The organism is Methylocella silvestris (genome assembly GCF_002891535.1).
Classification (GTDB): domain Bacteria; phylum Pseudomonadota; class Alphaproteobacteria; order Rhizobiales; family Beijerinckiaceae; genus Methylocapsa; species Methylocapsa silvestris_A.
Genome location: NZ_PDZR01000025.1, coordinates 1 through 51,903 on the forward strand (window position 1 = coordinate 1; position 51,903 = coordinate 51,903).

Genomic DNA, 51,903 nt, shown 5'->3' on the forward strand with positions numbered 1-51,903 from the left:
GACCGCTGGTCGTCGCCAGCCGCACAGCTTCCTTTTCAAAGTCCGCCGTGAAACGGCGCTGCTGCTTCCCCATCGCGGTTTCCTTTCAAATCTCAGGAAACCTCTCCATTTTTCCGGGGCAAGTCCAAAGAGCTTCAGACCTCCGGGGCCATGACGAACCCATCACTTGAACGCACGCTCGTCGAAAAGGCGTGGCTCGGCGGTCCTAATTTCGTCCGTCTTCTGGGAGCGATCCCCGATTGGCGCTCAAAGAATTGGTGGCGGCCGCAATGAACTTATGGACCTCACTCAGTCCCCAACCTACTATTTGGCCAGACCTATTCCCAACCAGCTCGGGTTGAGTTAGCGCCGCAGGTCGATGTGAATGATAAATGTCGCTTGTTTGATGATCTGCCTCCCTGTCGCCGAACGCTTCGCCTTCTTTCAGCAAAGCGTCAGCGATTATCGCATGCAGACTTATCCGCATAAGACGCTGATCGTCGTCCTCGACGGACGCGGCGTGGAGGGACGCCGGCGCGTTTGCGATCATTTGGCGACACTCGAAGACCCCTCCATTCGCGTGATTGCCCCCGAGGGCGATCTTACCCTTGGCGCGCTTCGCAACGTCAGCTTCGAGGCGGCCGTGGCGGCCGTCGTCTGCCAATGGGATGACGATGACCGTTCGCATCCTCGCCGCATCGAGACGCAGCTTTCGGCCCTGGTGGAAGGCGATTGCGACGCCGTGTTCCTTCAGGACGTGATGCAATATTTCCCGCGTTCGAACGTTTTGCGCTGGATCAATTGGAGAGCGACGCCAGCGGGCGGCCATCCGGGAACGCTGATGGCGCGCCGTTCGGTCACCCCGCGCTATCCCGTCACGGGAGATAACGCGCAGCGCGGCGAGGATCTCGTCCTCGCACAGGCGCTGCTCGAACGCGGGCGTGTTGGCTACGTCGGCGAACAACCCCATCTTTATCTTTACGCGAGCCATGGGGCCAACACGTGGAGCGACGATCATCATCAGATGCTGAGCCGCGAGCTTTCGATTTCCCGCGGGCTTCTGCGTCGGCGCGAGTTGGAGATCCGTCGTGGGCTCGAGCCATTCTGCTTCGAGCCCGGCAAGATCGAGGTCGCGGGGAGCAATGGTTGCGCCTTCGTGCTCTGAGACCTCAGTCGCGATGACATGGGGACCGAGCTCCGTCCCATAACCGGACGCCGATCTCATCGCGCGTCACCCGTACGCCGTCGAGACCCTCGAGGTCGATGCGGACGCCGCTGTCCGCTGGCGTCTGGAGAACGCGCCAGACCGCTGGAATCTTGGCGCCGATCGCGCCGGTGAATTCGAGCGGAAGCCGTTCGACGACCATCCGGGCGTCAATGCAGCCGAAGAATCGGTCGCTCCAATCGGCGTCGCGTCCGCCGCGCGACAGATCCCAGCTCAGCAGGTCGAAAGGGGTCCATCCCCGCCCCCCGATCCAGGCTTCCGCCCAGAAATGATTGGTCGGCGCCCTGGGATAGAGCACATAGCCCCCGATGAGCCGGGCAGGGATGTCGACTGCGCGGCAAAGCGCGGCAAACAATGCCGAACCGAGCTGGCAATCATACCAGCCGGCGCGCACGACAAAGTCGCAGGGCGCATGCAGGTCGAGCTGGTCATAATGGATCGGCCCACAGGCGTATTCGGACAACATATAGGTCCAGAACGCCCGCAGGGCGTTTTCGGGACGCGGCGAGGGGCCGGCAAGGCGGCGCGCGAGGCCTTCGATCGCTTCGCTAACGACGATCAGGCCTTCGCGCCGGCCGAGATGACGCGGGTTGGGCGCATCGACCGACTGCCAACCGCGCGGGAACCTATAGGAGGCGCTCATGACGGCTTCTCCCTGGCCGCGCGAGAGGCCGGAGGCTTCGAGGCGCCCCTCGCTCACTGTCAGGCGGAGGTCGTCGAGGCCTTCAGCCACCGCCTTTTCGACGACAAGAGCAGGGCCATCGACGCTCGCCAGCGGCGCCGGGGCGCGCAATCGCATCGGTTTGCCGGCAGGAGCCGTCACCGCGATCGTGCGGCGTAAAGTCAATTCCACGCTATCGCCGGGGGCCGCGGCGAATTCGGCCACGAGGCGGCGCCCGGTCTCAACGTAATGGCTTTCCCAGAACAGGTCGCGGCCCTCAAGCCCGCGCCGCTTCAGGAAATGAATGACCTCCACCGGATCGAAGCGCCGTCCGCCGGCCGCGTCCGCGCTAAAGGGAAGGCCGCTCGCGATCCATTCCCCGAGGGCGTCGCGGACCTGCTGCTCGGCGCGGCTGTCATCCGCTTCAAAGGCAAATCCCGCGAGGCGCAGCATGGCAACGATTTTCTCCTCGCGCGCTGTGCGGTAGCGTTCTTCAAATACGGGCCCGGGTCCCTTCATGGAAAATCGCGCCTCAAACTGACGTCGTCACGGCCTGACGCGGAAAGAATCGAGCGACGCAATACGCGGTTGCGATCGACAAAAAGCCCGAGGCGCCCAACAATCGCGCTTGCGATCAATATGAAGCCGGCGCGGCGGCTGGAGAAAAAATGCTTTATGAACTGTTGCTCCCCAAAATCATCTCTAACATGACAAAAGCCCGCATCGAAACCGTCTACATGGCGGAAGGCGAAGAGGTCAAAACCGGAAAACTGCTCGATCTCAGCATCAATCTCGGCGACGTCGCATCCCAGAATTGTCCGCCAATTTCCTATTACAGGCTGGTCACCCGCGAGAAAGCGCATCTTCAAAAGCTGATCGTCGCGGGCGGGGAAACATGCGCGCCTGGAGCGCGAATCGCCGTTTTGAGCGACGCACCCGACGATGACGCCAGCCAGACGATCGCTCGACCTTTGCGCCTGACCGTCGCTGCGATCCTGTGGCATCCGCAGATGTGGTCGGCCAGTCAGCCATGACGGCAGAACTGACGACAGATTTGGTCCTTGGATCGCTCGGCGTGAAAGCGGGGCGCTCCGCCATCAGCTGGCTGCGCGAGAACGGCAGCCTTTGCCGCGCCGGCGAAGCGATCGGCTTTTGCTCTCTCGCCCTCGATCCTTCCGCGCTACGCTCCTTTGGCGGAAAGGGCTTTGCCGGCGAGGACGTGGTTCAGGCGGTCTTCGCGGCGCCATTTAGCGGGCATCTCGATCTCCGCTCGTCGGAGGCCGGCGGCCTGCTCGACCAGCGCGTTTTCGAACCCTGGCGCCCGGATGACATCGCCTGCCGCATCGAAGGCGATCCGGGGGATGCGCCTCTGGCGGCAGGGGCGCCGCGCGAAACGCGATCCGCGCCGCTGCGGTTGCTGCTGCTCGCCGGTCGGCGCATAGGCTGGCCCCTCGACGCGGGCGCCGCTCTGCTGCCCGGTCTTTATTCCCGCGCCCGCGCCTGGTGGGGGGATAAAATCGGGGACGCGCCAACTCTGCTCTCGTTTGGCCTCTGTGACGCAACGGGTTTCGTGCGCGGCCAGCGCTCCGCCTTTATCGAACTGTTCGAGTCGTCGGCTTTTCCCGCCCACATTGTGCATGTGTCGGAGAAGCCGCTCACACCGTGCGCCACCATTCTTCTCGAACAGCTCGGCCGGACGCCCGAGCAGGCAAGGCAGATCGGCCTTGATCTCAGCCGCAGTCTTTTCGACGGGCGCGCCGCGCCGCAGCCCGCCGATCTGATTTTCGCCGGCGCGCTGCTCCAGCAACTTGGCGATTCGCCGCTCCGCGACCGCCACGCCGTCTTTGACCGCAACGGGATCGTCATGACAAGGCCCGCGGTCCGGATCCTTATGTCAGCAAGCGCCGAGCCACGATCCATCCTGCGGCACAAGCAGCTTGGCTACCACATCGATATTCTGCCGGAAAATGCGCGGGCCGCGGGGCCAGCCATTCGCGGCTGGCTCAGATCTGCTTTTGAACCCGTGCGGCGCGCGCTCTCCGACATGCTTGACGACTATGCGCGCCTCGCTGACGCCGTCGCCGCGGCGACCGGCGCGCGTCTCCTGATCGTCAACCGCATGTCGACCTCTGGGCGCGAGGACATCATCAGCTATGCGCCTTTCGACGCGCCGCTCGGGCAGACGCTTGCCTATGTCGCCGGGAAGGAATTGAACCTGATGCTGCACGATCTCGCCGCGACGCGTGACGTCGGCATTCTCGACGTCGATGCGATTGCGGCCGAGATCGGCGGCGCGCGGCATCTGTCCGATGGCATCCATCAGAGCGAGGAGATGCAGGAACTCCTGCGCCGGGAGGTCCTGCATGTGCTGGCCGCATAGAGCGCTTTCCGGTCACATGGAATCATGTGATCGATAAGAAATCGCTCACATCAACGAGCTGGAGCATGTCCTTATCGTTCAGATAATTCCACCTGAACGGGACATGCTCCAGGCGCGGCGGCGCCCCTCAATCCACCGTGAAATCCACGGCAAGGATGGCCGCCGCGGCGGGGTCTTCCGGCAGCGCTTCGCCGGCCTCGTCGCTCATCAGGGCGATCGGGCTCTCGAGTTGCGCCCATTCTCCCACATCGGCGAGAATGGCGCGCAGCCAGCCGGCCTGGCCCGAACGCATCTCGACAAGCGCCTTGTGCGTTTCGAGCTCGACGATGAGTTCGCCCAATTCAAAGCGGCGCCCTGGCTCGCCGTGCCATTCGAGCACGCGAATCTCCTCGACGTCCTCGCCGACCCTTGGAACGACAATCTTGTAAATCAGTCTCCGCCTCCCTCGTTCGTGATGATTGCGTCCTCGGCGGCGGCCGCAAAGCGCGCGCCCAGCAAGGCCTTTGCCGCCGCGACGACGCGCCCCGCGTCCGGGACCACGGCAGCCTCGAGCAGGGGATTTGACGACACGGGCGCGGGCAGCGGGCCGACGCGGGCGGCGCGCAGGGGGCCGATCCGCTCGGCCACCCGCGCGGAAACTTCCGCCCCGACGCCGCATGTCAGCTGGCCTTCTTCGAGCGTGAGCAGCGCGCCGGTGCGCTGCGCCGATCTTGCGATCGTTTCGACGTCAAGCGGCGAAAGGCTGCGCAAATCGATGACTTCGCAGGAGATTCCGTCGTCGGCGAGGCGTTGCGCCGCCTCCAGCGCGACGCGGACCATGAAGGAATGCGCGGTGAGCGTGACGTCAGTTCCGGCCCGGAGGATTTGCGCCACGCCTATTGCGCCCACTTCCTCGTCGAGCGGAACGTCGCCGGCGCCCGGAAACAGCCTTTTGTGATCGACATAGACGAGAGGGCCGGTTTCGCGCAGCGCGGCCTTCATCAGCAAATAGGCGTCGGCGGGGTTTGAGGGGGCGACGACTTTCAGGCCCGGCACGCCCATCAGCCAGGATTCGATACATTGGGAATGGGCGACGCCCTGTCCCTTGGCGCCCGCCGTGGTCTTGACGACGAGAGGGGCAGTCATCCGTCCAGCGGATTTGAAACGGAGCTTGGCGCCATAATTGAACAGCGGATCAAGGCCGAGCATCAGAAAATCCATATAGGTGATGCTGACCAGCGGGCGAAAACCGCCCGCGGCAAGGCCAACCCCAACGCCCACCATCGCATTTTCGGCGACCGGCGTGTCGCGCACGCGCGCTGGCCCGAACTCCGCAAACAGGCCATCAAATTCGCGGTAGGAGCCGCCAAAGGCGCCGACGTCCTGTCCGAGCACGATTACACGCGCGTTCCGGCGCATCTCCTCCCGCACGGCGCGCGCGATGGCTTCCCGAAAGAACAGCCGCTCCGTGTTTGGCTTTCCGGGCTTCTCACCAGACATTGGCGAGCGCTTCATCGAGACGGGGCGGCGCCGACGCATCGGCAAAAACTGCGGCGGCCGCAATCTCCGCGGCGATCGCCAGATCGAGGTCTGTGACCTGCGCCGGATCGAGGTCGCCCCTTGCGATGAGCTTTGCCTCGAAGGCGCGAATCGGACAGCGCGCCCGGATCGCTTCGAGCTCCGGTTTGCTTCGCGTTTCCCGCGCCGTCGTTGAATGGCTCGCAAAGCGCAGTGACAGACATTCCATGAAGGCCGGCCCGCGCCCGGACCGCACAGTCTCGATTGCCTCGCGCGCGGCATCGGCCACCGCCTCGACGTCCATTCCGTCGACTGTCCGGGCGGGAATGCCATAAGGCCTTGCAAGATCGGCGAGGTGCGCGGGCGCCAGCGCATATTTGCGCGGCGTCGACACCGAAAGCTGATTGTCGTTACAGACGAAAACCAGAGGCAGGCGCCAGATCGCGGCGAGGTTCAGGGCCTCGTGCAGCGCGCCGGACCCGCAGGCGCCATCGCCGAAAGCGACCGCCACGATGGATTTTTCGCCAGCCAATTGGCGCGCCAGCGCAAGGCCTGCCGCAATGGTCAGGTTGCCGCCGACCACGGCATGCGCGCCGAAAAATCCGGAGGCCGCATCATTGACATGGCCGCGTCCGGCGACGCCGCCATTCAGACCCGTCGATTTGCCGAGCAGTTCGGCCAGCAATCTCTGCGGATCAAGCCCGCGCGCCAGGGCAAAACCGATCGAACGACCGCCGGTCAGGAGCTGATCCGCCGCGCCAAGCGCCGCGCACAGCCCGACGGCGACAGCCTCCTCACCGGAAGACAGCAATTGGAAGCCGTGGTCGCGCCGCACCGCAAGCGCGGTTTCAAAGGCCCGGATCAGCTTCATGGTGCGCAATTGTTGGCGCGGCGTCACGCGCGCCCCCGCCGGCCGCGACCCATGCTTCTGGCGGCAAGATGCGCCGCGCCGTTCCAGGCAAGAGCCGCGCAGTTGCGCAGGCCGCGCCGCTCCACCGCCGTGCGGAACCGTCCCAGCGCGTCCCACGGGCTGATCTTGCCGGACGCCAGCGCACGCAGATAAAGGGCCGCCTGGTTTTCAGATTCGCCGAAGGTCTGCACCGTCTGCGCAAAGCCGCCGACGCGCATGGACAGCGTGTTGAGTCCGGCGGCGGGTGCGCGAGCAGAGGCCTCATTTGGCCAGGGCGGCGGAAGGCTCGCAAGATGAGCCCGCGCCGCCTCGATAGCGCCTGCGGCCACGTGGTCGTCGAATGCTGTGGTCAACAAGGCGCCAGCGACGCAGCGCGCAACGGCCTCGGCCGCGAAAACGCCGCTAAGCCGATAATCAGTCGCAAGCACGCGCGCACCGACATCAGCCAGCGCCCGATCGACGTCGATGACAAGGGCGCCAGTCTCGCGCGACACATCGGCGGCGAGGAGATTTAGCCGGCGGATGCGGATGCGCCGCGCCGCTGCAAGCGCGGGATCGTCGCCTTCGTGAACGCTTCGGAACACGGTTAGGAGGTACAAAAACTCATGTGATCGCGCGGCCTCGCCCATGCGCGCCCGCAACCTTGTTTCAGTCTCATTCCAGGGCTCAGCGAAACGCTCGACCTCGGGCAGAAGCGAGGCGATGAAGAGTTCCCTTCCGCCCGGGACGTCCGGCGGCGCGTCAATGTCTGCGAAGGCGCAGTCGAGGCGGCAAGCGTCAGCGCCGGCTGCGGCAAGACAGTCGGCGACCCGCAGCGCCGCAAGGGAGAGCGCGGCCTGTTCCTCGGCAGGAACGCTCGCCCGGATGACGAACAGGCTGTTATTCAAGAAAGGCCCTTTCCCGCTCGCTGGCAGCCAGATGCGCCCGCCGCACCGCCTCGATTCCGACCACGCCGTCGCAGCGCCGCGCCGCTCTGAAGAGATCCGGAAGGGACCGGATACGCGCATATGCCGGAAGAGCGGACGTTTCCGCAAGGCTCGCCCAAAGGACAGCAAGAAGCGGAGTTTCGGGAATCGGATGCAGCCGGTAGAAGCGTTTTTCCCAATCTCTCTCGACAAGCGGGTCGCGCCAGCCTTTGCGGTGAATCATGTGAAATGAGCGGGCGCCTGTCGCCAGCGCCATCCGCAGCCCCGCCTTGACCAGCCGCAAGGCGATCTCGCGATGCTCGTTGATCGAAAGCTCGGGGTCAAAGCCGCCAGCTTCGAGGAAGGCCAAGCGCGCCACCGACTGGTTCGAGCCGGAAGCCGCGGCCCATAACACGCCGCAGTCGGTCTCTGCCTGCAGGGCCTCCATTTCGAGGTCGTAGAGGCGCCGCGGCCCTGCGCCAGGATAGATGCCCGGCTGCGCGCGCAATTCGATCGATGAGAAATTCCGGCTGATGTCCGCCTTGGTGACGCGGCTGCGCGCGCGTTCGCGCTCCGGCATGGCGGCGACCCTTGCCTCTTCGCCGGGCATGGGAGAGCCCGTTTCGGGATCGGCGAAGACTCGAGTCTGGCGCAAATGGAGCGTTTCGCCGCGCGCGACGACGCCGCCGCGCTTGCTGTGGGCGGCAAGATGACGCTCGACAAAATCGGGCGCAGCCAGCGTGTCCCCGTCGAGAAAAATGAGAATGTCGCCGCTCGCGCGCTGCGCGCCGGCGTTTGCCGCGAGAGAGCGGCCGAGAGCCTGCTCATGGTCGATCCGGACCAGCGGCGTCTCAATTGAGGCGGCGTGCAGAACGGCGTCCGTTTCGTCGGTCGATCCATCATTGACGACGACGATCTCGGCAGGTTCGCTCTGGCAGGCGAGCGAGGCTAGCGTCAGCCTCAGCCGCGCAGATTCATTCCGCGACCGGACGATTACGCTTGCTCGCATGCGTCAAGCCTTCTTTCGGTCGGCGGCGCGTCCGCTTCAAACAGGCCGAGGTCACAAAGTATGCGGACAACATCTTCGGCGACGAGGCGGCAGCCTTCCGGGGAAAGATGCATCGCATCGATCTTGAGCCCATCCGCGCCCGCGCGGGCGAGCACGGCGTCGACATCGACGATCGAGACGCCGGTCTTTGCAGAAAGCTCGATCAGTCCGAGATTGAAGCGGCGGACGGCCGTAGAGAATACCTCGTCGAGCCCCAGATGGCAGTGAATATGCTCACCCGGCATGACAAAGGAGAGATTGTAGATCAGGATCGGCGCCTGCGAGCGCTCCCGGATTCGATCGACAATCTTTTCGAGATTACCCATCGACTGCTCGACCGTGAGCGGGGCGGTCTCGACGAACTCCCGCCTAAGCCATTCCTGTTCATGCGCCGGCCAGCTTCCGGCGCTGTTCGGGTAGAACGGAAAGCCTGCACGCTGATGCCGGACCAGCCTTGTGGCGATCTCCGGCATAACCGACATGACGATCACATCGGCGTCGGTCTCAAAGACCTTTGTGCTGAACTGGCTCTCGAGCGGATAGGCGCCGAGCGGCGCACTGCAATCAGAAAGTTCTACTGGAACCGAGCCAGTCGCCTCAAGCAGCGCCTCGGAGCTGGTCGAAGTCTCATGCCTCATGCGGATCGATACGCCAGGATAGCGTGTCCGGACGATCTCATTGACACCGTTCCAGCACAATTTGCCGCCGATGCGGCAGGAATGAAGCGAGTCGTAAAGATCGACATTGCCTTTGAGGAACAGAGTAAGGCGTCGCAAAGGTTAAGCTCCCATGACGCCTTAACGTCCGCATTCGAAATATATTGCGACCGGATGCCAAGCAGCACGATGGCGAAATTCGCTCGGATGGCGACGCAGTAATTGCTCCACGTTAATTATATTCAATTTCGAGTTTGCAGCAAACAACTTGGGATAGTCGTGGACCTGTTCCACACCGAACGCGACACAGGATGGAGGAACTGGGATCCTGGCTTCTCTCCGGGCGCAGAGAAGGGCGCGGCAAACGAGGGCATTTCAAAGGGTCAAGCCCGAGAAAACTGGCTTAGCCTGAACACGGCATAAAAACAGCAGTTAAGACAATCTAAGAAATTCGCGCAATTTCGTGAAATGACCCCGTTCCAGCATTCGTAATGACGGGGTCGGGGGTTCGAATCCCTCTTGCGCGCCACCTAACATACTGAAATAACTTTATTATTCATTTCAGGCCACGCCCGATCTTTCAAATTCTCGGTCGTGTAAGCACTATGTCAGCAGCCGGATCGATTTCGCGGTTCTTTTCATCCCGCCCCTCGCCACGACCAACGCCATACGCTTCCAGCGCGGAGCGCTGGCGCATGCCCTCGTCTTTCTCTTCTTCAGCTCAAAAAAGAGACGAGCCGTCCAAGCTGTCCAAACGATATTGGATCAATGAGTTGCGAGATGGGCGCCGTCCAAGGGTTGTCCAAAATCGTCCAAGAGACGAAATAGGGCGATCGGCGAGGTCTCCGAGGGCAAGAAAACGGTCGAAATCGCCGGATCGCACCGGCTTGGCGCATCCGTGCGCTGTGGGCGCGCGTGTACCGATTTCTGGATCGCATCACTGGCGATGCGCCGGACTACGGCGGCGGCGCATGCGGCAAGGGGCCGGCAAGGACCTGCGGCTCTGCCGCCGCCGCGCAGGCCGCGAGTTGCCGCCGACGACGGACACATGTCGAACGTCCTGCGGGCGCAAACGCGCCGATTCCAGTCGGTCCGCATTTGGGGAAAACAATTAGGCAGCGAACGTTCGAAGCAGCGTTGCGCCGACGCACGGCAACTGGCCGCAGCGCGCCACAATCGCTATGACTCTGACGAACGGCGATGTTTCGCCTGGCTCCGCCGCGCGCCTGGATGGGGAAACTTACCCAGTCGCCTATGCCGGCAGGATGATCACCTTCGTCTTGACCGGCGTTCGCGAATAGAGATCGATCATGTCCTGCGTGAGGAGGCCGGTGCAGCCGCTCGTGACGCCGGTCCCGATCGACTCGGGGTCGCTGGTGCTGTAGATCGTGCAGACCGTGTACACGCCGTTCCGATAAAGATACAGCGTCCGGGCGCCGAGCGGATTGTCGAGACCTCCCGGCATGCCGCCGGCGTATTTGCGCGCTTCCGGCTGGCGCGCGATCATCTCCTTGGGCGGGGTCCAGGTCGCCCATTCCGCCTTGCGCCCGACGTAAGCGTCGCCCGTCCACAGGAATCCCTTGCGGGGGACATTGGCGCCGTAGCGGGTGGCGTTTCCATCGCCTTCGACGCGGTAAACATAGTAATTGGCCGGATCGATGATGATGGTGCCGGGCGCTTCCTTGGTGTCGTAGCTCACCGTCCGGCGATAATATTTCGGATCGACCCTGCTGACGTCAACCGCCGGAATCGGGAATTTCTTGTCAGGCACGGGCCCGTAGAGCTTCGCCGCCTCGGCGCGAACCAGGTCGTCGGTCGTCGCGCAACCGGCTAGCCCAAGCGCGCCGAGGCTGACGGCGGAGCCGAACAGAAACGACCGGCGGTTGAGAAGTTCCGACGAAAGCCCGAGCAGAGCTGCGTCGTCCCTCTCGCCGGCGTTGGCGAGCTCACCGTCCATGATCATGATTTTGGAGTTTCCCATATCCCGTCGCCCGACCAGAGAACGTTCCGGCTTATGCCCGCTGAACGTCCTTGTTGAGGCGGAGATTGCCGTTACATGGCTCAATTGGCAAGTTCAAGCCTTCGCTGGGCGGGGTTGCCATGCGCCAGAGCGCGTCCACGCGGTCTCGCCGTCGCGCATCGCGCTGGCTTCGAGCCAATAAATGACTGTAATTGCAACGTATTAGGCGCTTTTTGAGTCAAAAGTTGTCGGCCGTCGTCCTTTGGCGTTTGTTGGTATCCCGTAACATGCTGGTGGATCGTCACGGCGCCGCCCGCGTCTGTCGTCGGCAGGCCGTCATTTCGGCTGTCTCGCCTCCAGCTCCATGACGAGCACGCGAAGGTGCGCGTCGCTGGGGAAAAGGGCGCTGAGTTGTCGCGCATGCACAAGGGCGGTTGCAAGGTCGCCGCGTTCGCGCGCCATGGAAACGAGAGCAATCAGAATATCCCGGTCTGCCGGGTGGCGCTGATGCGCCGCCTCGAGCGCGGCTGCGGCGTCCGCCGGCGCGCCGGTCGAGTTTAGCGCAATGGCATAGACATAGGCATAGCGCGCATTGCCGGGGGCAAGCTCGCTGGCGCGTTTAAGCTGGGCCAGCGCGTCAGGGTAATTTTTCTGCCGCACCAGCGCGAGACCCAGCGAATGGCGCGCGTCGGCATTCCCCGGCTCGAGATCGATGGCTTTGCGCAGCCTGGCGACGCTCTCCTCGCTTCGACCGAGCTGGCGGTCAAGATCGGCGAGATTGACGAGCGCCGGCACGAAGCCGGCGTCGAGCCGCAGCGCCGCCTCGTAATGCGCCTGCGCTTCCGGCGCGCGCCTCTGCCTGGCTTCGAGAATGCCAAGATTGAGATGCGCTTCCGGCCGGTCGGCGTCGACCATTTCGGCGTCGATCAATTCAAGAAAAGCGGCGGCATAGGCTAACTGCTGCGGGCCGGGCAATTGTTGATGAGCGTCGGCCAGCGCGCGCGCCGCCTCGATGCGGACCGCCCGCACCGGATCGCTCAGCAGAGGCCCCAGCGCCGCGATCATCGCCGGCGTTTGCGTGGCGGCAAGCGCGCGTGGGGCGGCGGCGCGCACGAGCGGATCAAAGTCGCCGATCGCCGCTTTGATTGCGGCTTCCGACTGGGGCGTCGCTAGCGGCTGAAGCAGCGCGAGAGCGCTGGCTCTGGCGATCGCCGGCTGTGTCGAATCGAGAATCAGGCTGTCGAGCTTGGTTTCGGCGCCCGGCGCGCCCTGCCGTCCGGCATGGAGGGCCAGGCCGTAATGGCCGCTTGTCTGACGCCCGCCCGGAAACCAGCTGGCGACGATGTGCGTCGCCCATTCGGCGCCTTTGTCGGCGTGGCATGTGGCGCAGGCGTTGGGCGCGCCGATCGAAAGGGTGAGATCGGGGCGCGGGACGCGCAGACTGTGATCGCGCCGCTCATCGACAATCATGTAGGTCTTGGCCGGCATGTGGCAATTGACGCATTGCGCGCCCGCGCCGCCCGGCTGGTGGTGGGAATGCGAAACCGTGTCGAATTTTTCCGGCAAATGGCATTGTGCACAGAGCCCGTTGCCTTCTGCGCGCAGCTTGAGGCTATGGGGCTCATGGCAGTTCGAGCATGTCACGCCCGCATGAAACATGCGGCTCTGGACGAAGGAGCCATATTCGAACACCTCGCCGTCGATCTGGCCATCGGCGTGATAGAGGCCGCGCTCCAGTAGCGCGGGCAGATTGGCGTCGAGGAAAGGCGCGCCAATCACCGGCTCCTTGACGATGACTTTCCGGCGCGCATGGCAGTTCGCGCAAATATCGAGTTCACGCCTGTCGGAAGGCGTCGCGCGCTCGGCGATGCCGGTCGCGGGATTCATGCGCCATTCGCCATTCACGGCGGCGTTGAGCGCCGTCGTCAGCCCCTTGTCGTCATACTGCGCGGGCGCGGAGCCCGGCGGCGCTTTGGCGCCGGCTTCAGCCCAGGCCAGATGGCGTGACCCCGGCCCGTGGCAGGCCTCACAGGAAACGTTGATTTCGCCCCATGTGGTCGCATAGGCGTTGGCGGCGAGATCGAAATTTTTCTTGAGGTCGGTTGAGTGGCAATTGGCGCATTGATAATTCCAGGTCTGGTCGCGCCCGGTCCAGTGCAGCCGGTCGCCCGGCGGCGGCGGCGCGTCCGGATAAAGATGGATCCAGCGCTGGCCGCCCTCCGCCTTCGGCCGGCTGTCCCAGGCAACGCCAAGCGCCTGAAAGCGCCCGCCCGGAAAGGCGATCAGATATTGCTGCAGCGGATAAACGCCGAAAGTATAGGCGATCTTGTAGTCATGCAGCGCCCCGTCCGGCCCGTCGGTACGGACCATGAACGCGTCATCTTTGCGACTGAATGTCGTCGTAACGCCATGATGGGCGACGCTCGCGCCGGAAAAATGGCCCAGCACCGTGGCGGCCGTCGGCTCCTGCATCGCCTCGGCATGGTGCGATGACGCCCAGGCTTTTGCTTGCGCCGCATGGCAGCCGGCGCAAGCGGCTGCGCCGACGAATGCGGGTTCCGGCGCTTTGGCGTTTTGGGCGAGAGCGGGCGCAATGAAAAGCAGCCGAAGCAGGCTGGCGAAGGAACGGAAAACCGGCTTTCGCCCGCGCGCGGGAGCAGCCTTCGACTGAAGCCGGAACAGCCTGATCATTTTGATGTCGATTGTTCCTCGCGTGGATTGAAGCAAGCCAGGCCCCAGAGCGCAAGCGCGGCATGCGCCGCCGCCGCGGGCCACAGCAGAGGCCCGGTCAGGCGCAGCGCCACGCCCGCATAAGCGAGAAGCATTGCCACAATGGCGTCGTAAATGAAAACGCCGACGAGCAGTCCTGTCCGCGAGGGGTTTGGCCCGTCCGCCCGCGCGAGCCAGCAGGCCGCGCCGATGGCGAGCAGAGCTGATCCGAAGGCCCGCCCGAGGAAAACCACCTCAATCGCGACGGAATCGAGCCCCAGCAAAAGCCGGAATGCAATTTCAGGCTGGAACAGAAGACAAAGCGCCGTCGCGCTTTCGGTGATGGCGGTTACGTTCAGAAAGCGATTCGGATGGGTCGACGCCGTCGCGGTCAAGGTCAATGTGCGGGGCCCTGCTATTCAAAGGCAAAGATCTTTTTCCAGTCGGTCTTCATGCGGATCACGATCCAGCCCTGTTTTGCCGCCTCGTCATACAGCTCCTGCGTAAACGGCCCGACCCAGCTTTCGGGCAGTCCCTGCGCCGGTCCATAGGCATATTCGCGCGCCGCATCATCGTGCAGGACAAGCAGGCCGAGCCGGGCGCCGGAGCCAGCCGTGGTATATTCCAGCATCTGGCGGTCGCCGGTCGAATTGCCGAAGGCGATGATCGGCCGCGCGCCGATCTCCATATGAATGGCCTCCGGCTTGCCGGCATTGTTGTCGTTCAGTAGCAGCTTTGGCTCTTTTGTGAGGATCGGCTTGCCGTCTTTGTCATAGCCATATTTCACCCCGCCGACAGAGCCCACAACCTGATCTGGCGGAATGCCGTAGACCCGTTGCGCATAGGCGCGCACGAAATCCTGGCCGCCGCCGGTGACGATGTAAGTCTTGTAGCCATTGGCGCGCAAATAGCGCATGACTTCGAGCATCGGCTGGTATGTCAGATCCGTGTAGAGCCGATCCCATCGGGGATGTTTTGCGGTCCCGATCCATTTGACGACATCAGCCCGAAACGCGTCGACGTCCATGCCGCTGAGGGTCGCCATGGCGATCGCCTCCAGATCCTTCAACGAGAGTTTTGCGATCGCTTCGCGATCGCCGGACAGAACCGTCCTGAAGGGCTCGACATCCCTGAGTTCGGGCCTAGCTTCGACAACCGCCGGAACGCGCTCAAGGCAATAGACCACCTGCGTATAGACCGGCTGTTCGACCCAGGTCGTGCCGTCCTGATCAAATGTTGCAATGCGCGCCTCAGGCGCGACGAAATCGGGGCTCGCGCTGTCGGTGGTCAATTTGACGAGGTCGATGATGGCGTTTTTGGCCGGGCCGTCGTTCCATGAGGGCAGGGGATCGGCCGCCAGTCCTGTTTGCGCGGTAGCGGAGATCGGCGCGACACTTAGCGCCAAAACCGCAAGCGCCGCGAGCGCCGCCCGGCGGTTCAAGGCGAAAACTTCCCGCATCTTCATGGCCGCCGCCTCTTGCCACATGGGTTGCATACGGAGTTTGGCGGGCGCGAACGCCCGCCTGTTCACGTTTCGCTTGGTTTATTGTCCCTGGTGCGCCTTGATTGCCGCCTCGATCTCGGCCTTGACGTTCTGCAGATTGAAGGACGCCGACGCTTGCATCGGCGGGAAGTCGATCGCCGTTTCGCCGAGTTTCGCAACTTCTTGCTGGACCAAAACGAAGCGCCAGAATTCGCGCGCCATGAAGTCGTTCATATAGGCGGGCGAAGAGTCGTTCAGGCTTTGCCCGCGCAGCGGCGAGAGCCGCTCGAACGGATCCTGCCGGATGTTGACGATGGTCGGCATGTCGGTTGCGACTTTTTCGCCCGGCCAGCCCCAGGGCTGTTGGAAGAACTGATATTTGAAATCGTCGAGCCGCAGCGCGCCAAGATGCGGTCCGCCGAAGTAGAAGATTTCATGACGCGCCGTCTTCGCCTTGCCGGTCAACAGGTCGAGCTGATTGTAGCCGTCGAGATGGTTCTTGTAGGTCTGCCCTTCGAGCTCGACGCCCTTCAGGAGCTTGTCCTTGATGTCCGGAACGCCGGCGGCGGCAGACAGCGTCGGCAGCCAGTCGAGACCGGAGAAGATGCCGTTCTCGACCGAACGCGGCTTCACCTTGCCCGGCCAGCGGATGATCGCCGGAACGCGGAAGCCGCCTTCATAGATGGTGCCCTTGGTCGCCTTGAACGGCGTCATGCCGCCATCCGGCCAGGTGAAGACTTCGGCGCCATTGTCGGTGGTGAAAATGACAATCGTGTTGTCGGTTTCCCCAATATCCTCAACATGCTTCAGAAGCGCGCCAATGCTGTCGTCCATCTGCGCCATGCCCGCCTCCTCGAGGCCGAAATTATCTGTCGCATTCATCTTCGCCTGATATTTCGGCGGCAGGAAGGTGAACACATGCATGCGTGTGGTATTGTGCCAGACGAAGAAGGGTTTGCCGTCTTTCTTCGCCTTGTCCATGAAGTCGCTGGAGGATTTGACGAGCACTTCGTCGAACGTCTCCATGTCATATTTGGCCTTGCGGCCTTCCTGCCAGCCCTGCTGGTCCTTCATGTCGGGGAAGGGCGCCAGCGGGCCTTCGTCGATGATCTTCTGCTTGCCGATCTTGCCCCAGCGCAGCTGCTCGGTCGGGTCATCCACGGCAGAGGCAAAACTGTGCACCAGGGTGCGGGGGCCGTATTTGTCCACCCAATCCTGCGGATAGGAATACCAATAGGGGTCGGACATGGCGTCGAGATGGTAGAGATAGCCGAAGAACTCGTCGAAGCCATGCACGGTCGGCAAGAATTTGTTGAGATCGCCAAGATGGTTCTTGCCGAACTGCCCGGTCGCGTAGCCCTGCGCCTTCAGCACGGTGGCGAGAGTCACGGCTTCCGCGGGCAGCCCAATGTCTGCGCCAGCTTGGCCGACGGTGGTGAGGCCCGTGCGGATCGGCAGCTCGCCGGTGATGAAATTGGCCCGGCCCGCCGTGCAGCTCGCCTCGGCGTAGTAATCGGTGAACATCATGCCTTCGTCGGCGAGCTTGTCGAGGTTCGGCGTCTTGCCTGACATGATGCCACGATGATAGGCGCCGATATTGAACCAGCCGACATCATCGCCCATGATGACGAGAATGTTGGGCTTTTTGGCCGGCGCCTGCGCGAGGGCTGGCCCTGTCAAGGCCGCAAGCGTGACCACGAGCGCGCTGCTCGCGAGTGTCCGTCGAAGCGTCATGGACTGTCCCTTTCTCTTGATTTTGATGTGAATGACGGCTCGCTCGATGCAGAGCGTCTTTCGGGCCGAGAGCGTGATGCTAAAAGTTGTAGACTTTTCGACCTTTGCCTTTCTGCATTGCAAACAAACAAGGGCGCCTGCCTGCCCGTTGCGGACGATCAATCTCCGCTCGGCTGCTGCATCTTTTCCATCGCCCGGTCGATAGAGAAGGTCGCCGCCTTCTGCCTCGGGGGAAACTCCTTGAAGGTCGCCAGGAAGTTGCCGACGTAGGTCTGGGCCGGCACCAGCATGAATGCGTGGTCGAGCAGCCAATCGTAGTAGGTGTTTGACGTGATATTGGCGCGCTCGTAGGGATCGAGCCGAAGATTATAGATGAGCGGGACGCGTAGATGGGTGAAAGGCTCGGCCCAGACCTGCAAGGTTCCCGGCGCTCTTTGCTCGGCGAAAACGAACTTCCAATTATCGTAACGAAGCCCGGTCAGATCGCCGTCGTCGGAGAAATAGAAGAATTCCTTGCGTGGTCCCGTTTTCTCGTCGCCGGTCAGATAAGGCAGCAGATTATAGCCGTCGAGATGCGCCTTGAAGGTTGTCGCGCCGGCCTTGTACCCGGTGAGCAGCTTCTCCTTGACATCGGGGACGCCCGCCGCCGCAAGCAGTGTTGGCAACCAGTCGAGATGCGAGACGATCGCGTTGGAGACCGTTCCGGGCTTGATCTTTCCCGGCCAGCGGACCATCGCAGGCACGCGATAGGCGCCTTCCCAGTTGGAGTTTTTTTCGTTCCGGAAGGGCGTCATTGCGGCGTCCGGCCATGAGTTCATATGCGGGCCATTGTCGGTCGAATACATCACAATGGTGTTGTCCTCGATGCCGAGTTCTTTCAGCTTGGCGAGAACGGATCCAACATTCCGGTCATGGTCGATCATGGTGTCGGCGTAGGGGCCAAGCCAGCGACCGGCCTGCCCGAGGCTCTCCGGTTTGGTATGCGTACGGAAATGCATATGGGTGAAGTTGACCCACAAAAATACCGGCTTGTTGGCCTTGACCTGCTTGTCAAGGAACTCGACCGAGCGGTTGGCGATGTCGTCGTCGATTGTCTCCATCCGCTTTTTGGTCAGCGGACCTGTATCTTCGATTTTTTGCGCGCCGTCGGGCAGGGCAAAACTATGCAAAACGCCGCGCGGTCCAAAATTCTTCCGAAAATTTGGAAACTCGGGATCGTTGGGCTTCGGATAATCGGGAAGCTCTGGCTCTTCTTCGGCGTTCAGATGGTAAAGATTGCCATAAAATTCGTCGAAGCCGTGAGCGGTCGGCAGAAACTCGTCCTTGTCGCCAAGATGATTCTTGCCGAACTGGCCGGTCGCGTAACCCTGGGCCTTCAGGAGATCCGCAATCGTCGGATCCTCTTTTCGCAAGCCAACATCGGCGCCCGGAAGCCCGACTTTGCTAAGGCCCGTCCGAAACACGCTTTGGCCCGTGATGAAAGCGGAGCGCCCCGCCGTGCAGCTCTGTTCGCCGTAATAGTCGGTGAACTTCATGCCCTGATCAGCAATTCCGTCGATGTTGGGCGTGCGGTAGCCCATCAGCCCGTCGGTATAGGCGCTAAGGTTCGACTGGCCAACGTCGTCGCCCCAGATGATGACGATATTGGGCTTCTTAGCCGGCGCCTGGGCCATGGCGGAAAAGCCTGACGCAGCCGCGGCCACAACCGCCAGCGCCGCCGTCAATAGTGGATGTCGATGGCTCACGTTTCCTGCCCCCTGTCGCCGAATTATAGACGCGCTATGTTTTCTTGGCCGGAGCATTTGGGAGAGCATGTCCACGGCGGATCGATTCGCTCAATCTGTCTCTTGATTAGATGGCCGGCCGGACGTTCCCTGCCTTCAACCAACTTTCTTGACAGGCGGTAGAACCCAGGAACCGTCAAGGATCGACGGGTTGTTCTCCTGCGGCCAATACAGGCGCATCATCAAAATGAATTTGCCTTTGGGCGCGGGCAGCCAGTTCGACTCTCTGTCCGCGCCGGGCGATTCGTTCTGAATATAGAGGTCAACCGAACCATCGGCGTTAGTCTTGAGGTCCTGTCGCGGGCTGATCGAATAGCGGTTCAGCGGATTCTCGACAAAGAAATAAGCCGCATCATACATGGTCAGCGACCAGAATCCCTTGACCGGCGGCGTCAGGCCCTTCTTGAAGGTGAGGATGTATTGTTCCGAGCCCATATAGTTGCGGCCGATCAAGCCGCCCGCATATTTTTGAGAGGTCGGATAGACAGCGTCCTGCGGACGGTTGGCGCCAAGGCCAATTGCCGTGACGAGCGCGCGCTGCAGATAGTTCGTCCCGTATAGTCCGGTCTTGGTGGTAAATCCCCAACCGTTGACGTTTTGCACATCGCCGTCGCTGTCCTTGAAATGCAGCATGATGCGGTCGAAGCCGACCTCCGGGACGCGCTTAGCGAAAGCCGGATCGAATTTGGCTTTATCGAAATCCTTGCCGGCCACGATGCCGATGGCCGCCAGCCTTTCGAGCAGTGGGGCGTCGGCTTCATAGGGAGGATTGCTCTTCATCAGTTCGCAGAGCAGGGTGAAATATTCGACCGCATCCATGCGATTGACCTGCTCGCGCACGGCCGTCTTCATGTCGATCGACGGATCGACCACGCCCGCCGGCGGCGTGTACTCCTTGCCATAGGCGCTAAGAGGGACGAGCGCGACCTGGTCCTGCAGCGCATGGACGATCTTATAGTCTTCCGGCGTACCCGTGCAGTAAATGCGCCCCAGCAGCCAGACGAGATTCGTCGCCGACTTGTATTCCGTCACGCCGGACGGCAGCGCTCCAGTCCAGCCGGGGCCGGTGATGGCGTAGGTTTGCGCGCCTGTCCCCGTCGTGCGCTTGCCGGGAACCTGAAAAACGCTGGTCCAGCCGTCGAGCAGGGGAAACAGGGCGTAGCGATCGTCCAACGCCGGAATGCTGAGCACCCAGGGTTCTTTGCCGACATCAAAAAAGGACGTTGTATAAAGCGTGTCGGCGTTCGGAGCCGTTACGTCGCGAAACTTGGCGTCAGGGTATTGGCGAAGCTTGATAACCTGGCCCATCGGGCCTTTCGTTCCAACCGGCGCAGCGACGTTGGTGATGACCCGCCGCGTCATTTCCATCGTCACCAACGGATAGCCGAAGGCATAGGCCTCGACAGCCAGAGCAAACTCTTCGGTGCTTTCGATCAGGTCAGAAATCGGCCCTTCAAATGCTTTGGCCGTAGAAACGATCGAAGCGCCGGCGAATAAGCTTAATCCTCCGGCTGAAATGGAGCGTCGCGACAGCATCAATACTAAACTCCCCTATCGTCGAATCTTGTCGATACTCGGATCAATCGGCGGACAGCGCAGAGGCGAGCTCCGCAGCGAGGCCGTCGACCAACTCCCGCAACTCCGCACAGCGCTCCTCGCGCTTCGGCCATTGCGAAACCTCCCATGTCTTCAGGGCGTCCTCCGCTTCCGCAAGATCCTCGCAAAGAGAGGAAAATGAGTCGTCGAATGCGGCGCGCTGTTCGATCGCCCTCCGGTGTGACGGAAAGCGGCGTAAGGCGGCGGTGATGTTTCCTTGCATGTCGATGCATCCGCCGGTCGAGCGTGGCTTGCACGGTCTTGCTTCGGTATGGCAGGCGATGCGCGCCTTGGGGAGTAGCTTCCCGTATCCTACGCCTGAACAGTTTATGTATTTGATGTGATAACTTGAGCTTTGCAGTAAAGGCGCTCTCGCGCGAGATCTCCTTGCAATTTTGCGTCAGAGCTTGCATCGATTGACCGGGAAATTAAACGAGCTCAGGCATATGAGCGCGCAAGGGAGCATGCGTGTTGAGCAGCGAACTCGCGGCGGAAAGTGAGGGCCCTGGCTCTGCTCTCTCCCCCGAGAGCGTGCTGGCTCAGCTTGATCGCATTTTGTCCAGTCCCGAATTCCAGCTGCCCGAACGCGGGCGATCGTTCTTGCGCTATATCGTCTCGGAAAGTCTTGCCGGGCGGGCGCAGCGCATCAAGGCCTATACGATCGCCATCGAGGTGTTCGGCCGCGAGGAAGGTTTTTCGCAGGAGGATCCTGTCGTGCGGATCGAGGCGAGCCGGCTGCGGCGGGCGCTCGAACGCTATTATCTCATCGCCGGACAGAGCGATCCCATCCGCATCGATATGCCCAAGGGCGGCTATGTTCCGACCTTTGCGACGCAGCTGCAATGCGCGAAGCACGCGCCGCCCGAGGCCCTGCCGCCAGGCGCGCCGCCGGACGCCGCGCCGAACGTCGCCGCCGAGCCCGAGCGACGCTCAGGCGCACAGAAAAACGCGACCGCGCTGATCGTTTTCCTCGGCCTGCTCAGCGCGGGCTATTGGCTGTTCCATTTCCCGGCGCCGCTACGCGCCCCGCCGGATGGGACGAAAACTGGCCCCCAGGCGCCGGTTCTGGCGGTCGCGCCCTTCGCAGATCTTGGCGAAGGGCCCTTGTCGAAGCTTTATGCCCTTGGACTTCGGGAAGAGTTGCTGACCGATCTGCCGCGCTTCAAGGAGCTGCGCGTTCTCGGCCGCGAGACGTCGAAGGCCTTGCCAGCCGAGGCGGAGGCGGCCCCCGTGCTGCAAAAGCTCGGCGTAGGCTACATGCTGACAGGCGCCGTGCGCGTCGCCGACGACCGGTTGCGCGTGACGGCGCGGCTGCTCGAGGCGGACAAGGGCGAGATCCTCTGGTCGCAGAGCTATGAGCAGAATCTAAGCTCCGGCGGGCTCTTCGCCATTCAGGCGGATATCGCAGGCAAGGTTGCGAGCGCGGTGGCGCAACCCTATGGCGTCATTGCACAGGCAGACGTCGCGCGCTCGCTGCGCCAGCCGCCCGACGATCCCGATGCTTATTTTTGCACTTTGCACTTCTATATCTATCGCGCGCAATTAAGCCCTGAAAAACATGCAGCGGCGCGCGATTGCCTGGAAAGCGCCATCAAACGCTTCCCGGACTATGCGACCGCCTTTGCGATGCTCTCGATCATCTATCTCGACGAAGACCGTTTCCTCTATAATCCGCGTCCGGGAGCGCCTGCGGCGCTTGAGCGCTCGCTTGCCGCGGCGCGCAGAGCCGTCGAACTCGACCCCGCCAATGTGCGCGCGCAGCAGGCGCTGATGACGACGCTGAACTTCAATCAGCGTTTAGCCGAGTCGCTTGAAGTGGGCGAGCAGGCGCTGGCGCTGAACCCCAACGACACCGAGCTTATGGGGGAGTTCGGAACGCGGCTGGCCTTGAGCGGGCAATGGGAGCGCGGAAAAGCCCTGTTGAGTCAGGCTCTTTCCCGCAACCCCGGCGGCTCGGCCTATTATCGTGGCATGCTTGCTATCGTGAATTATATTGAGGGCGATGACCGGCAGGCGCTGATTGATATCCGCCAGTCAAATCTCCAGGCATTTCCGCTTTACCATCTGATCGCCGCCGTCGTTTATGCGCAAAATGGCCTCGACGCCGAAGCCAGGACCGAAGCCGACGCCTTCGTCAAAATGAACCCGAAGTTCATTCCAAATGTCGATGCGGAGCTGATTAAGCGCAATATAGGCCGTGATGATCGCGCCCATATGATTGCCGGCATGCGCAAGGCGGGCCTGACGCCGCCTCCCGACGCGGGCGCGCCCGGTCATTGACTGTCGAGTCAGATAGCCCGCCGTTGTCGAAGGCTGTAGAGCTTCAGTCGGAATTGCTTGCCACAGAACATACCCGATAATACTACCTCTCTGCAAAATTTACGCTAAAGGCCGATTGGTCTCGATTGAGGATCAGCAAACCGAACGAGAAACTCTCCCACATCAACGAGGTGCGGGCGGGCCTGAATTATCGTTTCGGCGGCTTTTGAAACGCAGATCCACTCTGGGTCCTCGCGTCCGCGACGCCAATATCCACCTGGACATGGGCGGGGTAAATCAAGTTAATTCTTTCGGCCGGCCTATAAGGATAACTCAAATGAAATCGACCATAAGCGCCGCCCTCGCCGCCTTCATCGTCATGGGCGCCATCATCGCGACAGTTGAAGAGGCGGGCGCCGTCGTCTGCGCCCGCGGAGTCTATCGCGCCGGCTGCGCAACGACGCGCGGCGCGGCCGTCGTGCGCCGGCCGCCAGTCGCGGTTCACCGTCGCGCGGTCATCGTCCGCTAGGCTTTCTCGCAAGGCGTCGCCGCTCGCGACGCAGACACGCCCCCTCCTTTCCCCTTCGAAGCTGGTCGTCGTCCTTTGACGCCGGCCCGCCAAAACACATGGAGACAAGACAAAATGAAAAAACTCGTCACAGCGCTGGCGCTCGTCGGCTCGCTCGGCGCCGGCGCGGCGCAGGCCCAGGTCATGATCGACATGCGCATGATTACCTGCGCGGAATTTACCGCCATGCCGCCGGCCGACGCCGCGCTGACAAGCGCCTGGCTCAGCGGCTGGTTCAACCAGAAGATCGGCTCGACCACGGTTAACCTCGAAGGCTTCGCCAAGAATGTCGAGAGCGTAACCAAATGGTGCGGCTCCTATCCCAAGGAAACGGTCATGAGCGGGCTGCAGCGCGCTATCGCCCCGAAGTAGTTTCAAGCCCAACCGGATCAGGAAAACGCCATGAAGAAAACAATCGCCGCCGCCATCCTCCTTGGATGTGGCTTCGCCCCGATCGCGCAAGCTCAAGTGATCGTTGATATGTCCTTGCTCACCTGCAAGCAGATGCTCGACGCGCCGATCGAACGCGCGCCCTTCATCACCGCCTGGATGGCCGGTTACTTTGGCGCGACCCAGGATCGGGCGACCGTCGACCTGCGTTACCTCGAACGCAACATTAAGGTCGCTACGGATTATTGCAAAGGCCACCCGTCTGACAATCTGATGGCGGTGATTGAGAAGACCGCGAAGTAACAGGCGCTGCGGCTCCCCCGCGGCCCGATGGGCGGCGGACAAACATGCATAATATGCCGGGCCCCGCGCTCCTTGCAGGCGTTTGCCGCCGCCCATAAGGCGCTCCAAGCCGACGTCAAACCCTGGCGCCGGCTTGCATTGGCCTCTGCCGCTGATCGCGCGCCAATCTGCGGCGCGCCCCCCATGCGACGTCCGTCAATACGCCCCCGCGGGCCTTCGATTTTTGGAGACAGGCCCATCCTGATAGCGCAGCATGATCGAAGGTCAGGCTCAAATGACGTCACGCTTTTCCGTTATCAAAGTCCGCTCGCCCGAGACCGCGCCGACGCGCCGCCTGCTTGTGCTGCTTCTGGCCGCCATCTCGCTTGGCGCCGCTTCCGCCGCTTCCACGGCTTTTGCCCAGCAGACGACAGGCGCGCCGGGCGCCCCCGATGCAACGACCACCATTGACGGTCGCTATCTGCCGCCGCCGCCGCAGCCTTTTCAGGGCGAGATCAAACTCAACGCCGCCCAGTCGACGCCAGCGTGGCCGGCGCGCGTCGTGCCGCCGAAGGGCGCGCCCAATATTCTCCTCATCATGACCGATGATGTTGGCTTTGCCGCGCCTTCGACCTTCGGCGGCGTCATCCCGACGCCAACGCTTGACGCTATCGCCGACGCGGGGCTGCGATATACCAATTTCCATTCAACGTCGCTGTGCTCGCCAACGCGCGCCGCGCTCATCACCGGCCGCAACCATCATTCGGTCGGCTTCGGCGTTGTTTCTGAAGCTGCGACCGGTTTTCCGGGCTATGACAGCTTCATCGGAAAAGGCAGCGCAACCATCGGCCGGATCCTGCGAGAGAACGGCTATCGCACCGCATGGTACGGCAAGGACCACAATACGCCGACCTGGACCGCGAGCCAGGCGGGGCCATTCGATCAATGGCCAACCGGCATGGGCTTTGAACATTTCTACGGTTTCGTCGGCGGCGACGCGAGCCAGTGGGAGCCCAATCTCTTCAACGATACAACCGCGATCTACCCCTATATCGGGCAACAGGGTAAGTGGAACCTGACGACGGCGATGGCCGATGACGCCATCCACTGGCTGCATCAGCTGAATGACATCGACAAGACGCTGCCGTTCTTCCTCTATTATGTTCCCGGCGGAACCCATGCGCCGCATCATCCGACGCCGGAATGGGTCGACAAGATCACCGACATGCATCTTTTCGACAAGGGCTGGAACGCCCTGCGCGACCAGATTTTCGCCAATCAGAAAAAGCTCGGCGTCATTCCGCAGGACGCCAGACTGACGCCCTGGCCGGATGATCTCATGAAGAAATGGGATACGCTCGGCGATGACGAAAAGAAGCTCTTCATCCGGCAGGCGAATGTCTATGCCGCTTTTCTCGCCTACACCGATCACGAAATCGGCCGCGTCATTCAGGCGGTGAAAGACACCGGCAAATATGACGATACGCTGATCATCTATATCAGCGGCGACAATGGCGCCTCCGCCGAAGGCTCGCCGAATGGCACGCCAAGCGAAGTGCTCCAGTTCAATGGCATTGAATTAACCGCCGCCGAGCAGATGAAATTCTACGACGCCTGGGGCTCGCAATTCGCCTATAATCATTTCGCGGTGCCGTGGGCCTGGGCTTTCGACACGCCGTTCAAATGGACCAAACAGGTGCCGTCCTTCTTTGGCGGCACGCGGCAGGGCATGGCGATTTCATGGCCCGGCCATATCAAGGACGCCGGCGGATTGCGTACGCAATTCCACCACGTCATCGATATCGTGCCGACGCTGCTTGAGGCGACCGGAATACCGGCGCCTGTCACGGTCGACGGCATCGCGCAAAAGCCGATCGAGGGCGTCAGCATGGCCTATAGCTTCGACAAGACGAAGGCCGACGCGCCCTCGGCGCACAAGACGCAATATTTCGAGATGCTGGGCGTGCAGGGCCTCTATGACGACGGCTGGATGCTGAGCGCCGTTCCGCTGCGGGCGCCGTGGGAGCTGCTCGGGAAGGCTGTTCTTGACCCGGCCAGCGCCTATAAATTCGAGCTCTATGACGTCCGCCATGACTGGACGCAATATAGCGACGTCTCCTCCGCCAATCCGCAGAAAGTTCGCGAGATGACCGATCTGATGTTTGGCGAATTCGCCAAATATCAGGTGCTGCCGCTCGACGCCTCGGTGGCGACGCGCATGGCGACCCCGCGCCCGTCGCTGAATGGCGGCCGCCAAATGTTCACCTATTCGGGCGAACCGGTCGCCGGCCTGCCGCGTGGCACCGGCCCCGATCTGCTCAACACGTCCTATACGATCACCGCCGAGATCGACGTCCCGCAGACCGGGGCCGAGGGCATGATCGTGACCCGCGGCGGAAGGTTTGGCGGCTATGGCCTCTATCTTTTGAAGGGCAAGCCGGTCTTTACTTGGAACCTGCTTGATCTCAAGCGGGTGAAATGGGCGGCGCCTGACGCGCTGCCCGCCGGCAAACACACGCTCGTCTATGATTTCAAATATGACGGGCTCGGGTTTGCGACGCTCGCCTTCAACAATGTCAGCGGCCTCGGCCGCGGCGGCGTCGGGACTCTGAGCGTCGACGGAAAAATCGTCGCAACGCAGACAATGGAGCGCACAGTGCCGCTGACCCTGCCGTGGGACGAGACTTTCGACATCGGCTCGGACACCGCAACCCCGGTTGACGATCAGGACTATCAGATTCCCTTCGCCTTCACTGGTAAGATCAACAGGCTGACGATCGCAGTCGAGCCGCCGGTCCTGACCGATGACGACAGGAAGAAGCTGCAGGCCGCGTCGCGCGCGGCGGGCGACGCCAACTAAGGGCGCGGCGCAAGATCGCCTGCCGCATATCCACTGCGGCAGGCCGGATATTGACGGGCTCGCGCGCCAACTCCTAATTGGCGCGGCAACGTGAAAGGGCCGCCGATTGCTGACGCCAGCCTGGACGCTCGACTGGGCCTGGAGCCTGCCGCTGATTGCGCTGACGCTCGCCATTCACGTCACGGCCATTATTGGACTTTCGGTGCTGTTGCTGCACGTCAGGGCGCGCTTTGAGCGGCGGGAAAGGCGGCTGCGCTCCTCGGCGCTGCTGTCGATCGCAATGATCGGCGCCGCCGGATGGGCGCTTGCCCTGTTGCACGGGTTCGAGGCGGCGCTCTGGGCCGGCGCCTATCTGCATGTCGGCGCAATCGATACGCCAGCGGACGCCATGTTTTATTCTGTCGACGCAATGACAACGCGCGGCGCTTCGGGACTAAAGCTCGAGAAGCAATGGGAGATGATGGGCGCTCTGGAGGCAGCCAACGGCGTATTGCTGTTTGGCGTCAGCACCGCCTTTCTGGCCGGCGTCCTGACCGAAGCCTGGGCAGCTTTTCGCGAGCAGGCGCGGCATTCAGTGAGGACCTGAACGCCCCACAATTTTAAAAATTCGTCGAGGTCGCGCATGCTTGGGCGGGCGGCCCAAGTCGAAGCTCGCCGCACATGACGAGGCGCTTCGCCCCGTGTGATGGGCGAACCCGAGGCGACGCTCGCCGAACTGCAGGCCTGGCTCATGGCCGAGAGCGCCATGAAGGCTAGCGTCGGCTGCCTTTGGCAGCGGCCGCGGCGTCTCGGGCTGACGCTCAATAGAGTCGTCGCGCGCCGCCGAACAAGATCGCGCCGATGTCGCCAAAGCGCGCGAGGAATGGCGCGTCAGCCAGCCTGATCTGAATCCGGAACAGCTTGTCTTTATAGCGAAACCAGAGCGAAGACGAATACGGTGCGGCTGTATAGCTGCGCCCCGCGCGGACGCCGCCTCAACGCGCGCGCTGTTTGGCAATTGGGTGCCGGCCTTGGTTGGCGCCATGCGCCACGATCAGATCACAGTCCCTTGCGTCTTCGACGGGCCGATGAACGGCCCTTTCAGGCTATCGCCATGAATCGTGCAATCCTCTAGCTGCGCATAAGCGAAATCATGAATCATTTTTTATGCAGACTAAATCTTCTTTTAATATGAGTACACTCATTGATAGTGTAGGATTATCAAGGACACATATAAAGCATAGAATTAAGTATAGAAGTAATCAGATAAGTAGTAATGTCATAAAATCTACATAAATATCGACTGTGTTGCTAGCATACAACTTACATAAATCTAATTTTGTGAGTTGCGTGAATCTCTTTGACCGCCTGTATAGCGAATAATACACAGGTCAGCAGGCATACAGATCCGCTCGACAGCCGATCTGGTGTTTGTAATTCTTAGAGTGGGGCGCAAAATCATGAATCGATATGCAGCTGGGCCTGCTTTTGTGGCTATGACATTGGGTGCTCTCGTCGCCTGCCAGAGCGCAGCGCGCGCGGATGAGACGGCCGACGAAATTCGCGCGCTAAAGGCGCAGTTGAAACGCTTGGAGGTCAAGGTCAGCGATCAGGCCCGCAAGCAAAAAGAGACTCAGGTGCAGATCCGCGACGTCGCGTCACGCCCGGCGCCGCCTGTAGCCTCTGGGCCAAACGGCGTCTCTCTCGGCGCGCTCGGCGGCTCCGCGCCTACCGGCCTCACCGGCGTCGAGTCATCAATTCGCGGCCTGCCGGTAGCAGGCTCGCCAAGCCTATATATCAACGGCGTGAGTATCACGCCTGGCGGCTTTCTCGCCCTCGAAGGCATTTTCCGCGATCGTTTCATCGGCGCAGACATTGCGACGCCTTATCAGAATATTCCCTACGGCAATATCCGTTCCGGAAACGCCAACGAATTCCGCATGAGCGCGCGACAGAGCCGCGCCTCGCTCCTGGTCAAAGGCGATGTCAATCCGGCGACGCATCTCGCCGGCTTTATGGAGCTCGACTTTCTCGGAGCGGCGCAGACGGCGAATTCAAATGAGAGCAATTCGTTCAACCCCCGCGTCCGGCATCTCTACGCCACCGTGGATCAGGACGACTTTGGCGCGCATCTCCTCGCCGGACAAACCTGGTCGCTCGTGACCATGAACACCAAGGGCATCGTTCCGAGGCAGGAAAACATTCCGCTGCAGATCGATGCGCAATACGTTCCGGGCTTTGTCTGGGCCCGCAATCCGCAGATACGCGTCGTCAAGGATTTCGACCAGACGCTATGGGCCGCCCTGTCGGTCGAAAACCCGCAGACGACGTTCGGCGGCTTCACGACGGTCGGCACGACTCCCGGCACTCTGCCAAGCTCTCTCGTCTTCAACCAACTTCCGCCCGGCGGATCGCTGTTCAATTCGTTAAATGCGGTGTCGCTCAATCATATGCCCGACATCGTTGGCAAGGTCGCCTGGGACCCGACCATTGCGGGCCATAATGTCCATCTTGAGGGCTTTGGCATTTTCCGCGATTTCTACAGCCAGGTGAACAACAGCAATCAAGATGTCGCGGGCGGCGGCGCCGGGGGCTCTATCCTCGTATCTCTGCTTCCGAAGCAGCTCGAAGCTCAGTTTTCGGGCATGACGGGGCGGGGCATCGGCCGCTATGGCGCGGGGCAGCTCCCCGACGTCACGTTCAACGCAAACGGCACAATCGCGCCAATCCAGGAAACCATGCTTCTTGCCGGACTGACGTGGCACGCCACGTCTGATCTCGATCTTTACGCCTACGCCGGCGAAGAATACCAGAACGCGACCTATACGACGACCGAGTCTGGCGGCGTTCTCAATCCCTTCGGACTTGGCAATCCTTTGTTCTCGAATGCGGGATGCTCGACCCCAGGCTCCACAGTCTGCAACGGAAACATTCACTTGATTCGCCAGATCACGGGCGGACTATGGGACAAGGTCTACCAGGGTTCGTTCGGCCAACTGCGAGCCGGTTTGCAATATTCTTTCACCCAGAAATATTCCTTTCAGGGCGTCGGCGGCGGTGCGAAAACCCAGGAAAACATGGGCTTGTTCAGCCTGCGCTACTATCCCTTCTGACGAGCGATCAGCGATCGCCGGTGTTGGAGCAAATGAGTTGGAGCCCGGCGCGAGAGATTAAATCTTTGCTCGTAGGATCATCGGTCGGAGGCAGACGCTCTTTGGCGTCCTGCCGACGATCGGCGCCTTTCGCTAAGAAGGGATTGGCTCAAAATATGGATCTTCCCTCCAGCTGGATCAAATGCTTAGTCCGGATTAACGTAATAGCTGCCATACAGCGGTCCCTTATAGGCCTCGATCCGCTTTAGCGCTGTTGGGTCCGCCCTCGTCAAGACAGCTCCCACAATTCGATCCACCAATTGTTCGTCATGGCTCAAGGCGTCCAGAACCACCTTCTGGCTCGTTTCACTCCATTGGATCAGGAAAACAAAAGCGTCGATTAAATGCGCCACCGCCTTCACATCCACGATCGGAACCACGGGCGGAAAATCCACGAACACATATTCATACTTCTCGCGCACATCAGCTAACAGATTAATCATCGCGCTCGACGTAAGCAGCGTGGTCACATTCGTATGCCGCTCTTTGATCACCGCGGGTATAAAATCGAGACCAGTCGCGGGGTCGGTGATGATCACATCAGCTAACACCTTAGATTCCGTCAGCAGCTCTAGAAGACCGGATTTTGATTTTGGAAAAACAGTCGCTGTGAGCGATGGATTGTGCAAATCCGCGTCGATGAGCAATGTCTTGTGTCCCATCTGTGCGGTCATAAAGGCTATATTGGCGACGAAGGTCGTTTTGCCTTCCCGCGGAAGTGAGGAAACGATCCCGATGACGCGTGATTGGGTTTGTGGGAGCGCCGTATCGACAGAAACCTTGACGTTTCTAAGGGTCTCCGTAAATCTCGAGAACGGCGCGGAAACGCTGTGGCGAACAATTTGCCCCGCATCCAATCCTCCGCCGCCGCTTCCCAGCAGCTGCCTCAGTCTCTGGCGCGGGCTAGCCTTCAAGGAAATGTCCGGAAGAATGCCGAGGCATGTCAAGCCGGTGTAATTCACGACGTCGTCCGCAGTGCGAAAATTACTCCCAAGGAACTCACGGGCGGCGGCTATCGAGCCACCAAGCATAAGTCCAAAAAAGATTGCCCCCGGGATCAAAACCAACTTCCTCGGCCAGCTTGGCCGGTCAGGCACACTCGCTGGCGTGATGACGCGCGCGTCAGAAACAGGGAATGTTTGCTGCTGGTTTGCTTCCTGCAATTTCGAGAGAAAATTATCGTAAACGCTACGGGAGGTTTGCGCGGAGCTTTCAAGATCCCTGAGTTCCACCTGCGCCTGGTTCGACACGTGTGACAGCATGACAAGGGAATCGAGGCTGTCCTGGACCGACTTTTGTCTGGCCGACGCAATCTCGTAATCGCTCTTTGTGCCTTCGCCAATTCTGCGAATTTCATCCAGCATTGATTTTCGCAGTTCATTCATCTGATGATAGATATTAACAACAACGCCATGTTTGGTTCCATATTTGGACGACAAATCGGCTGCCCTGCTGGAAAGGTCAAGATATTGCGCGCGCAGTCGCGTGATGATGGGACTTTGTAATGCGTCGGCGACAGATCCGTTGACAACATCTCCCTGGCTAACCTCGGTTATACGGTCGAGGCGCGCCTGGGCCTCCGCGGTCGTCGCTTTGGCCGCGACAAGCTGGCCGTTCACGTCGGAGAGCTGCTGTTCGCTCATTAGGCCGCGCGAGGTATCCACAATATTGTTGTCGGACTTGAATATCTGAACCGCCTTGTCGGAGGCGGCGGCCTCAGCTCGAAGCTCCTTCAGCCGGTCCTGCAGCCATTTCGTCGCGCGCCGCGTCGTTTGAAAGTTCGCATCGAGTTCTGCGTTCATATAGCCTTCGGCCAGCGCGTTGGCGATCAACGCCGCCTTTTCCGCATTGTAGAGGGTCAATTCGACCTGGATGACATTCGTCGCGCGGACGCGCTTTATCTTGAGGTTTGAGACGATCTGCTGAACCGCCGCCTCTTCAAGCCGTGTCTCAGTCCAGTCGCTTGCCGGCTTCGCGCCGAGCGAGGCGAACCATGACGTCAGTTGAGACATCAGAGAATAAGGAGGGAAAATCTCCGGATCATGCGCAAGCTTCAATGACCTGACAACCGACAGGATCACACTGTCAGATTTCAACACCTCCGCCTGACTGTCTATGAACCCAGGGTCCATGATGGGGTGATCGGCTGTTCTATCTCGCTTTGATAAAACCTGGCTCTTCTCCGGATCGATCAGAAGCAGGAAGTCAGAGGTGTATCGAGGCGCCGTCGTATAAATATATACGACGGATAAAGCGAGCATGAACAGCACGCTGGCGCAAATAGCCGGCCATTGCCTGCGTACGGCCCGAGCTATCGCTAGCATGTCAAGTCGTGGCTTGAACGCAAATCTGGCGCTCTGCTTAGCCGCCGGCGCTATCGTATTCATCGCATTCAGCATGAGTCGCCTTCCCGGCCGCCACAGCCTTATCTGTGAGGCCTGCTTTAAAAACTCAATTTTCGTCCTTGAACGCCCAGAACGACATTATCCGGCGCCAGCAAACAATTCCGGCTTGGGTCGCCGGCGTCAATCGGAAGAAGCTACTTTCGACTGTTGACGAGCGGAGCGCTCGTGGCAGACAAGCGCCAGCTACACAGACGCATCTCGCCATTACGGCCGACCATCGTAACCGGCGCAGAGCACATTCATCGCGCCGCTCGGTAGGTCAGCTCGTCTCACCGAATCTTGTAGATCGGAGCGAAGGGCTTAAACGGATCCTCCAGCGCCAGACCCCGCCTGCCGATTGAGCCCGTCGTATCCACCCCAAGCTTTGAAGGCGGAGGGGATGTGGGACCGGCAGGAGGATGACGCCAAAGCTCAGCAGGCGCGTCGCCCGCCGGCATGCCGCGGACATAGGCGCGCAATACGTCAGGGTCGGAGACCGAACGCATGACGGCTGTAATTTTGCGCGGAACTTCAGGATTCTGCCCTGCGCACGCCTGAGACGCCATGGCGAGACCGGCGCCGATGGCGCTCCGCTGCCGTTGATTTGCAGCTGAGACAGTTGCGCCGATGGCTGCAAGCGCGATGTCGCCTGTGACTGCATAAGACTGGATCACAGCCGCCATCCCAATGTCGCCTCGCGGGTACACATCCAGCAAAATGCTCGGATCCTTCGCAAATCCGTCAATAATATCCTGGGACGCCGGCTTGACGCAGGCGCCATATACCGGCCAGGACCACAGCAATGCCCATATGAAAGCGATATTTCTTTTACCCAAGGCATTTGCCCGCAGGTTAGATGCTCGCGCCGAAGCGCGTGAGGGGCGCGCAAAGACGCACGCTTCCCGGCCCCGCATAATTTCGAATGGCATGCGCATTATTCAACTTACGCACAATACTACACACTTTGTTGCAGCGCAACCAAAGCTTCTCTACAGCGTGAACCAAATTCATGCAGAATTGCCGCTCTCTAGCCGAATTGCAGCGCTTGCTACATCTGGCGCACACATGACCCCGCGCAGCAGCTCGTGATCTGGGGGGTCGAAGCTTTCGAGCGCAATAGCTGCAGATTTGTCACAGAGCGCAAGGACAACAGCGCAATCGGACCAGCTTAAGGCGTGTGAGGCAGCTACGGGTCCAATTGCTTGATGCTTCACGGGGAAAAGCCTCTTGCGGCCTCGTCTATTTTCAAAATCTCTCCAAAACGCCGGATATATTCGTTCACCATGCGGTCACGACGAAATTTCACTTTCACAATCTTCCGCGATTCTCGCGCCATATCGCGGCGCAATGCGTCATCTCGAATTATCGAATCGAGTCGATCAACAAGCCGTCCGGTGTCGCCGACCGGAAAAAGGAATCCATTTTGGTGCTCCGCAACGATCTCCGATGCGCCGCCAAGATCTGAAAGAACTAGCGGAAGCCCCGCCGCCATCATCTCTAGAGCGGCGAGCGACAGAGTCTCGACAGTTGTGCTGCATAGAACGCCGACATCCATAGCCGCGAGAAATGGCGTGACGTCGTCGTGCTCGCCGGCGAAGATGCAGGCGTCGCCAAGGCCTAGCTCGTCGACATGACGGCGGCAGGCCGCCTCCGTTGTTCCTGCGCCGACAAACAGCGCTTTCGCCGGCAATCCTCGCGCCCGAAGGGCGGCGATCGCGTCCACAAGCTGAGCGTGGTTCTTCTCCTCCCGAAATTTTGCGCACAGCCCAATCACCACGTCTGTGTCGGCAAATCCCGCTTCTCTTCTAATGGACGCCCGCGCGCGCTCCTGCAGGCAGGCCGATCGGTCGACATCGACCCCATTAAGAATGACGCTCTGCCGGCTGGAGTGAAGGCCGCGCTTTTCCCAATGGCGGCGTTGATTTTCGCTTACAAAAATCAGGTGATTTACGCGATTCATCGCGACATTGTGGATTAACTGAGCGCGTTCTTCCGCGCTGTTGCGGAGATCGGTCGTGTGGAATATCCCCGCGGTCTGACCGGCATGCGCCCCTGCTTTACTGGAGACAAACGCAGCAGTTGTCGCCGCTTGATTGACCCCCACGACAAGACGAGACGGATGAGCTCGAAGCCGGGCGAACAGAGACAGGAACATTCCAGCCAGACCAAACCCCCGCCGGTCCAGGCGCACGAAGTGCGGCAGGTCTTCGTTCGATAGCATTCTTGTCTGTGAGGCGCTCGATATGCCTATCAGGCCTACGGCGAGATTTGCCTTTTCGCGCAGCGAGCGCGCAAGTTCGACCGTGTGTTTTTGTGCGCCGCCAATGTCAAAATCCCAACAGATAAATGTTACGTCGTACATTTCGATCCTCTCGCAGCACGAGGGCGCAGCGCCTGCTTAAACGGCCGGGCGAAGGTCTTGGTCATCGGCGTATGACATAGGCGCTGATCCACTCGATCTGCATTTCGGATTGGGCGGGAGTCGCTGCATCTACGGGCCCCGGCCAAGCGCCGCCGACGCCGAGATTGACGATGATGTACATCGGATCGTTCATGTGTGGAGGAGTAATTGTTATCCCGACCGGCTTTCGATCGATCAAATAGATGATGTACTTTGACGTCCAGAGGGCGCCATAAAGGTGAAAGCGGGAGGAAAGATCAGCGACGGCATTGCGGCAAGATGCGTGTCCATTGGGATAGGCCCAATGGGTTGTCTGATAGACGTTTTGCGGCTCCTTGCCGACGACCTCAAAGACGTCCAGTTCCGGGGGCGACGGCTTGTCTCGCGGCACGAGCCAAAATGCCGGCCAGACGGCGCTCCCGACGGGAAGCTTAGCTGCTATCTCGAAGTATCCGTACGTCTGGGCGAAAAAGTTCTTGCTCGTCAGCATTCCCGATACGTAGGGGCGTGAATACAGGACTTGCTTGAGCTCGGCGGGCGTTCTGAACGCGCGGATCGTCAGGACTCCATCTGTGACGGCGAAGGGATTTAGTCCCAGCGGGCTGCGGCCGGCGCCCGAAAACTCCTCATCGACATAAACCACTTGCTCGTCTGCGCTATGCGTATGCGCGGCCTCGACGCTGTGCGGACGAAAATAGGAACGCATCCAGCGGCTGTCCGGTCGTGCGCCAACGTCGAAGTGATCCAGAAAGCTTCGATCAAGCACAACCGTTGCGTTCGATTTGAGGTCGTCCGTCCCCAGCGGGCGGCATTTATCCGTCGCGCTTGTTTCGTCAGGGATCGCCAGGGTCAATGTGGCCAACGGCGTTGCGGGATTGGCGGCGCTTGACCGGATTGGCGCGATGGCGCTGATCGCGAGCGCTGTCGCCGTGAGCAAGAAAATTGATTTGATCATACAACACCTATTGCAAACGCGGAGTGCTGGAAGTGCGGGCTTGTTCGGGCGCCACGACTCGCGTAAAATGGGATCGATAGCTTCAATTCATTTGCCCTTTTACTTTCCTGTCCCCGCGCAAACGCGAATAGACGTCGTCGGGCAAAATCGCTCGCAGTATCTGCCTCATCACATACCGCGGCGTGACGGCTCGCGCCCAAATAGCTTCCGCTGCGAGCGCCAGCCCAAACTTCGGATCTCGTCGAACGAGATCGACGCCCAGATGAGTCATCAAAAAGCGGAGATAGGCTTTGCGCCCAAATCCCGCGCCGGCGCGAGACGCCAATAATGTGGCATTTGCAATGGATTTGCCTGATCCGCAGCTCAATCTGTCGGACCGGGAGTCGTTATTCCAGACCGACAACGGAGCTTGCAGAAAAATGTAGCCCACGATGTGGAGTCGCGCGGAGATGAAAAACAGATAGTCCTCATATTGGCGGAGCTGTTCGTCAAAGCCGATCGCCAATGCGAGTTTCCGCGATACGAAGAACGAACTCGTTTGAGCGAAGCCTTGTTCCAGAAAAAGATAGTCCGCAGGGTTCTCGCCGGCCGCAATGCCCCGACTTGGCTGGATAGAGAACGCGCTCTCGCTCTCGACAACTTTCGTTTGAGTATAGCAAAGCACGCTATCCGGGTCAGCCGACGCAAGAACTGCGGCGAGTTGCAGCTCCAGCTTCTCCGGCAGCCATTCGTCATCCGAGTCGAGAAACGCGACGAACCGGCCTCTTGATGCACGGACGCCGGCATTTCTCGCGGCCGAAGGGCCCTGATTCCGGTCAAGACGAATTAGCCGGCAGTGCGGGGCGAGCGTCGGAAAGGCCGAGGAAGGATCAATAGCCGAGCCGTCGTCGACGACCACGACCTCCCAATCCTTGAAAGTCTGATGCGCCAACATCCGAAGCGTCGACGCAATGGAATGCAATCGATTGTAAGAGGGGATGACAATGGAGACGGTTGGCTTAGTCAAAACCGCGCGTCCCGCATTTCTTCTAGGTCCGCTAGAACCGGGGCCGCGGCGCGCTCCACGATGCGCGCGGGAACGCCGACCGCCGTCGCACCAGCTGGAACGTCGCAGAGCACCACGGCGTTGGCTCCTATAAGCGCGTCGTTTCCGATTCGAACCCGGCCCAATATCTTCGCGCCGGCGCCAACCTCCACGCGATCGCCGAGAATTGGCGCGTCCAGTGGTTGATCGTTCCGCTTATTCCCGAGGGTGACCCCTTGGCGCAAAACGCAATCGTCGCCGATCACTGTAGCGCCGTGAATGATGATGCCGCCGAAATGCTCGATATTCAGGCGACGGCCGATGGTCGCGTATTCCGGCAAAGTGATGCCCGTCGCGACCTCGACCATCTTCTGCAGACAGAGATTCAGGATTTTCCAGCAAAACGCCAGGACCGGCATTTTGCATCCCCGACGGGCATGGGCGAGTCGATAGACCAAAACCGCCCAAAAACCCTGCGCGAGAATCCCCTCCCGATGCGTCCGAAGATCCTCCAGAATGATTTTGAACATGAATGATTACCTTTGCAACGAATACCACATGCCTGTCCGCGGGCGGGCGACGGACAGGCGCGCGCGGAAAAACGCCATCTGCGTCGCCACGAAATGGCCCATACTAGCCACTTGAGCCCTTGCCTCGGCCCGGCCTGCCGCCCATCACCACGACAACCGAAGAAGCTTCGCAGGGATCAATCTCGCCGTCCGTTCGGCGACGTATCTCTTTTCATCGACTGTGAAGAAAGCAAACCAGTAGACTCCTCCGACCGTACACAGGTAGAAAGCCCCGGCGGAAAAGAAGGTGACTGCATTGTGGCCTCCAAAGCTCTGGGCCAGATTATAGACGATGTATCCCAGCGCTAGCGTGACGATGGGCGGGGCTATGTCCTTCGGGGAGCCCGCGAAGACGCCAATCACGGATCTTGCGGCAAGAGTGCGCATGAGGTTGATCCCGAGGTAGGCGAGGCATACGCCCGCCGCAGCCCCCAACTGGCCAAAAACCGGAATTAGCGCAAAGCATGCAACGACGGCCACTATGTTGCCGAAGAAAAGAATCGAAGTCTCGGCCCGATGCCGACCTGTCATTGATAGCGCGAATCCGGTGGCGCCGGCGACGCCGGACACATAGTATCCAAGAGCAAGCGTGAACGAGACCGCGCCGGAAAAGGCGAATGAATCTCCAAACAGGACATCCATACCAGCGCCCCAGACCGCAACCCCCGAAAAAATCGGAGCCGCGAGAAGCGAAGTCAATCTGATGTTGCCGTTCAGCAGGGAACGTACAGCTGCGATATCGCCATCGGCATAATGCCGGGCGATCGTCGGACCAAGGGTCTGACTCAGCGCATGCGGAAAAAACTGGACGATTTGGGCAATCGTGCTTGTGGCGCTATACGCGCCGATTTCCTTCGTCGACTGAAACAGTCCCAGCACAACGATGTCGACCATCCTGATGCTGCTGTAAAGGAAGATGGAAATTCCCATCCAAAGCGATGGCTCAAGCAAAGCGAAGCCATCGCCCCAAGCCGGCCGATCGCGGGATTCAAGGCCGGGCGCGCCGCGATCCTGCCGCATGATGTAATGAGCATTCAAGAGAGCGAAGCTGATCACTGTCGAGCAGGTTGTTGCGATAACCACGCCCATTAACCCCCATCCGAAATGAAGGAGAATGAGCAACAGGAGCAGGCGCAGCAGAGGCATAAGATAGAAACTGACGGCGATCTGCGGCGTCGGATTGAATCGGCCTCGATAAATTCCGGACAGAATCGAGATGTCCGTCTGAAAGGGCAAAGCGGCAAAAGTTAGCACCAAAAGGAGATCCAGGCCGGGAATTTTGTAAACATGTTCGTTTAACCACCCGCCGAACCCGCCGGCGACGATCGCGAGCGCCACAGTCGTCAGAAGGAAAACAAGAAATCGGAGCCGGTTGGTGACGACGCGCGCGGCGGCGAGGCTTCCGTGATGGGATCCCACATATTTCTGGAGGGAGAGATCGAGGCCGATCGGCGCAATCACAGCCGCGATCTGAAACAGACTTCTGAGGATCGCCGATGTGCCGTAGTCGGATGCCCCAATCGATCGGGCGACATAGACTCCGGTCACGAGCATCGCGGAGTTCTGGAGAACCATCCCCACCAACTGGAAGCTGATCGACTTGGCGCCGGCTCGCTCGCTCATCGAGAGGCCCGGGCGTCGCTGGCGCGGAGGCCTTCATCCGGCTGCGGCTGCGCCCCGAAGGAGTTGCGGCGAGCGGCGGCCACCGAGACGACAAGCCAAATCATCCCAAGAGGCGAAGTTGTGAGAGACATCGCCGCGATTTCGCCGAAACCCGAAATGACGAGCGCGAAAAGAATCGCAAGAAATAATGTGATTTCTGGAGAGACTTCTTCCAAGCTGAAGTCACGAAGAATGCCCCGCATTGCGCAAAACAGACACAGAAACCAGATTGCGAGCCCTGCGAAGCCCAATTCAATGAGCAATTGCAGATAGGCATCATGGGCGTTGCTCGCATTGTAGGTAATCATAAAAATCGAGGTTATTTGCGGATCGCTGATCGACGGATAGCCGTAGCCGATCAATGGATGCAGCCCGATCAAATCGATGGCGGCGCTCCAGAGATAGGTTCTGCCCGTGAAGGTCGGATCCTTGCCGAGCAGCTCCAGGACAAAATAGGAAATATCGTCCAAAAAGACGCCGCAAACGATTGCCGCGAAACCGCCAAGCACAAGAACTGTTGTGCGCGCGCTTTTGGACTGGATGGAAGTCACGCTCACGGCGAGCGCCCCAGCAACGGCCACGGAAAAGCCGCCGCTGCTCTTTGCCTGGATCAAACACACTGCCGCAGAAACGATATAAGCGAAGAGCAGGGCGTTGCCCTTGATGAGCCGCCGACCGGGTCCGAGAAACAGCGGAATCGCCAGGCCTGCGACGCCGCCTAGCATGTTTTTATGATAATAGATGCCGCGCCAGGAACCCGCGTGGCCCTCCTGAACGATGTCGAATTCGCCGTGCACGGCGATGTCGGGAAACAGGCCGACCCAGATGATGCTGAAGATCAGACTGAATCCCAACGCGTGCAAGAGCATGATCGCGATCGATCGGGAGTCATATCGCGTGGTCAACACGTAAGAAAACAGGACGCAGCTGAATAACTCTATCGCGGCGCGCAGCGTGATGTACGGGTCGAAGGACCACATCGCCGAAAGAACAGCGAAAATCCAGAGCGCCAGGGGCCAGGGATTGGCCTTTATGGCCGCCGATAGCCTTTCGGGCTCTTTGAAGCTCCAAACGATGAAGACTATGGTCATCAGGATGCGGAGATACAAATAGTAGGGCTTAATCCCCTGTCCCCCGCCTTCCTCGCCCGATCCGGCGAGCTGCAAGGCAAAGGGCGCCGACATGGCGAAAAGCATTACCGATCCGACCAGAATCGTGGGCTCGACATTAAGGCCCGGGATGCGCACCGGATGCAACGACGCCATGGCGTCGGGGGCTTGTCGAGCCAGCTCATACATGCGCTTGTCGTCCTTGTTGAAGCCGCTGCGTGAGACCATGAGGGGTCTATCTTTCATAGCGCAGAGCGAGCAAAGAGGGTTTCGGGCGTCGCCCCAGGATGTTTGAAAGTGGCGTTTCGACATAGCGGAAGACGGCGACGCCGAGAGCAATCGACACCACGACGCTGAAGCCCACGAAGATCGGCCATCCCCGCGCCGAAAACAGGCTCATCCACACCACCGCCAAAGGTCCAATCACGAACTCATGGGTCAGATAGATGCTGTATGATGCGTCACCTGTCAGGCGTGAAACATAGGTTGCCGGACCGTCGCTGGCGCGTTCGTCGGCGGTCACTGCGACCACGACGGATCCGATCGCCGCCGCCATGACGATCCACTCCGGCCGCTCGCCAGCTTGCGAGAACCAAGCGGATGAAAGGTCGACGACAGCGAAGAAAGCAAACAGCAAAAGGGTCCAGCCTATGGAAACGAGCTGAGGTTTGCGCTCGCAAGAGGCAAACCAGAATCCGAGGATCGCGCCAAAGCAGAAATATTTGAGTATGCCATTGACGTAGAAGGGAACGATTCCGTTGCCGCCCCAAAGGCGTTGAACGTCTTGCCCCCAATATTGACCAACGATAGCGATCGCCGCGGTTGTTCCGACGACGATCGTCGCTGCCAGCCCTTTTCCAAAAAATAGCGCCAAGGCAAAGATCACATAAAAGAACATTTCGTAATTAAGCGTCCAGCCAATCGGCAGAATTGGACGCGCGTCACCGTTCTCGTTGAACGTGGGAATAAAGGTCAGAGATTTTATCAGATTGACGAATTGGGCGTCTCCCTGTTGGTTCGCGAAAAAAACAAAAGCGATCAGCGTCGCAATCCAATAGAGAGGAATGATGCGGAGCAGCCTCTTTCGCAAAAAGGCCCAGGGCGCCCCGGCAGCGCCATATTGACCTTTTGTCGTCAGCACCATGATAAAGCCGCTGATAACGAAAAATGTGCAGACCCCGAGCTCGCCGCAGGCGTAGGCGAATGCGCGTAAATTCTCCAAAGCATAACCGTGACGGATGAGACCGAGAATCCCGTGATCGACGACGACGAGAAGCGCCGCGAATCCACGCAAACCCTGCAGGGCGTCCATTTTGGCGCGCTTCATGATGCTCCGATACCGGTGTGAAGGCAGGCGCCCCGATGGTAGGCTCGTCTTCCTGTTGCATGGAGGAGCCCGGCCATCATGCGGAACTGCTTTCGAAGGCTTGATGCGACGAGCGCGCCGCCTCTTTCAGATGATCGGCCAGACGAATTGTCAGAGCCAGAATTGTCAATGTCGGATTGGCGTGGCTTGATGTCGGAAAAACCGCGCCGCTTGCAAGATAGACGTTATTGACGTCGTGAAGTCGTAGATTTTGATCGACGACGCCCTGCCGCGCGTCGCAGCTCATGCGGGCGACGCCGAGATGATGACCGCCGATTGGCGTCGCATTGCCGCGAATCTCTTCCTCGAGGTCCCGGTCCTCAAAGTCGACGACAGCGACGCCGCTTTGCGCGAACTCGTCGCGAATAATTCGCAAATTGCCGGCGATCGACTCGACATCGCAATCGTGCATCTTCCAATCGAGTTTCAGGACAGGCGTCCCAAAACGGTCGCGCGTCTCTCCCAGAGTCACGCGGTTGTCTGGATCGGGCGATTGTTCCGCGTTGAAATCAAGAGGATATACGCCATGACGATTTTGGAGCGCGACATAGGGAATGGCGCGGTCCGCCCAGTGGCGGCGGCGGATCCAGTCGGCGAGAAATTTAGCCAGCTCCGGCGCTCCCACGACGATGTTTCTGACATGACTGAGCCAGAACGCTGCGCCTTTTGGCATTCGGGCGGCCGCGCCGCGCTCGACCATGGTGAGTTTGCGCCGGTATTCGGCCAGAATGAAGCTCTTCGCCATGAACATGGTAGAGAGCACTGGATCGCCGTGACGCGGGTCTGCCGGGCTTGAATGATGAAGGCGTGCGATGAAATTGAGCAGGCGACGCTTTTTCTGGATCGGCTCAGCGATCGAAAAGCGGCGTCTTCCGTAGATGCCGTCCCGCGAGACCGGAAAGCCCCATTCGATCCCCTGGGCTGGATTGTTCAATCGCAACACTGCGACCCCGCCCTCTATATGACTCATAAGAAATCGGCCAAGGGCGCCGCTTGAGTTGCCAAGACCCGCGGGGCGCTTGTCGTTGGAGGCCGCGAGCAGTCTATAGGTTTCCAGTCCGCCCGCCGCCACGACGAACGTTCGGGCCTGGATCGTGAAGCGCGTTCCGGCGAAGGTGGCGAACTCGGCGTGATCGACGCTCTTGGCGTCGGACCCGAGCGCCAATCGAACACAGGTCGCGTAGGTGATCACGCGCAGATTGGGCGCCGCAAGGATCGCCCCGCCGTAGCGGCCCCAGAACTGGGTTGGCTTGCTAAAGCGCTCATAGGAGTTCGTTCTCACAATATCGCTGCTAAATCCCTCAACGAAAGCCTCGGCGCCCGGCAATGCGCGGGCTGAATCATATTCAGGCTCGCCCGCTTCGCAGTAGGTTGTAGCGCGGGCATAATAAGGCTCGAGTTGGTCCAGGCCGAACGGCCAGCCCGAGTAGGGAACATAATCCCGCGCCTCAAAATCAATCGGATCATAGGGGACGCAACGCCCGCCCCAGATGCACGTTGCTCCGCCTAGCAGCCGCCGGCGATAGAGGCCCAGAGAGGCAAATTGATCCGAGCTCTCGCAACCGTCGCTGAGGGCGTCAGCCGCAGCGTCGGTTTTGGCGCCGCCGGATTCGGCGAGGATCACGGAAAAGCCTGCGCCCGACAGTTCGCTCGCGAGCGTTATTCCGGCCGGACCGCCTCCGATGATACAGACATCCGTCAAAAACGTTTGGCCATCTGGCGCGCTACACCCATCCATAGCGTCGTTGCCGGGGCTGCTGAGGTCAAGCATTGGCGTCAACATGAGACCGCCTCGATTGCCTGTATCAGATGATCGCCATGGATGGTTCCGACTAATGAAACCGAGACGCCCGGTATCGCCGAGGCGGCGCAGATGGCGCCCTTCATCGCCAATGGGTCGCGCCGTTCGGGTGGAACGCCGCAGAAGATCTCGCGCGCAACAACCGCGACGCCCTGCCGAGCGGCCTTGGCCGCAACCGCGCGGAAGTCTCTTTCTCCAAATCCCAAAGGGATCTGCAGGGCCCCGATCCGCGGATCGGCGAGCGCAGCCTCCGCCGCCGCAAGATCGTCGACCGAGGCGCCGATGACCCGTATCTTTCCAGCGGTTCTGGCCTGTTCGAGCACTCCGACCGCGTCGCCGTTTAGCAGAATTTCGGCGTCCGGGCTGTGCAGCATGACGACATCGATCTCAGGGCAATCCAGCCGGATCAATGCGCGATTGATCGCCATCGCAAGATAGCCCGCTTCATAGCAGGTCGGAACCGGCCTGGCTCGCGCCTGCCGCAAGACCCCCGAGGCCCTGCCGCGCAACCCTGTCGCGACCCGCCGGAACGGCGTGAGAAGACGCATTCCTAACGGGTGTCGCTTTCCGACTTTGGTCGCGATGACAACGCGAGCATGGCCGACGACGTGCCGGCCGAGAAGCCGTTCGCTTTCTCCCTGACCATAAAGATCGGAGGTGTCGAAATAGGTGACGCCTGATTCAAGCGCGAGATTGAGAAGCCGCGCCGCGACGCCCGGTGAGGCGCCGAGGATCGATCCCAGCCGGCTGCAGCCCAGGCCGACCGTCGACACGCGTAGCTGTGAGGATCCAAACTTGTGTTGGTCCATTCGCTCAACCTCTTTCAACAATCTTACGATCGGCTCTTCAAGAAGCACATTGCGCCGTGAGAATGAGCTCGCGTAGCCTGGAAATGTTCCGTTCAACTTCGAAATCCGCCTCGACGCGAGCCCGCCCACCGGTCGACAGTCGGACGCGAAGATGTTCGTCATTAGCGAGTTTCACCAACGCTTCGCCGATCGAGGCCGAGTCGCGTTCAGGCACGATGTAGGCTCCGTCATCACCGGCAAGCTCCAATATTCCCCCATTCGGCGTGGTGAGAACGGGAATGCCAGCGGCCATCGCCTCCATGAGGAAAACAGGAATTCCCTCTTTGTCGCCATCCACCCCCGTCACGCTGGGAAGTGTCGCAACGTCATATGCGCCTGACCGCAGGGCGGACAACAGCGCTTCGTGCGAGGCGACGCCTCGAAACCTTATACGGTCGGAAATTCCCAGCAGACGCACAGAGTCTCTCAAGCGCTGCTCCAGCGGACCATCGCCGAAGAGATCAAGTTCCACATTCACCTTGCTCTTGCCCGCGGCTGCAATGCCTTCGAAAAGATAAATATGTCCCTTCTTCTCGACAAAACGCGCGCCAAGAATAATCCTTAGTGGATCGAGCTGGCCGGGACGCAACGGGGCCATGGACTTCGGGATCTCGACGCCAACATGAAGAACTGTGGGCCGACGCCCCTTATGGTCTAGCGCCGCAAAAAACTCGTCCGCGCCTGACCGATCGATAACGCGTACGAAGCGCGCATGACCTGATTTCCACGGAAGCATGTTCTTTTGGGCGATGTCGTAGCGATGTGAAGTCATGCTGTATGGCACATCCGCCAGGATGGCTCCAACCGCCGCCAATGTTGTAGGGGCGCCCGCCCAATGCACATGTACATGATTGAAATCATTGTCGCGAATGACGCGCGCCAACCACAATGCCTTTGGAAAGGCCGCCATGTTCTGCATAAGATTCTTGAACGTGCCGGAGTGTCGGAGTTCCGCTAGCAGCGAGGCGACCTTGGCCGGGCGTCTCAACGCCTCGCGCAACGCAGAAAACACAATGTGCGCAGAGCAAAGGGGCTCGTCGAATGTCTTCTTTAAAAGCTCAGACGCCCTATCATGCGCCAGCCTGGTTCGACGCAGCTGAGCGATCCATACATCCCAACCGGCCGCGTGATGGCTGGCTATTTCGGGGAGAATGTGAGCTTCGGCCATGCCGTAGGGAAGCTCTCGCGTGACGTAAAGGATCTTCAAGGCGAAGCTCCGGACGTTTGCCAGCACGAGGGGCGGCCGACGGCGACCAATTTCTCGAGAATGCCACAGTAGCCCTCAAGCATGTTCGTGTCGGAATAGCGCGCCACGATCCCGGCGCGCGCCAGGGCGCCCGCGCGGCGGCGGAGATCGTTGTCCGTCAGCTGCATGAGCGCCTCGGTCAGGCCAGAATTATCATTGGCGGGATACAAAGCTCCATCGACGCCGTCGCGCACGATTTCCGAGGCGCCTCCGATATTCGACATCACCATCGGAATGCCCATCGCCATGATCTCGAGCGCGGCCACCGAAAAGGTTTCTACTGCGCTTGAGCATATGACTCCGACGTCGAGCGCCGCGAGAAATGGACGAACATCCGACTGGGCTCCGGCAAAAACGACATGATCCGCCAGCCCCATGGCGTTAACTCTGTTTTCCACCTCTGTTCGCATATCGCCGTCGCCCAGAAAAAGGAGTTTTGCCGGTATTTTGCCAGTGATCAGCGCCGCTAAGCTCTCGACGAGCTGGCTATGGTTTTTTTCTTTACGGAAACTTGCCGACAGGCCCACCACAAAATCCCTGTCGTTGAAGCCGAGACGCCGCCTCGCGCTTTCGCGAGTTGCAAGATCAATGGAGCTAAAGCGGCGGACGTCTACACCGTTGCGGACAACCCAGGCGCGCCAGCAAAAAAGCAGACGCCTACGCCAATAATCGCGCTGTTTGCTGCTGACGAAGATCACTCCATCCATCGTCAATAGGGCCAGTCGGTATAGCCAAAAGCGTCGCGCGTCCCAGGACCCTCCCATCAAGATGGTTGTATGCAGGATCGAGGCAAAGCGACCTCTGACTCCCATAATCCGCGCAAATCCAGCGAGGATGGTCGCTGTCTGATTGACCGCTATCACAATATCGGCGTCGAACCTGCGTAGCTCAGATGCAACCTTCAGTATTCCGCGCGGATCAAACAGGCGATGAAAATCAAGAACCGTGCATCGATCGGTAATGTCTGCAGCTATGTCCAAGGTGGAGAGGTCCCGAGCATAGACCACTATCCGAACGTCGTGACCACGCCGTATCAACAGTCCGGCGAGGTCAAGGGTATGACGCTGCGCGCCGCCAATCTTGAGGCTGTCCAGGACGAAAACGACGCGCTGAAACGGAGGCTTGCCTGCGCGTGGCGATGTGTAATCGCCTTCCTCATTCATGACGGCGCCCTTTCTCGGCCGGTACCGGCCGAGTGCGTCTCCCGATACGGGCGCCAGGTCGCGGCGGCGCCAGAACCGGCGGCCGGGTCAATTTCCCGCCCGCGCGGTGCTGGCCACGGACCAGGTCTGAAAGCGTTGGCCACGCAGCGATTTCCAAACTCCGTATGTGGCGGCGAAGAGCGAAATCAGAATTTCGTTGAGCGCTGCTGCGCCGGCAAATAAGTTACACCTGCCCGCGGTGATGATCGCGGCCGCTGCCAGAATGAAGAACGCCCCGATCCACCACAAGCCCGCTAGCGCGAGAAGGGTGAGAAGCGATGCGCCCGCGGCGATGATCCACAGGCCGGACAACCACCGCACCCATTTGTGAGAGATATATTTGTAGATGTTCAGCGCGCCCGTGCGGCGCAATCTCGGCCAAAGAAGGCGGTGGCAGTTGAACGCCCTGCAAGCAATGCGCACTTTTCGCCGCCACTCCTCACCGCTACGCGTTACAGAACGCTCATAGGCGATGAAATCATCCGCCTGAACCACCCGATATCCGTCGCAAAGAATTGAGAGCGACGTGAACATATCGTCGATGATGTCGACAGGCACTGGGGTGAATAGCTTGCGCCGGATGGCGAACAGCGCGCCGTCGCTGCCCATGGTCGATCCCGTCGATGTCTCCAGAGCCTTTAGAAGCTGTTCGAAGCGCCAATAGGCGGAGCCAATACCCGCAGTTGGGCTCTCACGCGCGTTTACGTAGCGGAGATCGCCGCAGACGCATCCGACCTGCGCATCGGAAAAGTATCGACGTACGGAGTCAATGGCTCTATCGTCGATCGTCGTGTTGGCGTCGGTGAAGACGACGATATCGGCGGAGGATTGCGCAAGCAGCGTGTTCATGCCCGCGCTTTTGCCAAGTCGCCGGTCCGAAATCGTGACCACCATCTTTGAGGAATATTGCGCCAACAGGTCGGCGCTGCCGTCGGACGATCCATCGGAATAAGCGCGAATTTGAAGCCCCGGGTCCGCCTCCTTCAGCTTAAGACAGTTCTCAATTTTAGAGCCGATGGAGTTGATTTCGTTGTAAGCGCAAAAAACGATGTCGACAGACAGCGTCTGGCATTCGTCAGCCTTGAGAATGGAGCGGGGACCACGCGTCAATCGCAAGCCATAGAGAGAAAGCGGATAAGTGACGAATGGGTGCTGCAACAGCAAGAAAGACAAAAAGAGGACGAAAGCGATAAGCCACATGGGTCGCACTCCGAGGATTGATCACGCGATTTGCCTCGGACAGGATCGCCGCTTCACGCGACATCTACCGTCGGTCCGGCATGCTGCGCTGAATTATTCAGCCGGCTGTCAACAGTTTGCAGATCGTCCGGTTGGCCCCTGATTGTGCCGCACAAAGAGTGCCCAGGGTGTCATCTGCCCGCGCTTGAGTGGATCGGGCCGGAAAGCCCAAACTCAACAGGCGCCTTTTCGCCCAATTACCGCGCCGACTGTGTTCAAGAGAATCAGGAGGTCATTAGCGAACGTCCAGTTGCGGACGTAATGGGCGTCAAGCGCAACCCGATGTTCGTAGGAACAATTGCTGCGGCCGCTGACCTGCCATATTCCGGTGATGCCGGGACGCGATAGAAAATACAGGGCGACGTTGTCTCCGTACCGCTCCAATTCCTCGGTCACGACGGGGCGCGGGCCGACCAGGCTCATATCTCCTCGAAGAACATTTATCAGCTGGGGCAGTTCGTCGGCGCTAAATCTTCGGAGAATCAATCTGAAGGGCGTCACCCTGGGGTCGTTTTTCAGCTTACGATCTTTTGCCCATTCCGCTCGGGCGTGCGGATCTCGATCAAGCAAGAGTTTCAGCCTAGTTTCGGAATCAACGGCCATCGTCCTGAACTTGAAACAGTTGAATTCGCGGCCATCTCGCCCAATCCGAGGATGCTTGTAGAGTAGAGGCCCCTTGTCTGTACATTTGAGTGCAATGGATAATAGGATAAAGACAGGCGCCAATACGATAACAATAAAGCCGGTTACTAATACATCAAAATAGCGTTTTATGCGGCCGCCAACTGGTAATCGTTGACATCGTGAGTCTGCAATAGGCAAAAAGGCTGTTCTTGCATGATTCATGATCAACATGATCCTTAAAAGGCGCAAATGGAACAGAATTGATGAATGATGTTAAATCTCATAAGACACATTAACACATAATGTGTGCATTGCAATATTTTTAGCGAGAAACTGCACCGTAAGTTTAGATCGCCGTTTCGAATCGTCTTATTTATTGTTATCTAGGGACTTGCGCCGATAGAGCGTCTTTTAACCAAGCGTATGCTTAGGCGTAAATGCAGCTAAACCCGGCAATATTTTTCGCTTCGCGACGCATCCAATGAATGAGTGTAACCTCGGGCTAGACTATTGCGGCGGTTTTTGGTTTCTTCGTCACAGATCAGCTTCGCCGGATGACGCTCCTTCTTTACTTTCGCGGGACTCAATTGATGCCGTGCTGATAGTCCTCCCCCGAAGCGCAAGACGTCGCCTTGATATTGGCATTATGCGACCGGAGAACTTCGCGGTAAGAAAGTCTTACGTCACGCTCGGAACGATGTCGCCGCCTTGACGCCCATTGCAATGCGCTAAGGACGCCTACGTCATGAACTACGATTTCCTATGGGGCTTTATCGCCGGATGGTTGTTCAGCGGCGTCATAACGGTGATTGTTTTCATTGTTTTGTCTGTAGGGTCTAAGAGGTGAACGAAGCCTCTCAAGAACCAATCCTGCGACTCGGAATTCGCAATTCCCGCATGAGCTTGAATTCAGCCGGCGCGCGGCGCGCCCCCGGTGAGATACGAACTCACACTTAGCGAGATTGCCATTTGATGAATATAGGTATGCCTGGACGCGCTGCCTGTAGCGTTGCGTTAATTATTAGACGCTCTTGATAGGAAAGTGTGATAGTGTAAATTTTGGAGACCATTCCCGAACTGGATAGCGTTGGATGAAATTTCGCAACGACGTGAATGGTCTAAGGGCAATCGCTGTTATTTCAGTCATTTTTTTCCACTACAAAGTTCCGGCTATGACTGGGGGCTTTGTCGGCGTCGACGTGTTTTTCGTCATATCCGGTTATCTGATGACAAAAATCATCTTAAGTCGGTTGGATGATGAACGGTTTTCTCTTACGGGTTTCTATGTCGATCGGGCGCGCCGGATTGTTCCGGCGCTTGCAGGCCTTGTTGCCATGTTGCTTGCAGTCGGATATTTCCTTGTTGCGCCAGGCGTCTATCGCCAGATTGGAATGCATTCTCTAGCAGCGCTTTCATTTGTGTCCAATATCGTATTTTACAAGGAGGCAGGCTATTTCGATCTGGAATCGGAACAGAAATGGCTTTTGCACACCTGGTCGCTGTCGGCCGAATGGCAGTTTTACCTCATTTACCCCATTCTATTGCTGACTTTGCAGCGTTCAGGCCTGAGCAAGTGGCGGCGGCATGTTCTCCTTATTGGTTTGTTGCTGTCGCTTGCGCTTTGCATCGCGGGGACCGCCAACTTTCGTCAGGCATGTTTTTTTCTCTTGCCCGCGCGCGCCTGGGAGATGCTGGCAGGCGGTCTCGTATATGTCTATGCCAATCCTGGGCGGCGCTCCGCGCTACAGGCAAGGATAATGGAGGCAAGTGGACTTGCTCTCGTCCTTGCCTCGCTATTTATGTTCGACAGCGCAACTCCGTGGCCATCGTACTGGGCTGTGGCGCCTGTTATCGGAACCTGTCTCGTGATTGCAGCCGAGCGCCGCGACGCCATTTGGGCGTCCAATCGCGTCGTCGGCTTGATCGGACGCTGGTCCTATGCGGCGTACATCTGGCATTGGCCCATCGCTGTTGGCTTCGCTTACTTTGAATTCGGACGTTCTCCCATTGCAATGGGCGTTGTTCTTATTGGAGCGCTGGCGTTTGGCGGCGCGGGCATGCGGGCGCTTGCTGGATTCCAGCAGGGACATGCCCTTTTGGCTGACGGAAAAGTTCGTCAGCGTCTGGGTTTTGCCGCGATCACAGCGACTGCGATTGCGGCGGGCGCTGTTTTCGCTGATCAGGGTCTTCCCTGGCGGCATCCCGAAAGCAGAGCCTTGGTTGAGCTTTATGAAAGCGCCAAGGCCGATTGGGATTTCCCGAAGAATTGCGAGGGTCTTAGCCACACAGGGCAACTCAGACCATGTGTCGCCGGTCCAACGACAAAGGGAGGAACTCTCTTTATCGGCGATTCGCACGCGGAAATGTTGTTCCCACGCTTCGTCGCTCGCGACTTTGCGAATTACGAGTCGGGCGTGACCTTCGCCACGGCCCGCGGGTGTCCACCGGCGCCGGGGGTGAACCGCCTTGCTTCAGGATATCACTGCGATGCGTTCTTTGAAAAGGCCATGGAGTTCGCGGAAACGGGACATTTCGGAAGGGTCGTGCTCATCTCGACGTGGGCGTATTTCGTGCCCCCGGGCATTTCAGTGACTGACACGGACCGCATCTGCTTTACCGGTCCGGACGGCTGCCGGTTGGAGATCGACGCCGTGCGGTATCAGAGAAAAAGTGAAGCTGTGTTTTCGCAGCTGACGGCGCGATTGCGCGCGCTGCGAGATCGGGGAATTGATGTCATCGTGGTTCTGCCGTTTCCACGTTTGAGTTACGATCTGACGATGAATTTGGCGAAACGCGCTTTCCTCGGAAGCGGCCTGCCGCTAGCGGCTCCCATGGATAGAGTGGCCTTCGAGGCCGAGACGGGCGACATACGGACGATCCTGAAGGCGGTAGCGTTGCGGGCGGACGCACGGACGCTTGATCCGGATAGCTATCTTTGCTCGGCTACGATATGCCCCACGCTGGATCAGGCGGGGGCGCCGCTATACGTGGACTCCAATCATTTTCGAGCGTCAGCAGTCCGCGACAGCCGGTTTGGATTTGTCGACGCCCTGCTTAACAGAAACACCGAATGGGTCGACGTTGCTCCAACGAATTGACAAGGGCTGCTTATGAACTGGCCGGCCGTCTAGAGCTAATCCAATTTTATTGCTAGTGCATGCGCGACTCTGACGCCATGGTTGGTGCGGTTGATCGCGCGCCTCCAACTGTGGCGCGCTCGCCCATGGCGTGGGGAGCGAAGATGGTCGCTGGTTGCCCAGCGGGCCACCCCGGGAGCGAAGAAGTCGATGAGGACGGCGAGGCACAGCCATCCCGCCCGCGTCCAAACCTAGGTCCTGTTGACAAATAAGATTCCCAGTCCCGGCTTTCGGTGATTCAACGTTGCTTTCTCAGGGAGGCGGCTTTGATTCGGGACATGATGAGCGACGAGGAGTGGGCGTTCTTCGAGCCGTTTGT

41 protein-coding genes and 1 tRNA gene are annotated in these 51,903 nt (G+C 59.9%); 12 read left to right on the top strand and 30 right to left on the bottom strand.

Annotated features, from left to right (window positions below; all coding sequences use genetic code 11):
* The first annotated feature begins 385 nt into the window (after positions 1-385).
* Positions 386-1,144 carry a glycosyltransferase family 2 protein gene (locus CR492_RS17050; protein WP_180982588.1) on the top strand — a complete coding sequence of 253 codons (759 nt, stop codon included), beginning with the start codon at positions 386-388 and terminating at the stop codon, positions 1,142-1,144.
* A 4-nt stretch (positions 1,145-1,148) separates the two neighbouring features.
* On the opposite strand, the gene CR492_RS17055 is transcribed toward CR492_RS17050, so the two are convergent.
* Positions 1,149-2,384, bottom strand: coding sequence for a transglutaminase-like domain-containing protein (locus CR492_RS17055; protein WP_102844939.1), 1,236 nt, complete (start codon positions 2,382-2,384; stop codon positions 1,149-1,151).
* A gap of 149 nt (positions 2,385-2,533) precedes the next feature.
* Between CR492_RS17055 and CR492_RS17060 the strand changes: the two genes are divergently transcribed.
* Together CR492_RS17060 and CR492_RS17065 are read left to right on the top strand one after the other, a co-directional pair.
* Entirely contained in the window at positions 2,534-2,899 is a 366-nt protein-coding gene (locus CR492_RS17060; RefSeq protein WP_102844940.1) for a hypothetical protein, read from the top strand.
* Positions 2,896-4,245 (top strand): hypothetical protein, encoded by a 1,350-nt coding sequence (locus CR492_RS17065; RefSeq protein ID WP_102844941.1) that lies wholly within the window; start codon positions 2,896-2,898, stop codon positions 4,243-4,245. The genes CR492_RS17060 and CR492_RS17065 overlap by 4 nt, the downstream gene beginning before the upstream one ends.
* Before the next feature lie 127 nt (positions 4,246-4,372).
* Here the strand turns inward: CR492_RS17065 and CR492_RS17070 are convergent, their stop codons facing one another.
* From CR492_RS17070 to CR492_RS17095, 6 genes are read right to left on the bottom strand one after another with little or no spacing between them, the layout of a single operon-like run.
* On the bottom strand, positions 4,373-4,678 hold the full coding sequence (locus CR492_RS17070; RefSeq protein ID WP_102844973.1) for a lipoyl domain-containing protein: 306 nt from the start codon (positions 4,676-4,678) through the stop codon (positions 4,373-4,375).
* Positions 4,675-5,724, bottom strand: a complete 1,050-nt coding sequence (locus CR492_RS17075) for an alpha-ketoacid dehydrogenase subunit beta (RefSeq protein ID WP_102844942.1) — start codon at positions 5,722-5,724, stop codon at positions 4,675-4,677. Before CR492_RS17075 ends, CR492_RS17070 begins: the two co-directional genes overlap by 4 nt.
* Positions 5,714-6,640 (bottom strand): thiamine pyrophosphate-dependent dehydrogenase E1 component subunit alpha, encoded by a 927-nt coding sequence (locus CR492_RS17080; RefSeq protein ID WP_210200261.1) that lies wholly within the window; start codon positions 6,638-6,640, stop codon positions 5,714-5,716. Before CR492_RS17080 ends, CR492_RS17075 begins: the two co-directional genes overlap by 11 nt.
* Positions 6,637-7,539, bottom strand: coding sequence for a hypothetical protein (locus CR492_RS17085; RefSeq protein WP_102844944.1), 903 nt, complete (start codon positions 7,537-7,539; stop codon positions 6,637-6,639). The genes CR492_RS17080 and CR492_RS17085 overlap by 4 nt, the downstream gene beginning before the upstream one ends.
* The gene (locus CR492_RS17090; RefSeq protein ID WP_102844945.1) at positions 7,532-8,566 is read right to left on the bottom strand and encodes a glycosyltransferase family 2 protein; all 1,035 of its coding nucleotides are present in this window, start codon (positions 8,564-8,566) and stop codon (positions 7,532-7,534) included. The genes CR492_RS17085 and CR492_RS17090 overlap by 8 nt, the downstream gene beginning before the upstream one ends.
* Positions 8,551-9,381: an SGNH/GDSL hydrolase family protein gene (locus CR492_RS17095; RefSeq protein WP_102844946.1), complete on the bottom strand. Its 831-nt coding sequence runs from the start codon at positions 9,379-9,381 to the stop codon at positions 8,551-8,553. Before CR492_RS17095 ends, CR492_RS17090 begins: the two co-directional genes overlap by 16 nt.
* A 333-nt stretch (positions 9,382-9,714) precedes the next feature.
* On the opposite strand from CR492_RS17095, the gene CR492_RS20865 reads away from it, so the two are divergent.
* Positions 9,715-9,790 (top strand) — tRNA-Thr (locus CR492_RS20865).
* Between the two features lie 723 nt (positions 9,791-10,513).
* Here the strand turns inward: CR492_RS20865 and CR492_RS17100 are convergent.
* The 8 genes from CR492_RS17100 to CR492_RS17135 all read right to left on the bottom strand — a co-directional run bounded on the left by CR492_RS17100 (position 10,514) and on the right by CR492_RS17135 (position 20,750).
* Positions 10,514-11,224 carry a L,D-transpeptidase gene (locus CR492_RS17100; protein WP_102844974.1) on the bottom strand — a complete coding sequence of 237 codons (711 nt, stop codon included), beginning with the start codon at positions 11,222-11,224 and terminating at the stop codon, positions 10,514-10,516.
* A 333-nt stretch (positions 11,225-11,557) separates the two neighbouring features.
* Positions 11,558-13,912, bottom strand: a complete 2,355-nt coding sequence (locus CR492_RS17105; RefSeq protein ID WP_102844947.1) for a tetratricopeptide repeat protein — start codon at positions 13,910-13,912, stop codon at positions 11,558-11,560.
* Positions 13,909-14,331 (bottom strand): hypothetical protein, encoded by a 423-nt coding sequence (locus tag CR492_RS17110; protein WP_102844948.1) that lies wholly within the window; start codon positions 14,329-14,331, stop codon positions 13,909-13,911. The genes CR492_RS17105 and CR492_RS17110 overlap by 4 nt, the downstream gene beginning before the upstream one ends.
* Positions 14,332-14,345: 14 nt before the next feature.
* Entirely contained in the window at positions 14,346-15,395 is a 1,050-nt protein-coding gene (locus CR492_RS17115; RefSeq protein WP_245412140.1) for an HAD family hydrolase, read from the bottom strand.
* Positions 15,396-15,473: 78 nt separating this feature from the next.
* Positions 15,474-17,147 carry an arylsulfatase gene (locus CR492_RS17120; RefSeq protein ID WP_102844976.1) on the bottom strand — a complete coding sequence of 558 codons (1,674 nt, stop codon included), beginning with the start codon at positions 17,145-17,147 and terminating at the stop codon, positions 15,474-15,476.
* A gap of 158 nt (positions 17,148-17,305) precedes the next feature.
* Positions 17,306-18,949: an arylsulfatase gene (locus tag CR492_RS17125; RefSeq protein ID WP_180982589.1), complete on the bottom strand. Its 1,644-nt coding sequence runs from the start codon at positions 18,947-18,949 to the stop codon at positions 17,306-17,308.
* Positions 18,950-19,027: 78 nt separating this feature from the next.
* The gene (locus CR492_RS17130; RefSeq protein ID WP_432431219.1) at positions 19,028-20,467 is read right to left on the bottom strand and encodes a DUF1254 domain-containing protein; all 1,440 of its coding nucleotides are present in this window, start codon (positions 20,465-20,467) and stop codon (positions 19,028-19,030) included.
* A gap of 43 nt (positions 20,468-20,510) precedes the next feature.
* Complete coding sequence (locus CR492_RS17135; protein WP_102844950.1) at positions 20,511-20,750, bottom strand: hypothetical protein; 240 nt, start codon at positions 20,748-20,750, stop codon at positions 20,511-20,513.
* A 248-nt stretch (positions 20,751-20,998) separates the two neighbouring features.
* On the opposite strand from CR492_RS17135, the gene CR492_RS17140 reads away from it, so the two are divergent.
* From CR492_RS17140 to CR492_RS17175, 7 genes are all read left to right on the top strand, one after another.
* Positions 20,999-22,807 carry an adenylate cyclase gene (locus CR492_RS17140; protein WP_245412141.1) on the top strand — a complete coding sequence of 603 codons (1,809 nt, stop codon included), beginning with the start codon at positions 20,999-21,001 and terminating at the stop codon, positions 22,805-22,807.
* Positions 22,808-23,123: 316 nt separating this feature from the next.
* On the top strand, positions 23,124-23,315 hold the full coding sequence (locus tag CR492_RS17145; protein WP_102844952.1) for a hypothetical protein: 192 nt from the start codon (positions 23,124-23,126) through the stop codon (positions 23,313-23,315).
* Between the two features lie 114 nt (positions 23,316-23,429).
* A complete protein-coding gene (locus tag CR492_RS17150) occupies positions 23,430-23,726 on the top strand; it encodes an HdeA/HdeB family chaperone (RefSeq protein WP_102844953.1) in 297 nt (98 codons plus the stop codon).
* A 30-nt stretch (positions 23,727-23,756) separates the two neighbouring features.
* Positions 23,757-24,047 carry an HdeA/HdeB family chaperone gene (locus CR492_RS17155; RefSeq protein ID WP_102844954.1) on the top strand — a complete coding sequence of 97 codons (291 nt, stop codon included), beginning with the start codon at positions 23,757-23,759 and terminating at the stop codon, positions 24,045-24,047.
* Positions 24,048-24,321: 274 nt separating this feature from the next.
* Entirely contained in the window at positions 24,322-26,886 is a 2,565-nt protein-coding gene (locus CR492_RS17160) for an arylsulfatase (RefSeq protein WP_102844978.1), read from the top strand.
* Between the two features lie 106 nt (positions 26,887-26,992).
* Entirely contained in the window at positions 26,993-27,472 is a 480-nt protein-coding gene (locus tag CR492_RS17165) for a hypothetical protein (RefSeq protein WP_102844955.1), read from the top strand.
* An 895-nt stretch (positions 27,473-28,367) separates the two neighbouring features.
* Positions 28,368-29,978 (top strand): hypothetical protein, encoded by a 1,611-nt coding sequence (locus CR492_RS17175; RefSeq protein WP_146030310.1) that lies wholly within the window; start codon positions 28,368-28,370, stop codon positions 29,976-29,978.
* A 185-nt stretch (positions 29,979-30,163) separates the two neighbouring features.
* Here CR492_RS17175 and CR492_RS17180 read toward each other — a convergent pair whose 3' ends face one another.
* The 15 genes from CR492_RS17180 to CR492_RS17250 all read right to left on the bottom strand — a co-directional run bounded on the left by CR492_RS17180 (position 30,164) and on the right by CR492_RS17250 (position 48,669).
* Positions 30,164-32,416: an AAA family ATPase gene (locus CR492_RS17180; RefSeq protein WP_102844958.1), complete on the bottom strand. Its 2,253-nt coding sequence runs from the start codon at positions 32,414-32,416 to the stop codon at positions 30,164-30,166.
* A 275-nt stretch (positions 32,417-32,691) separates the two neighbouring features.
* Complete coding sequence (locus CR492_RS17185; RefSeq protein ID WP_102844959.1) at positions 32,692-33,237, bottom strand: hypothetical protein; 546 nt, start codon at positions 33,235-33,237, stop codon at positions 32,692-32,694.
* Positions 33,238-33,611: 374 nt separating this feature from the next.
* A complete protein-coding gene (locus CR492_RS17190) occupies positions 33,612-34,763 on the bottom strand; it encodes a glycosyltransferase family 4 protein (RefSeq protein WP_102844960.1) in 1,152 nt (383 codons plus the stop codon).
* A gap of 61 nt (positions 34,764-34,824) precedes the next feature.
* Complete coding sequence (locus CR492_RS17195; RefSeq protein WP_180982590.1) at positions 34,825-35,655, bottom strand: glycoside hydrolase family 16 protein; 831 nt, start codon at positions 35,653-35,655, stop codon at positions 34,825-34,827.
* Between the two features lie 184 nt (positions 35,656-35,839).
* Complete coding sequence (locus tag CR492_RS17200) at positions 35,840-36,763, bottom strand: glycosyltransferase family 2 protein (RefSeq protein WP_180982591.1); 924 nt, start codon at positions 36,761-36,763, stop codon at positions 35,840-35,842.
* Positions 36,760-37,239, bottom strand: coding sequence for a serine O-acetyltransferase (locus CR492_RS17205; RefSeq protein ID WP_245412142.1), 480 nt, complete (start codon positions 37,237-37,239; stop codon positions 36,760-36,762). Before CR492_RS17205 ends, CR492_RS17200 begins: the two co-directional genes overlap by 4 nt.
* A 216-nt stretch (positions 37,240-37,455) precedes the next feature.
* A complete protein-coding gene (locus CR492_RS17210) occupies positions 37,456-38,973 on the bottom strand; it encodes an oligosaccharide flippase family protein (RefSeq protein WP_102844964.1) in 1,518 nt (505 codons plus the stop codon).
* Complete coding sequence (locus tag CR492_RS17215; protein ID WP_180982592.1) at positions 38,970-40,349, bottom strand: O-antigen ligase family protein; 1,380 nt, start codon at positions 40,347-40,349, stop codon at positions 38,970-38,972. Before CR492_RS17215 ends, CR492_RS17210 begins: the two co-directional genes overlap by 4 nt.
* A 7-nt stretch (positions 40,350-40,356) precedes the next feature.
* The gene (locus tag CR492_RS17220; protein ID WP_102844966.1) at positions 40,357-41,448 is read right to left on the bottom strand and encodes an acyltransferase family protein; all 1,092 of its coding nucleotides are present in this window, start codon (positions 41,446-41,448) and stop codon (positions 40,357-40,359) included.
* Positions 41,449-41,524: 76 nt separating this feature from the next.
* Positions 41,525-43,270, bottom strand: coding sequence for an FAD-dependent oxidoreductase (locus CR492_RS17225; protein WP_102844967.1), 1,746 nt, complete (start codon positions 43,268-43,270; stop codon positions 41,525-41,527).
* A complete protein-coding gene (locus CR492_RS17230; RefSeq protein ID WP_180982593.1) occupies positions 43,264-44,097 on the bottom strand; it encodes an aldo/keto reductase in 834 nt (277 codons plus the stop codon). The genes CR492_RS17225 and CR492_RS17230 overlap by 7 nt, the downstream gene beginning before the upstream one ends.
* 37 nt (positions 44,098-44,134) lie before the next feature.
* The gene (locus CR492_RS17235) at positions 44,135-45,343 is read right to left on the bottom strand and encodes a glycosyltransferase family 4 protein (RefSeq protein ID WP_146030311.1); all 1,209 of its coding nucleotides are present in this window, start codon (positions 45,341-45,343) and stop codon (positions 44,135-44,137) included.
* Positions 45,340-46,545, bottom strand: a complete 1,206-nt coding sequence (locus CR492_RS17240) for a glycosyltransferase (protein ID WP_102844970.1) — start codon at positions 46,543-46,545, stop codon at positions 45,340-45,342. The genes CR492_RS17235 and CR492_RS17240 overlap by 4 nt, the downstream gene beginning before the upstream one ends.
* Positions 46,546-46,632: 87 nt before the next feature.
* The gene (locus tag CR492_RS17245; protein ID WP_102844971.1) at positions 46,633-47,784 is read right to left on the bottom strand and encodes a glycosyltransferase; all 1,152 of its coding nucleotides are present in this window, start codon (positions 47,782-47,784) and stop codon (positions 46,633-46,635) included.
* Positions 47,785-47,997: 213 nt separating this feature from the next.
* Positions 47,998-48,669: a sugar transferase gene (locus CR492_RS17250; protein WP_102844979.1), complete on the bottom strand. Its 672-nt coding sequence runs from the start codon at positions 48,667-48,669 to the stop codon at positions 47,998-48,000.
* Positions 48,670-49,538: 869 nt separating this feature from the next.
* On the opposite strand from CR492_RS17250, the gene CR492_RS17255 reads away from it, so the two are divergent.
* On the top strand, positions 49,539-51,545 hold the full coding sequence (locus CR492_RS17255) for an acyltransferase family protein (protein WP_102844972.1): 2,007 nt from the start codon (positions 49,539-49,541) through the stop codon (positions 51,543-51,545).
* Positions 51,546-51,903 lie beyond the last annotated feature (358 nt).

Bases quoted from the DNA above. Each gene is read 5' to 3' on its own strand.
- CR492_RS17100 (WP_102844974.1), bottom strand. From the start codon at position 11,224: ATGATCATGGACGGTGAGCTCGCCAACGCCGGCGAGAGGGACGACGCA.
- CR492_RS17230 (WP_180982593.1), bottom strand. From the start codon at position 44,097: ATGGACCAACACAAGTTTGGATCCTCACAGCTACGCGTGTCGACGGTC.
- CR492_RS17240 (WP_102844970.1), bottom strand. From the start codon at position 46,545: ATGAATGAGGAAGGCGATTACACATCGCCACGCGCAGGCAAGCCTCCG.
- CR492_RS17120 (WP_102844976.1), bottom strand. From the start codon at position 17,147: ATGACGCTTCGACGGACACTCGCGAGCAGCGCGCTCGTGGTCACGCTT.
- CR492_RS17250 (WP_102844979.1), bottom strand. From the start codon at position 48,669: ATGAATCATGCAAGAACAGCCTTTTTGCCTATTGCAGACTCACGATGT.
- CR492_RS17135 (WP_102844950.1), bottom strand. From the start codon at position 20,750: ATGCAAGGAAACATCACCGCCGCCTTACGCCGCTTTCCGTCACACCGG.
- CR492_RS17065 (WP_102844941.1), top strand. From the start codon at position 2,896: ATGACGGCAGAACTGACGACAGATTTGGTCCTTGGATCGCTCGGCGTG.
- CR492_RS17180 (WP_102844958.1), bottom strand. From the start codon at position 32,416: ATGCTGAATGCGATGAATACGATAGCGCCGGCGGCTAAGCAGAGCGCC.
- CR492_RS17105 (WP_102844947.1), bottom strand. From the start codon at position 13,912: ATGATCAGGCTGTTCCGGCTTCAGTCGAAGGCTGCTCCCGCGCGCGGG.
- CR492_RS17050 (WP_180982588.1), top strand. From the start codon at position 386: ATGATCTGCCTCCCTGTCGCCGAACGCTTCGCCTTCTTTCAGCAAAGC.
- CR492_RS17150 (WP_102844953.1), top strand. From the start codon at position 23,430: ATGAAAAAACTCGTCACAGCGCTGGCGCTCGTCGGCTCGCTCGGCGCC.
- CR492_RS17075 (WP_102844942.1), bottom strand. From the start codon at position 5,724: ATGTCTGGTGAGAAGCCCGGAAAGCCAAACACGGAGCGGCTGTTCTTT.
- CR492_RS17145 (WP_102844952.1), top strand. From the start codon at position 23,124: ATGAAATCGACCATAAGCGCCGCCCTCGCCGCCTTCATCGTCATGGGC.
- CR492_RS17215 (WP_180982592.1), bottom strand. From the start codon at position 40,349: ATGGTCTCACGCAGCGGCTTCAACAAGGACGACAAGCGCATGTATGAG.
- CR492_RS17225 (WP_102844967.1), bottom strand. From the start codon at position 43,270: ATGTTGACGCCAATGCTTGACCTCAGCAGCCCCGGCAACGACGCTATG.
- CR492_RS17060 (WP_102844940.1), top strand. From the start codon at position 2,534: ATGCTTTATGAACTGTTGCTCCCCAAAATCATCTCTAACATGACAAAA.
- CR492_RS17190 (WP_102844960.1), bottom strand. From the start codon at position 34,763: ATGTACGACGTAACATTTATCTGTTGGGATTTTGACATTGGCGGCGCA.
- CR492_RS17155 (WP_102844954.1), top strand. From the start codon at position 23,757: ATGAAGAAAACAATCGCCGCCGCCATCCTCCTTGGATGTGGCTTCGCC.
- CR492_RS17160 (WP_102844978.1), top strand. From the start codon at position 24,322: ATGACGTCACGCTTTTCCGTTATCAAAGTCCGCTCGCCCGAGACCGCG.
- CR492_RS17210 (WP_102844964.1), bottom strand. From the start codon at position 38,973: ATGAGCGAGCGAGCCGGCGCCAAGTCGATCAGCTTCCAGTTGGTGGGG.
- CR492_RS17115 (WP_245412140.1), bottom strand. From the start codon at position 15,395: ATGAAGATGCGGGAAGTTTTCGCCTTGAACCGCCGGGCGGCGCTCGCG.
- CR492_RS17090 (WP_102844945.1), bottom strand. From the start codon at position 8,566: ATGCGAGCAAGCGTAATCGTCCGGTCGCGGAATGAATCTGCGCGGCTG.
- CR492_RS17055 (WP_102844939.1), bottom strand. From the start codon at position 2,384: ATGAAGGGACCCGGGCCCGTATTTGAAGAACGCTACCGCACAGCGCGC.
- CR492_RS17220 (WP_102844966.1), bottom strand. From the start codon at position 41,448: ATGAAGCGCGCCAAAATGGACGCCCTGCAGGGTTTGCGTGGATTCGCG.
- CR492_RS17130 (WP_432431219.1), bottom strand. From the start codon at position 20,467: ATGCTGTCGCGACGCTCCATTTCAGCCGGAGGATTAAGCTTATTCGCC.
- CR492_RS17125 (WP_180982589.1), bottom strand. From the start codon at position 18,949: ATGCTCCGGCCAAGAAAACATAGCGCGTCTATAATTCGGCGACAGGGG.
- CR492_RS17255 (WP_102844972.1), top strand. From the start codon at position 49,539: ATGAAATTTCGCAACGACGTGAATGGTCTAAGGGCAATCGCTGTTATT.
- CR492_RS17245 (WP_102844971.1), bottom strand. From the start codon at position 47,784: ATGTGGCTTATCGCTTTCGTCCTCTTTTTGTCTTTCTTGCTGTTGCAG.